At 72.1% G+C, this 52,676-nt stretch carries 60 protein-coding genes (1 of these 60 running past the window's edge); 27 read left to right on the forward strand and 33 right to left on the reverse strand.

What is annotated here, in order from left to right:
* Positions 1–15: 15 nt before the first annotated feature.
* The gene (gene thyX, locus ACTHM3_RS05640; RefSeq protein WP_440405244.1) at positions 16–714 is read right to left on the reverse strand and encodes an FAD-dependent thymidylate synthase; all 699 of its coding nucleotides are present in this window, start codon (positions 712–714) and stop codon (positions 16–18) included.
* A 112-nt stretch (positions 715–826) separates the two neighbouring features.
* Between thyX and ACTHM3_RS05645 the strand changes: the two genes are divergently transcribed.
* Together ACTHM3_RS05645 and ACTHM3_RS05650 are read left to right on the forward strand one after the other, a co-directional pair.
* Positions 827–1,252 carry an OsmC family peroxiredoxin gene (locus ACTHM3_RS05645; RefSeq protein WP_440405126.1) on the forward strand — a complete coding sequence of 142 codons (426 nt, stop codon included), beginning with the start codon at positions 827–829 and terminating at the stop codon, positions 1,250–1,252.
* A gap of 3 nt (positions 1,253–1,255) precedes the next feature.
* Positions 1,256–2,158 (forward strand): TIGR01777 family oxidoreductase, encoded by a 903-nt coding sequence (locus ACTHM3_RS05650; RefSeq protein WP_440405127.1) that lies wholly within the window; start codon positions 1,256–1,258, stop codon positions 2,156–2,158.
* 54 nt (positions 2,159–2,212) lie between these two features.
* Here ACTHM3_RS05650 and ACTHM3_RS05655 read toward each other — a convergent pair whose 3' ends face one another.
* Positions 2,213–2,659, reverse strand: coding sequence for a tetratricopeptide repeat protein (locus tag ACTHM3_RS05655; protein ID WP_440405128.1), 447 nt, complete (start codon positions 2,657–2,659; stop codon positions 2,213–2,215).
* A gap of 4 nt (positions 2,660–2,663) precedes the next feature.
* Positions 2,664–3,398, reverse strand: coding sequence for a 4-hydroxy-tetrahydrodipicolinate reductase (gene dapB, locus ACTHM3_RS05660; protein WP_440405129.1), 735 nt, complete (start codon positions 3,396–3,398; stop codon positions 2,664–2,666).
* Between the two features lie 36 nt (positions 3,399–3,434).
* Between dapB and ACTHM3_RS05665 the strand changes: the two genes are divergently transcribed.
* Positions 3,435–3,893: a GNAT family N-acetyltransferase gene (locus ACTHM3_RS05665; protein ID WP_440405130.1), complete on the forward strand. Its 459-nt coding sequence runs from the start codon at positions 3,435–3,437 to the stop codon at positions 3,891–3,893.
* 41 nt (positions 3,894–3,934) lie between these two features.
* On the opposite strand, the gene ACTHM3_RS05670 is transcribed toward ACTHM3_RS05665, so the two are convergent.
* The gene (locus tag ACTHM3_RS05670; protein ID WP_440405131.1) at positions 3,935–4,537 is read right to left on the reverse strand and encodes a histidine phosphatase family protein; all 603 of its coding nucleotides are present in this window, start codon (positions 4,535–4,537) and stop codon (positions 3,935–3,937) included.
* A 14-nt stretch (positions 4,538–4,551) separates the two neighbouring features.
* On the reverse strand, positions 4,552–5,907 hold the full coding sequence (locus ACTHM3_RS05675; RefSeq protein ID WP_440405132.1) for a M16 family metallopeptidase: 1,356 nt from the start codon (positions 5,905–5,907) through the stop codon (positions 4,552–4,554).
* Positions 5,908–6,180: 273 nt separating this feature from the next.
* Here ACTHM3_RS05675 and ACTHM3_RS05680 point away from each other — a divergent pair, with 273 nt between their 5' ends.
* Positions 6,181–6,786 carry a TetR/AcrR family transcriptional regulator gene (locus ACTHM3_RS05680; protein WP_440405133.1) on the forward strand — a complete coding sequence of 202 codons (606 nt, stop codon included), beginning with the start codon at positions 6,181–6,183 and terminating at the stop codon, positions 6,784–6,786.
* 117 nt (positions 6,787–6,903) lie between these two features.
* Complete coding sequence (locus tag ACTHM3_RS05685; protein ID WP_440405134.1) at positions 6,904–7,251, forward strand: hypothetical protein; 348 nt, start codon at positions 6,904–6,906, stop codon at positions 7,249–7,251.
* A 6-nt stretch (positions 7,252–7,257) separates the two neighbouring features.
* On the opposite strand, the gene ACTHM3_RS05690 is transcribed toward ACTHM3_RS05685, so the two are convergent.
* The 3 genes from ACTHM3_RS05690 to ACTHM3_RS05700 all read right to left on the reverse strand — a co-directional run bounded on the left by ACTHM3_RS05690 (position 7,258) and on the right by ACTHM3_RS05700 (position 12,391).
* Positions 7,258–8,256, reverse strand: a complete 999-nt coding sequence (locus tag ACTHM3_RS05690) for an aldo/keto reductase (RefSeq protein ID WP_440405135.1) — start codon at positions 8,254–8,256, stop codon at positions 7,258–7,260.
* Positions 8,257–8,635: 379 nt separating this feature from the next.
* Positions 8,636–10,930: a polyribonucleotide nucleotidyltransferase gene (locus ACTHM3_RS05695; protein WP_440405136.1), complete on the reverse strand. Its 2,295-nt coding sequence runs from the start codon at positions 10,928–10,930 to the stop codon at positions 8,636–8,638.
* A 144-nt stretch (positions 10,931–11,074) separates the two neighbouring features.
* A complete protein-coding gene (locus tag ACTHM3_RS05700; protein WP_440405137.1) occupies positions 11,075–12,391 on the reverse strand; it encodes a lipase family protein in 1,317 nt (438 codons plus the stop codon).
* Positions 12,392–12,414: 23 nt separating this feature from the next.
* On the opposite strand from ACTHM3_RS05700, the gene trxA reads away from it, so the two are divergent.
* Entirely contained in the window at positions 12,415–12,801 is a 387-nt protein-coding gene (trxA, locus tag ACTHM3_RS05705; RefSeq protein ID WP_440405138.1) for a thioredoxin, read from the forward strand.
* A 6-nt stretch (positions 12,802–12,807) separates the two neighbouring features.
* Here trxA and ACTHM3_RS05710 read toward each other — a convergent pair whose 3' ends face one another.
* Genes ACTHM3_RS05710 through ACTHM3_RS05735 form a run of 6 tightly spaced genes read right to left on the reverse strand, consistent with a single transcriptional unit; the run spans position 12,808 to position 17,137 of the window.
* Positions 12,808–13,242: a hypothetical protein gene (locus ACTHM3_RS05710; RefSeq protein WP_440405139.1), complete on the reverse strand. Its 435-nt coding sequence runs from the start codon at positions 13,240–13,242 to the stop codon at positions 12,808–12,810.
* Positions 13,242–14,219, reverse strand: a complete 978-nt coding sequence (locus ACTHM3_RS05715; protein ID WP_440405140.1) for an aldo/keto reductase — start codon at positions 14,217–14,219, stop codon at positions 13,242–13,244. Before ACTHM3_RS05715 ends, ACTHM3_RS05710 begins: the two co-directional genes overlap by 1 nt.
* A gap of 32 nt (positions 14,220–14,251) precedes the next feature.
* A complete protein-coding gene (locus ACTHM3_RS05720) occupies positions 14,252–14,980 on the reverse strand; it encodes a dienelactone hydrolase family protein (RefSeq protein WP_440405141.1) in 729 nt (242 codons plus the stop codon).
* A 58-nt stretch (positions 14,981–15,038) separates the two neighbouring features.
* Positions 15,039–15,443, reverse strand: a complete 405-nt coding sequence (locus ACTHM3_RS05725) for a VOC family protein (RefSeq protein WP_440405142.1) — start codon at positions 15,441–15,443, stop codon at positions 15,039–15,041.
* Positions 15,444–15,452: 9 nt separating this feature from the next.
* On the reverse strand, positions 15,453–15,896 hold the full coding sequence (locus tag ACTHM3_RS05730; RefSeq protein WP_440405143.1) for a helix-turn-helix transcriptional regulator: 444 nt from the start codon (positions 15,894–15,896) through the stop codon (positions 15,453–15,455).
* Between the two features lie 20 nt (positions 15,897–15,916).
* The gene (locus ACTHM3_RS05735; protein ID WP_440405144.1) at positions 15,917–17,137 is read right to left on the reverse strand and encodes an MFS transporter; all 1,221 of its coding nucleotides are present in this window, start codon (positions 17,135–17,137) and stop codon (positions 15,917–15,919) included.
* Between the two features lie 59 nt (positions 17,138–17,196).
* On the opposite strand from ACTHM3_RS05735, the gene ACTHM3_RS05740 reads away from it, so the two are divergent.
* Entirely contained in the window at positions 17,197–17,532 is a 336-nt protein-coding gene (locus ACTHM3_RS05740; RefSeq protein ID WP_440405145.1) for an ArsR/SmtB family transcription factor, read from the forward strand.
* Here the strand turns inward: ACTHM3_RS05740 and ACTHM3_RS05745 are convergent.
* The gene (locus ACTHM3_RS05745; protein ID WP_440405146.1) at positions 17,529–17,873 is read right to left on the reverse strand and encodes a DUF1801 domain-containing protein; all 345 of its coding nucleotides are present in this window, start codon (positions 17,871–17,873) and stop codon (positions 17,529–17,531) included. The two genes, ACTHM3_RS05740 and ACTHM3_RS05745, sit on opposite strands and share 4 nt — an antisense overlap.
* A 96-nt stretch (positions 17,874–17,969) precedes the next feature.
* On the opposite strand from ACTHM3_RS05745, the gene ACTHM3_RS05750 reads away from it, so the two are divergent.
* Positions 17,970–18,611 (forward strand): heme oxygenase (biliverdin-producing), encoded by a 642-nt coding sequence (locus ACTHM3_RS05750; RefSeq protein WP_440405147.1) that lies wholly within the window; start codon positions 17,970–17,972, stop codon positions 18,609–18,611.
* Positions 18,612–18,668: 57 nt separating this feature from the next.
* Here ACTHM3_RS05750 and ACTHM3_RS05755 read toward each other — a convergent pair whose 3' ends face one another.
* Positions 18,669–19,349: an SDR family NAD(P)-dependent oxidoreductase gene (locus ACTHM3_RS05755; protein ID WP_440405148.1), complete on the reverse strand. Its 681-nt coding sequence runs from the start codon at positions 19,347–19,349 to the stop codon at positions 18,669–18,671.
* Positions 19,350–19,450: 101 nt separating this feature from the next.
* On the opposite strand from ACTHM3_RS05755, the gene ACTHM3_RS05760 reads away from it, so the two are divergent.
* Positions 19,451–20,281, forward strand: coding sequence for a helix-turn-helix transcriptional regulator (locus ACTHM3_RS05760; RefSeq protein WP_440405149.1), 831 nt, complete (start codon positions 19,451–19,453; stop codon positions 20,279–20,281).
* A gap of 22 nt (positions 20,282–20,303) precedes the next feature.
* Here ACTHM3_RS05760 and ACTHM3_RS05765 read toward each other — a convergent pair whose 3' ends face one another.
* The 3 genes from ACTHM3_RS05765 to ACTHM3_RS05775 all read right to left on the reverse strand — a co-directional run bounded on the left by ACTHM3_RS05765 (position 20,304) and on the right by ACTHM3_RS05775 (position 21,589).
* Entirely contained in the window at positions 20,304–20,540 is a 237-nt protein-coding gene (locus tag ACTHM3_RS05765) for a hypothetical protein (RefSeq protein WP_440405150.1), read from the reverse strand.
* A 201-nt stretch (positions 20,541–20,741) separates the two neighbouring features.
* Positions 20,742–21,011: a 30S ribosomal protein S15 gene (rpsO, locus tag ACTHM3_RS05770; protein WP_284255247.1), complete on the reverse strand. Its 270-nt coding sequence runs from the start codon at positions 21,009–21,011 to the stop codon at positions 20,742–20,744.
* Positions 21,012–21,127: 116 nt separating this feature from the next.
* Positions 21,128–21,589: a VanZ family protein gene (locus ACTHM3_RS05775; protein WP_440405151.1), complete on the reverse strand. Its 462-nt coding sequence runs from the start codon at positions 21,587–21,589 to the stop codon at positions 21,128–21,130.
* Between the two features lie 129 nt (positions 21,590–21,718).
* On the opposite strand from ACTHM3_RS05775, the gene ACTHM3_RS05780 reads away from it, so the two are divergent.
* From ACTHM3_RS05780 to ACTHM3_RS05790, 3 genes are read left to right on the forward strand one after another with little or no spacing between them, the layout of a single operon-like run.
* Positions 21,719–23,413 carry an APC family permease gene (locus ACTHM3_RS05780; protein WP_440405152.1) on the forward strand — a complete coding sequence of 565 codons (1,695 nt, stop codon included), beginning with the start codon at positions 21,719–21,721 and terminating at the stop codon, positions 23,411–23,413.
* Between the two features lie 51 nt (positions 23,414–23,464).
* Positions 23,465–24,637, forward strand: a complete 1,173-nt coding sequence (locus ACTHM3_RS05785; RefSeq protein ID WP_440405153.1) for a MarP family serine protease — start codon at positions 23,465–23,467, stop codon at positions 24,635–24,637.
* A 5-nt stretch (positions 24,638–24,642) separates the two neighbouring features.
* The gene (locus ACTHM3_RS05790) at positions 24,643–25,161 is read left to right on the forward strand and encodes an O-acetyl-ADP-ribose deacetylase (RefSeq protein WP_440405154.1); all 519 of its coding nucleotides are present in this window, start codon (positions 24,643–24,645) and stop codon (positions 25,159–25,161) included.
* Between the two features lie 4 nt (positions 25,162–25,165).
* On the opposite strand, the gene ACTHM3_RS05795 is transcribed toward ACTHM3_RS05790, so the two are convergent.
* The 4 genes from ACTHM3_RS05795 to ACTHM3_RS05810 form a co-directional block, all read right to left on the reverse strand.
* Positions 25,166–25,567 carry a hypothetical protein gene (locus ACTHM3_RS05795; RefSeq protein ID WP_440405155.1) on the reverse strand — a complete coding sequence of 134 codons (402 nt, stop codon included), beginning with the start codon at positions 25,565–25,567 and terminating at the stop codon, positions 25,166–25,168.
* A 186-nt stretch (positions 25,568–25,753) separates the two neighbouring features.
* Positions 25,754–27,007 carry a S1C family serine protease gene (locus tag ACTHM3_RS05800; RefSeq protein WP_440405156.1) on the reverse strand — a complete coding sequence of 418 codons (1,254 nt, stop codon included), beginning with the start codon at positions 27,005–27,007 and terminating at the stop codon, positions 25,754–25,756.
* A gap of 85 nt (positions 27,008–27,092) precedes the next feature.
* A complete protein-coding gene (locus ACTHM3_RS05805) occupies positions 27,093–27,455 on the reverse strand; it encodes a nuclear transport factor 2 family protein (protein ID WP_440405157.1) in 363 nt (120 codons plus the stop codon).
* Positions 27,452–28,393, reverse strand: coding sequence for an NADP-dependent oxidoreductase (locus ACTHM3_RS05810; RefSeq protein ID WP_440405158.1), 942 nt, complete (start codon positions 28,391–28,393; stop codon positions 27,452–27,454). Before ACTHM3_RS05810 ends, ACTHM3_RS05805 begins: the two co-directional genes overlap by 4 nt.
* A 144-nt stretch (positions 28,394–28,537) precedes the next feature.
* Here ACTHM3_RS05810 and ACTHM3_RS05815 point away from each other — a divergent pair, with 144 nt between their 5' ends.
* Positions 28,538–29,602: a hypothetical protein gene (locus tag ACTHM3_RS05815; protein ID WP_440405159.1), complete on the forward strand. Its 1,065-nt coding sequence runs from the start codon at positions 28,538–28,540 to the stop codon at positions 29,600–29,602.
* A gap of 10 nt (positions 29,603–29,612) precedes the next feature.
* Here the strand turns inward: ACTHM3_RS05815 and ACTHM3_RS05820 are convergent, their stop codons facing one another.
* The 4 genes from ACTHM3_RS05820 to ACTHM3_RS05835 form a co-directional block, all read right to left on the reverse strand.
* Entirely contained in the window at positions 29,613–30,866 is a 1,254-nt protein-coding gene (locus tag ACTHM3_RS05820) for a PrsW family intramembrane metalloprotease (protein WP_440405160.1), read from the reverse strand.
* The gene (locus tag ACTHM3_RS05825) at positions 30,863–31,222 is read right to left on the reverse strand and encodes a hypothetical protein (RefSeq protein WP_440405161.1); all 360 of its coding nucleotides are present in this window, start codon (positions 31,220–31,222) and stop codon (positions 30,863–30,865) included. Before ACTHM3_RS05825 ends, ACTHM3_RS05820 begins: the two co-directional genes overlap by 4 nt.
* A gap of 51 nt (positions 31,223–31,273) precedes the next feature.
* Complete coding sequence (locus tag ACTHM3_RS05830; protein ID WP_440405162.1) at positions 31,274–31,951, reverse strand: hypothetical protein; 678 nt, start codon at positions 31,949–31,951, stop codon at positions 31,274–31,276.
* 68 nt (positions 31,952–32,019) lie between these two features.
* Positions 32,020–33,423, reverse strand: a complete 1,404-nt coding sequence (locus ACTHM3_RS05835) for an FAD-binding oxidoreductase (RefSeq protein WP_440405163.1) — start codon at positions 33,421–33,423, stop codon at positions 32,020–32,022.
* 77 nt (positions 33,424–33,500) lie between these two features.
* Between ACTHM3_RS05835 and ACTHM3_RS05840 the strand changes: the two genes are divergently transcribed.
* From ACTHM3_RS05840 to ACTHM3_RS05850, 3 genes are read left to right on the forward strand one after another with little or no spacing between them, the layout of a single operon-like run.
* Positions 33,501–35,012, forward strand: coding sequence for a DNA-3-methyladenine glycosylase 2 family protein (locus tag ACTHM3_RS05840; RefSeq protein WP_440405164.1), 1,512 nt, complete (start codon positions 33,501–33,503; stop codon positions 35,010–35,012).
* Positions 35,009–35,509, forward strand: a complete 501-nt coding sequence (locus tag ACTHM3_RS05845; protein WP_440405165.1) for a GNAT family N-acetyltransferase — start codon at positions 35,009–35,011, stop codon at positions 35,507–35,509. The genes ACTHM3_RS05840 and ACTHM3_RS05845 overlap by 4 nt, the downstream gene beginning before the upstream one ends.
* Positions 35,510–35,522: 13 nt before the next feature.
* Positions 35,523–36,356, forward strand: coding sequence for a glycosyltransferase family 2 protein (locus ACTHM3_RS05850; protein WP_440405166.1), 834 nt, complete (start codon positions 35,523–35,525; stop codon positions 36,354–36,356).
* Here ACTHM3_RS05850 and ACTHM3_RS05855 read toward each other — a convergent pair.
* Together ACTHM3_RS05855 and ACTHM3_RS05860 are read right to left on the reverse strand one after the other, a co-directional pair.
* Positions 36,341–37,204: an alpha/beta fold hydrolase gene (locus tag ACTHM3_RS05855; RefSeq protein ID WP_440405167.1), complete on the reverse strand. Its 864-nt coding sequence runs from the start codon at positions 37,202–37,204 to the stop codon at positions 36,341–36,343. The two genes, ACTHM3_RS05850 and ACTHM3_RS05855, sit on opposite strands and share 16 nt — an antisense overlap.
* A gap of 18 nt (positions 37,205–37,222) precedes the next feature.
* A complete protein-coding gene (locus ACTHM3_RS05860) occupies positions 37,223–37,567 on the reverse strand; it encodes a DUF7882 family protein (RefSeq protein ID WP_440405168.1) in 345 nt (114 codons plus the stop codon).
* Positions 37,568–37,644: 77 nt separating this feature from the next.
* Between ACTHM3_RS05860 and ACTHM3_RS05865 the strand changes: the two genes are divergently transcribed.
* Positions 37,645–37,914 (forward strand): DUF7218 family protein, encoded by a 270-nt coding sequence (locus ACTHM3_RS05865; protein WP_440405169.1) that lies wholly within the window; start codon positions 37,645–37,647, stop codon positions 37,912–37,914.
* 344 nt (positions 37,915–38,258) lie between these two features.
* On the opposite strand, the gene ku is transcribed toward ACTHM3_RS05865, so the two are convergent.
* Positions 38,259–39,104, reverse strand: coding sequence for a non-homologous end joining protein Ku (gene ku / locus ACTHM3_RS05870; protein ID WP_440405170.1), 846 nt, complete (start codon positions 39,102–39,104; stop codon positions 38,259–38,261).
* A 58-nt stretch (positions 39,105–39,162) separates the two neighbouring features.
* Here ku and ACTHM3_RS05875 point away from each other — a divergent pair, with 58 nt between their 5' ends.
* Positions 39,163–41,661 (forward strand): ATP-dependent DNA ligase, encoded by a 2,499-nt coding sequence (locus tag ACTHM3_RS05875; RefSeq protein WP_440405171.1) that lies wholly within the window; start codon positions 39,163–39,165, stop codon positions 41,659–41,661.
* A 14-nt stretch (positions 41,662–41,675) separates the two neighbouring features.
* On the opposite strand, the gene ACTHM3_RS05880 is transcribed toward ACTHM3_RS05875, so the two are convergent.
* The gene (locus ACTHM3_RS05880; RefSeq protein ID WP_440405172.1) at positions 41,676–43,151 is read right to left on the reverse strand and encodes an aspartate ammonia-lyase; all 1,476 of its coding nucleotides are present in this window, start codon (positions 43,149–43,151) and stop codon (positions 41,676–41,678) included.
* Between the two features lie 92 nt (positions 43,152–43,243).
* Here ACTHM3_RS05880 and ACTHM3_RS05885 point away from each other — a divergent pair, with 92 nt between their 5' ends.
* Positions 43,244–43,549: a hypothetical protein gene (locus ACTHM3_RS05885; protein WP_440405173.1), complete on the forward strand. Its 306-nt coding sequence runs from the start codon at positions 43,244–43,246 to the stop codon at positions 43,547–43,549.
* A gap of 115 nt (positions 43,550–43,664) precedes the next feature.
* On the opposite strand, the gene ACTHM3_RS05890 is transcribed toward ACTHM3_RS05885, so the two are convergent.
* Entirely contained in the window at positions 43,665–46,247 is a 2,583-nt protein-coding gene (locus ACTHM3_RS05890; protein WP_440405174.1) for a DEAD/DEAH box helicase, read from the reverse strand.
* 113 nt (positions 46,248–46,360) lie between these two features.
* On the opposite strand from ACTHM3_RS05890, the gene ACTHM3_RS05895 reads away from it, so the two are divergent.
* The 5 genes from ACTHM3_RS05895 to ACTHM3_RS05915 all read left to right on the forward strand — a co-directional run bounded on the left by ACTHM3_RS05895 (position 46,361) and on the right by ACTHM3_RS05915 (position 50,343).
* Positions 46,361–47,593 (forward strand): DUF2510 domain-containing protein, encoded by a 1,233-nt coding sequence (locus tag ACTHM3_RS05895; RefSeq protein ID WP_440405175.1) that lies wholly within the window; start codon positions 46,361–46,363, stop codon positions 47,591–47,593.
* An 85-nt stretch (positions 47,594–47,678) separates the two neighbouring features.
* Positions 47,679–48,533 carry a DUF2510 domain-containing protein gene (locus ACTHM3_RS05900; protein ID WP_440405176.1) on the forward strand — a complete coding sequence of 285 codons (855 nt, stop codon included), beginning with the start codon at positions 47,679–47,681 and terminating at the stop codon, positions 48,531–48,533.
* A 28-nt stretch (positions 48,534–48,561) separates the two neighbouring features.
* Complete coding sequence (locus tag ACTHM3_RS05905; RefSeq protein ID WP_440405177.1) at positions 48,562–49,302, forward strand: hypothetical protein; 741 nt, start codon at positions 48,562–48,564, stop codon at positions 49,300–49,302.
* A gap of 77 nt (positions 49,303–49,379) precedes the next feature.
* The gene (locus tag ACTHM3_RS05910) at positions 49,380–49,631 is read left to right on the forward strand and encodes a hypothetical protein (protein ID WP_440405178.1); all 252 of its coding nucleotides are present in this window, start codon (positions 49,380–49,382) and stop codon (positions 49,629–49,631) included.
* A gap of 37 nt (positions 49,632–49,668) precedes the next feature.
* Complete coding sequence (locus ACTHM3_RS05915) at positions 49,669–50,343, forward strand: histidine phosphatase family protein (RefSeq protein WP_440405179.1); 675 nt, start codon at positions 49,669–49,671, stop codon at positions 50,341–50,343.
* A 15-nt stretch (positions 50,344–50,358) separates the two neighbouring features.
* Here ACTHM3_RS05915 and ACTHM3_RS05920 read toward each other — a convergent pair whose 3' ends face one another.
* Positions 50,359–51,927 (reverse strand): AMP-binding protein, encoded by a 1,569-nt coding sequence (locus ACTHM3_RS05920; RefSeq protein WP_440405180.1) that lies wholly within the window; start codon positions 51,925–51,927, stop codon positions 50,359–50,361.
* A gap of 128 nt (positions 51,928–52,055) precedes the next feature.
* Here ACTHM3_RS05920 and ACTHM3_RS05925 point away from each other — a divergent pair, with 128 nt between their 5' ends.
* The 3 genes in view from ACTHM3_RS05925 to ACTHM3_RS05935 are tightly spaced (at most 8 nt apart) and all read left to right on the forward strand, a layout consistent with a single transcriptional unit that may run on beyond the window.
* Positions 52,056–52,250, forward strand: a complete 195-nt coding sequence (locus ACTHM3_RS05925) for a hypothetical protein (protein WP_440405181.1) — start codon at positions 52,056–52,058, stop codon at positions 52,248–52,250.
* Positions 52,250–52,630: a hypothetical protein gene (locus ACTHM3_RS05930; protein WP_440405182.1), complete on the forward strand. Its 381-nt coding sequence runs from the start codon at positions 52,250–52,252 to the stop codon at positions 52,628–52,630. Before ACTHM3_RS05925 ends, ACTHM3_RS05930 begins: the two co-directional genes overlap by 1 nt.
* An 8-nt stretch (positions 52,631–52,638) precedes the next feature.
* Positions 52,639–52,676 carry the start of a hypothetical protein gene (locus tag ACTHM3_RS05935; protein ID WP_440405183.1) on the forward strand. It continues 148 nt past the right edge of the window, so 38 of the gene's 186 nt are visible here — the first part of the coding sequence; the start codon lies at positions 52,639–52,641; its stop codon lies beyond the right edge, outside the window.

The raw sequence follows: 52,676 nt of genomic DNA on the forward strand, positions 1-52,676 counted from the left end.
ATAATGGGGAGGTAGTCAGGGGGCTACCCGACCGTTTTCGACGAACGCCTTGTGGGTCAGCGGGAACGCCCCGGCAAACTCCGCCTCCACCTTCCTCGCCGCGACTTCCATCTCGTACAACGGGTAGCTGACGAACTTGGCCTCCGGCTCGTGCGTCCGCAGGGACAGGAAGTTCATCAGCGACCGGGCGTTCATGGTCACGTACATCGAGGAGTAGATGGTGACCGGCAGCACGACCCGGGCCACCTCCCGTGCCACCCCGGCGGCCAGCATCCGCTGGTAGGCCTCGTAGGCCTGGGTGCAGCTGCGCCGGACCTCGGCGTCCACCAGGGCGTGCTGCTCGGGGGTGCCGTCGACGAACTCGTAGGCGCCCGGCTTGCCCTGCTGCACCAGCTTGCGCTCGGGCCCGGGCACGTAGAACACCGGCCGCAGCTCGCGGTAGCGCCCGCTCTCCTCGTTGTAGGAGGCGATCCGGTGCCGCATGAACTCGCGGAACACGAAGATCGGCGCCTGCACGTAGAAGGTCATCGAGTTGTGCTCGAACGGCGAGCCGTGCCGGTCGCGCATCAGGTAGTTGATGAGCCCCCGGTCGCGATCCGTCGCCCCCGTGCCGGCCGCGGCCGCGTCGAGGGTCTTCTCGCCCTGCGTCGAGACGCGGGCGGCGAACAGCACGTCGGAGTCGTCGGCGCTCGCACGCACCAGCTCGACGGTCATCTCCGAGCGGAATTCGGGGGCGGGAGCGGTCTGCGGGGCGGCGTCCTCGGGCACGGCTCTCACCGTAGCCCGAGCCTCCCCCACCGGCCGTCAGCGACATAGGCTGAGCCCCATGGCAGTCACGAGCGAAGCGACCACCCTCTGGTTCGGCGACCTGATGTCGGGCCGCGGCACGACGTCCCTGGATTCGAGCGACGCGGCCGAATTCGCCGTCGACTGGAAGGCGCGGTCCGAGGGCGAGACCGGCGTGACGACGCCCGAGGAGCTCCTCGGCGCGGCGCACTCGGCGTGCTATTCGATGGCGCTCTCGAACGCCCTCGGCGAGGCCGGGCATGCGCCCGAGAGTCTGCAGGTCACGGCCGCCGTGACGTTCCAGCTCCCCGACGGCATCACCGGCAGCCACCTCCTGGTGAGCGCCAAGGTCCCCGGCATCTCGGCGGACGAGTTCCAGCGCTTCGCCGAGGACGCGAAGACGAACTGCCCGGTGTCGAAGGCGCTCGCCGGGATCCCGATCACCCTCGAAGCCAGCCTGGCCTGACCCGTGCGGGTCCTCGTCGCCGGCGCCTCCGGGCTGATCGGCACGGAGCTGGTCCGCACGTTGCGCGCCGACGGGCACGAGGTGCGCCGACTCGTGCGGCGCCGCCCGTCGGGCGATCACGAGGTCAACTGGGCGCCGTCGGCGCGCACGATCGACGTGCGGGCGGTCGCCGACGTCGACGCGGTCGTCAACCTGTCGGGCGCGTCGATCGCGCGGCTGCCGTGGACCCGCGGTTACCGTCGGGAGCTCGTGGAGTCGCGCGTCGCCGCGACGCGGACGCTCGCCGACGCGATGAACCAGGTGCGCACGCCCCCGCGGGTGTTCGTGAGCGGATCGGCGGTCGGCTTCTACGGCGACCGGCCGGGTGAGCGGCTGACCGAGGGGTCGTCGCGCGGCGAGGGCTTCTTCCCGGACCTCGTCGAGGAGTGGGAGGCCACCGCGCGCCTCGCGCCGGCGGCGACGCGCGTCGTGCAGGTCCGCACCGGCGTGGTCATCGCCCGCGGCGGGGGCATGGCGCCGGTGCGCACGCTCACGGGGCTCGGCCTCGGCACCCGGTTCGGCACCGGCGGGCAGCACTGGCCCTGGATCAGCCTGCACGACGAGGTGGCGGCGATGGTGCACCTCCTCACCCGCTCCGAGCTCGCCGGGCCCGTCAACCTGGTCGGGCCGACGTTCGCGACGAGCGACCGGATCACCCACGGGTTCGCGCGCCGGATGCACCGGCCGTACCTGCTCCGGGCCCCCGAGGGGGCGATCCGCGCACTGCTCGGCGAGGCGGGGCAGTCGATCCTGCTCGACAGCATGAAGGTCGTCCCCGAGCGGCTCGCGGCGGACGGCTTCGCCTGGCGGCACGAGCGCGTCGAGGACGCGATCGACGCCGTCGTCGCGCCCGAGCGGGCCGAGTAGCGCCGCGGGCGCGTATCGAGGCATCCGTGCGGGAGGATACGGCCGCAGGGCGGCCTACTCGACCCGCGCGCGGGACAGCCGGATCGCGGTGCGGGTCGCCCAGCGCGCCCGGCGGCGGTCGCCGGACGCGTCATAGGCGAGCGCCAGCCGGAACCACGGACGCCAGTTCTCGGGGTCCGCCTCGACGGCGGCGCGGTAGGTCGGGAACACCTCGTCGGCGGCGCCGCGCTCGATGCGCCCGCTGGCGGTCAGCGGCAGCTGCTCGGTGGGCAGCCCGCCCTCCGCCTCGAGCCGGCGCCCCAGCGCTTCGGCGCGCACCGCGAACACCAGCTCCGCGGCCGTGAGCCCGAGCGCGAGGAGCGGCAGGACGAGCATCCCGACGCCGAGTCCGATCGCGACCGGTGTGCCGACACCGAGCAGCACGAGTCCGTAGCGGATCGCGAACACGAGGTAGAGGGCGAGCAGGGCCGCCATGACGGCGACCGCGATGCGGACGCGCATCGCCCTAGGCGCCCAGCTCGAGCAGGTTCTCGAGGCCGACGACGACCCCGCGTACGGCCGGTGTCGCGCGCAGACCGAGGAGGATCCCCGCCTCGTACGACGCGTCACCGAGGGTCTCGTGCGTGATGCGCAGCACCTCGCCGGTGCCGCCGAAGACGACGGTCTGCTCCGCGAGGACCCCGCTCATCCGCAGCGAGTGGATCGGCACGCTCGCGACCTGCTGGCCGCGGGCACGCTGGTCGGCGTGGGGCGCCGCGACCGGCCCGGCCTCCGCCCGCGCGCGCCCGATGAGCTCCGCGGTGCGGGTCGCCGTCCCGGACGGCGAGTCGATCTTGCCGGCGTGATGGGCCTCGATGATCTCGATCGAGTCGAAGTAGGGCGCGGCCATCGCGGCGAAGCGGGTGGCGAGCACTGATCCGAGCGCGAAGTTCGGCACGATGACGACGCCGAGCTCGGGCGTGAGGGCGAGGCGGGTCTCGAGCGAGCGGATGCGGTCCGCGTTCCAGCCGGAGGTGCCGACGAGCGCCGGGATGCCCCGATCGAGCGCTGCCGTGACGACCTCCGGCGAGACGGCCGGCACCGTGAAGTCGAGCACGAGGTCGGCGCCGGCGATGGCGTCGAGCGGATCGGCCGAGCCGAGAGCGGTGTGGAGGGCGAGATCGTCGGCCGTCTCGACCAGGCGGACCGCGAGGGCCCCCATCCTCCCCGTCGCCCCGACGACCGCCACCGACGACACCATGCCGCCAGCGTAGTCGGCGCTGGGTAGCCTTCTCCGGTGCCCGTCTTCCGTCCTGCTCCCGTCGACGATCCCGCGGCGCAGGAGCTGCTCGACGAGTACTTCGCGATGCGGGCCGACACCTTCGAGGGCGGAGAGTACCGGCCGACACGTCCCGACCCCGCGGCGTTCGCTCCCCCGGCGGGCGTCTTCCTGCTCGTCACCGACGATCTGGGGCCGGTCGGCTGCGGCGGGGTCCGGATGCTGGAGCCGACCCGCGCCGAGGTGAAGCATCTCTACCTGCGCGACCGGGCACGGGGCCGCGGATGGGGCCGCGAGCTGCTCGCCGAGCTCGAGGCGCGGGCGGTCGGGCTGGGCGCCCGGGTCGTCGTCCTCGACACCAATGCCACCCTCGAGGCGGCGCAGGGGCTGTACCGCTCCGCGGGGTACCTCGAGGTCGCGGCGTATAACGACAACCCCAACGCGACGGCCTGGTTCTCGAAGGACCTCGTGGTCTGAAGCGGGTCTCGATCCGCCGCGCCGCGGCTGCTCGACCCGCGTCAGTAGGGCTGGTCGGCCGACAGGCCGGTCCGCAGCTCCGGCGGCAGGTGGCCGAGGTCGTTGTGGGTCACGAGCACGGGGGGCTTGGCCGACCGCACCCGGATGATCGTCAGGCCGCAGTTCGCCTGGTTGACCCCCAGCCAGCGCCACGGCGCCGCGCCGAACGCCTCGCGCACGAAGTTGCCGATCACGAAGTTGTGCGTGATGAGCAGCTCGTGCCGGTCCTCGCGCGAGGGCGCCATCCACTCGGCGAGCGCGTCGGCCATCTGCGCCTCGCCCGCCTCGATCTCGTCGGTCGTCACGCCGCCGAAGAACGGCTCGAAGGCGTGCGGCATGTCGACGCCGGGGCCGGAGGGGATGCAGTCCATCAACAGCGCCGAGGGCTCGGGCTCGATGGCCGGCATGCGCTCGGTCATGATCCGGGCGGTCTCCTGCGCTCGCTGCAGCGGCGAGGTCCACGCGCCCGCGAACGGCACACCGCCCAGTCGCTCGGCGATGGCGCGCGCCTGACGGACGCCCCGGGCACTCAGCGGGCCGTCGGGCAGACCGTGCTCGGCGTCCTGCTGCTCGCCGTGGCGCACGAGATAGAGGTAACGCGACATGCTTCTTCCCTGGGTCAGGCCGCGGCGGACTCGCCGTCGAGCCCCGCGAACGTCGTCTCGTCGACCGCGCCGACCGCGGCGACGGAGAGCGGGCCGGCGACGAGCTCGTCGGCGAGCTGCTGGACCGCGTCGCGGGTCACCAACGACAGGCGGCGGAGGCTCTCGTCGAGGTCCACGAACTCGCCGAGCGTCAGCTCGCTCCGGCCGAGGCGGCTCATGCGGGTGTCGGAGTCCTCAAGGGCCAGGGCGGAGGCTCCGCCGAGCTGACCGAGCGCCCGCCGCAGCTCGTCGTCGCTGATGCCGTGGGACGCGAGGCGGCGCAGCTCCGCGAGCATGAGCTCGGCCACCTGCCCGGCACGCTGGGGCGAGCAGCCGGCGTAGAGGCCGAGCAGCCCGCCGTCGCTGTAGCTCGACGCGAAGGAGTAGACGGAGTACGCCAGCCCGCGCCGCTCGCGCACCTCCTGGAAGAGGCGCGACGACATCCCGCCGCCGAGCACCGAGTTGAGCACCACGAGCGTCGACCTGCGGTCGTCCGCGGCATCGAGACCGGGCATCCCGAGCATCACGTTGGTCTGCTCGATCGGGCGGGGCACGAGCGCGCGTCCGCCCCGGTGATGGCCGGACGGCGGCGCGGGATGGCGACGCGGCACGGGCGCCGCCTCGATCGAGAGGTCCCACCCCGCCGCGCGGAGGCCGGCCTCGACCTCTTCGACCAGCAGCTCGTGATCCACGGCCCCGGCGACGGTGACCACGAGGTCCTGCGGGCGGTAGTTCGCCCGGTAGTGGGCGTGGACCGCGTCGCGGTCGACGCCGCGGATCGAGGCGGGGCTCCCGCCGATCGGGCGGCCGAGCGGATGATCACCGAAGACCGCCTCGAAGAGCCTCTCCCCCACGACGTCGGCCGGGTCGTCGTCGGCCGCCGCGAGCTCCTCGAGGATCACGCCGCGCTCGCTCTCGAACTCCTCCGGGTCCAGGAGCGACGAGGTGACCATGTCGGCGAGCACCGCGACGGCCATCGGCAGGTCGACGTCGCGGATCTTCGCGTAGTAGCAGGTGTACTCCTTGGCGGTGAGCGCGTTGTTCTCCCCGCCGACCTCGTCGAACGCGACCGCGATGTCGAGCGCCGTGCGCGTCGTCGTGCCCTTGAAGAGCAGATGCTCGAGGAAGTGGGTGGATCCGTAGGTCGCCGGCTTCTCGTCGCGCGAGCCGACCGCCACCCAGTACCCGATCGTGGCGCTCTGGGCGCCCGGAACCTGCTCGCTCAGCACCCGCACGCCGCTCGGAAGGATCGTGCGCCGGACGAGCGCGCCCCCTGAGGCCTCCACGGCGAGATCCGCGAGATCGAGAGGGAGCCGCACCGCGCCGTTCACGCCTGCGAGCCTACGTCACGGTCTACTCCCTGAAGTGGGGACGACACCCCTTCACCTTATCTGCGGACAAACAGACAAGTCTGTCTGTCCGCATGCTATCGTCATCACACGGGCCAGCGAGCGGTTCCCCGACCACTCGGCTCTCCGGCGTTGGAACCCCCTGACCGACGTCTCCGAGCGGCGAGACCCGAACTCGCCCCGTGATGCCGTGGCCGTCGTCCCCCCGCGACGGCCACGGCCACGATCTTCGCCAGGATGGAAGCAGAACCCGACATGACCAGCCCGATCGAGATCCCGGTCCCCGACCCCGGGCCCCCCCTCGCGCCCGCCAAGCTGCGCATCCTCGAGACCGCGGATCGGCTCTTCTACGACGAGGGCATCCGCACGGTCGGCGTCGACCGGCTCATCGCCGCCGCTCACGTCACCAAGGCCACGTTCTACAAGCACTACGGCTCGAAGGAGCGCCTGGTCGTCGCGTACGTCGAGTACCGTCACCGGGCCGTCGCCGAGCGGATGGCCGAGATCGCCCACGAGTCCGGCGACCCCGCCGCGATCCTGCGCACGCTGCGCGACGCGATCGTCGCCGCGATCGAGACGCCGCAGTTCCGCGGCGACGCGTTCGCGAACGCCGCGGCCGAGTTCCCCGACCACGACCACCCGGTCCGCCGCGCGATCGAGGACCACCGCGACTGGTACCTGGGCGTGCTCGAGGACCTGCTGCGGCGGATGGGCGTGCCACTGCCCGGCGACATCGCCGACGATCTCATGCTCGCGCGCGACGGCGCGATGAGCGGCGGCTACGTGGGCGACCCGATCGCGGTCACCACGTCGCTGCGGCGCGCGTTCGACCGCGTGCTGGGCGACGCCGCCACGGCCTGACCCCGTGAGCGGCCGCCCTCGCCTGACAGCGACCTGGATGCGAACCCGGCGAGGGGGCGCCTCCCGCTACGGTGAGTCCGCCGCGACGCCGGATCGCGGTCGAACAGGAGCCGCGCCGTGATCACCATCGCCCTGCCCGCCATCAACCTGCTCTTCGTCCTGGGCATCGTGGGCGGCGTGCTGGCGATCATCGACGCGATCGTCCGGATCCGCGCCCGTTCCGCGGTGATCGGCATCATCCAGCTCATCGCGGCCGTGCTCTTCACGCTCTCGCTCTTCGTGGCCGGTGTCCCGTTCGGGCCCGCGATCCTCGCGGTGGCGACGCTCATCCTGCTCGTGCTCGGACTCGCCGTCCGCGGCGGCCGGGCGCGCGGGGGCGCCGCACTCACGGTCATCGCGATCGTCCTGCTGATCGCCTACCTGCTGTTCGGCGGGGGCCTCAAGATCGCCGGGATCAACGCCTGAGGTCGCTCAGGCGAAGGGCTGCGACGCCCGGTCCAGCATCCCCAGCTGGCGCCGGGTGAGACGAAGTCGCGTCGCCGAGACGAGATCGATCACCTCGTCCGTGGTGGACGCGCTCGCGACGGGCGCGACGACGTCCGGCCGGCTGAGGAGCCACGCCATGGCGACGGCCGCCATCGTCGCATCCGCCTCGGTCGCGATCTGGTCGACGGCGCTCAGGACCTCGTGCTCCGCCCGCGCGGAGCCACGGCCGAGCAGACGACGCCGGGCCGCGGGCGCCGATCCGGCGAGAACTCCTCCCGCGAGCGAATAACGCGGCATCACCGCCAGCCGCTGCGCCGCCGCGATCGGTGCGATCCCCTGCTCCCAGTCACGTCGATGGAGCAGGTTGTAGACCGGCTGGACCGCGAGCATCGGGGCGACTCCGAGCTGCGCGCAGGCGATGCGGGCCTCGATCAGGCGCATGCCGGGGTGCGCTGCGACGCCGAACCCGAGCACCGATCCCGCGCGGATCAGCTCATCGACCGCGAGCAGCGTCTCCTCGAAGTCGGTCTCCGGGTCGTCCACGTGGAGCACCAGCAGATCGAGGCGGTCGGTGCGGAGCCGGCGCAGCGAGTCGTGCACCGCTGCCGTGATGGCGCGCGCTCCCACGCCCGGGTGGTCGGCGCCCGTGCCGACCTTCGTGGCGACGACCATGCGGTCGCGGGCACGGCGCGAGCGCATCCAGTTGCCGAGGATGATCTCGCTGCGACCGCCGGCGTAGGCGTCCGCGGTGTCGATCAGGTCGCCGCCTGCCGCGAGGAACGCGTCGAGCACGGCATCGGACCCGGCCGCATCGAGGGTCCACCCGAACGGTCGACCGCTCAGGCCGACCGGCAGGACACGGCGGCCCTCGAGCCCGAGCGGGCGCCGCTCGGCGGGGACCGGGTCCACGATCGTGGCCGTCTGCGCGGTGGTGGGCACGGAGAGCGGCGTGCGGACGGACACCGTGTGCGCCGTCTCGGTCATGGCTCGCCTCCTTGATTCGAAGGTACCGGGCGTGGTAAGGCGAGGCCCTTTGTGTCGCCGGATCGTTATCGGCTAGTTATCGAGAAAACATCGCGTCCCTCGTCCGGGGGTCGCGACCGTCGGTCCGCGCTCGCTGAGCACTCGCCCAGAGCGCGCCCAGACTCACCCCGACCCTCTGGCGACCCGACGCGGCGCGTCGTAGTTTCGCCTCAGCGACGTCGTCCACAGCGCACGGCGGAGCACCACCCGCCGTCCCTTCCGCAGACGTTGGACGGCCTCAGAAGGGGAACGGCCCCGCGAACTCGTCGCGGGGCCGCCCCTTCGCCCATTCGTTCGGGTCTCGCCGCACCGCCGGAGCCGGCGACTCGACCCGCGCGGATCAGCCCTCGGCGGGCTCCAGCGGACCCTCGCTGTGCGCGGCGGAGCCGTCGGTGTCGGCGGACTCGGCCTCGTCGATCACCGGGGCGAGCGAGAGCTTGCCGCGGTCGTCGATCTTGGTGATCTCCACCTGGATCTTCTGGCCGACGCCGAGGACGTCCTCGACGTTCTCGACCCGCTTGCCCCCGGCGAGCTTGCGCACCTCGGAGATGTGCAGCAGGCCGTCCTTGCCCGGGAGCAGGGAGACGAACGCCCCGAACGTCGCCAGCTTCACGACCGTGCCGAGGTAGCGCTCGCCCACCTCGGGCTGCAACGGGTTGCCGATCGCGAGCACCTGGGCGCGCGCGGCCTCGGCCGACGGCCCGTCGACGGCGCCGATGTAGACGGTGCCGTCCTCCTCGATGGAGATGTCGGCGGCGGTCTCGTCCTGGATCGCGTTGATCGTCTTGCCCTTGGGGCCGATCAGCTCGCCGATCTTGTCGACCGGGATGTTGACCGAGATCACGCGCGGCGCGGTCGGGGCCATCTCGTCCGGGCCGTCGATCGCCTGGTTGATGACCGCCAGGATCGCGGTGCGCGCCTCCTTGGCCTGCTTCAGCGCGCCGTCGAGCACGCTCGAGGGCAGACCGGCCAGCTTCGTGTCGAGCTGGATCGCGGTGACGAACTCCGACGTGCCGGCGACCTTGAAGTCCATGTCGCCGAGCGCGTCCTCCGCGCCGAGGATGTCGGTGAGGGCCGCGTAGCGCGTCTCACCGTCGACCTCGTCCGAGATCAGGCCCATCGCGATGCCGGCGACCGGCGCCTTGAGCGGCACACCGGCGTTGAGCAGCGACAGCGTCGACGCGCAGACCGAGCCCATCGAGGTGGAGCCGTTCGAGCCGAGGGCCTCGGAGACCTGACGGATCGCGTAAGGGAACTCCTCGCGCGGCGGCAGCACCGGCACGAGCGCGCGCTCGGCGAGGAAGCCGTGCCCGATCTCGCGACGCTTCGGCGACCCGACGCGACCGGTCTCACCGGTCGAGTAGGGCGGGAAGTTGTAGTGGTGCATGTAGCGCTTCTTGGTGACCGGGCTCAGCGAGTCGATCTGCTGCTCCATCTTGAGCATGTTCAGCGTGGTGACGCCCAGGATCTGGGTCTCGCCGCGCTGGAAGATCGCCGATCCGTGCACGCGCGGGATGACCTGGACCTCGGCGTCGAGCGCGCGGATGTCGGTCAGGCCGCGGCCGTCGATGCGGACGCCTTCGGTGAGGACGCGAGTGCGCATCACGATCTTCGACACCGACTTGTAGGCGGCGCTCACCTGGCCGACGACCTCGGGCGAGAGCGAGCCGGCGTCGACGCGCTCCTGGATCGTCGCCTTGACGCGCTCCTTGAGCGCGTCGTCGGCGTTCTGGCGCTCGAGCTTGTCGGCGATCCGGTAGACGTCCTTGAGCTCGTCATAGGCGAGCTCGGCGACCGCGTTGTAGGCCTCGTCGGTGTACGGCGGGAACAGCGGGAACTGCTGGATCTCCTTCGCCGACTGGGCGGCGAGCTGCTCCTGGGCCTTGGCGAGCTGGGCGAGGAACGGCTTCGCCGCCTCGAGACCCTGGGCCACGACGGCCTCGTCGGGCTTGACGGCGCCGGAGCGGATGAGCTCCCAGCTGCCCTCGGTCGCCTCCGCCTCGACCATCATGATCGCCACGTCCTCGTTCCCGTCCTTGTCGGTGACGAGGCGGCCGGCGACGGTGAGGTCGAACACGGCCTCGGCGAGCTGGCTGGCCTTCGGGAACGCGATCCACTGGTCGCCCGCGCCGTTGCCCGGCATGAGCGCCAGGCGCACGCCCGCGACCGGGCCGTAGAACGGCAGGCCGGAGATCTGGGTCGACGCGCTCGCGGCGTTGATGGCGAGGGCGTCGTAGAACTCGTCGGGCGCGATCGAGAGGACCGTGATGACGATCTGGACCTCGTTGCGCAGTCCCTCGACGAAGGTCGGGCGCAGCGGCCGGTCGATGAGGCGGCAGACCAGGATCGCCTCCGTCGAGGGGCGACCCTCGCGACGGAAGAACGAGCCGGGGATCTTGCCGGCGGCGTACGACCGCTCCTCGACGTCCACCGTCAGCGGGAAGAAGTCGAATCCGTCGCGCGGGTGCTTGCCCGCGCTGGTGGCGCTGAGGATCATCGTGTCCTCGTCGAGGTACGCGGCGACCGCGCCCTGCGCCTGCTGCGCGAGCCGGCCGGTCTCGAACCGGACGGTGCGCTTGCCGAACTTGCCGTTGTCGAGAACGGCCTCGGCGAACTTGATCTCGGGACCCTCCATAAAGGGTTCACTCCAATTGTGCTCTGGGAGCAGGAGCGGGCAGGAAGGGCCGCGCCCCGCGCAGCTGCGCGGGGCAAACCGGGCTGCTCTGGCCAACAGTAGAAATGATCCGAATCGCGCTGCAGAACTGAGGGATTCGGCGCATCACCACCGGTGACCAGCTTCGTGCCGGCCTGCTCCGGGTGTGCGACCGCCTGTCGACGGTCGATTCAGTCTATCCGGAGTTCCCGTCGGGTGGCGAGGAGCGCTGCGGGGCGTGTCAGCACGAGGAGGCCGGCAGGGCGCCGGCCTGCACCTCGCGGAACCAGCTCGCCACCTGGCCGCCGGCCGCGAGCGCGACCACGCCATGACCGTCCTCCGGCAGCCGCAGGTAGCGCACGTGCTCCCCCGCCGCGCACAGGCGACCGACGAACGCGGTGGTGACGGCGGGGTCCACCAGCTCGTCCTCAGCCCCTGGGCCACGAGGATCGGCACCCCGATCGGCACCCCGCCCGGGGTGTTCTCGGCGAGGAGCGACGCCCACGGCTCGGTGGAGCCCGGGTCCGCCGTCGTGTACCCGCCGACGAGCGGCCGCGCGATGCTGTGGATCGCGCCGACCTGGCTGAGGAGGCAGAGGCGCGTCATCGACGGCGTGGCCGCGATCCCCTCCGCGGTGAGGATCCCGTCGAGCGGCACGTCGTACGCGGCCGCATAGGCGCTGTAGGCGTAGGAGCCGATCGCCACGCCCGACAGATCGTCGAGATGGTCCCGCAGGAGTGCGGCGAGATCGCTCGCCGGCGCGGCGACCGCGAGCGCGCGGAGCCGGAGCTCCGGGGCGTAGGCGCGCTGCTCCTGCGCCGCGAAGAGAGCCGCCTGGCCGCCCTGCGAATGCCCCCAGAGCAGCAGGTCGGTTCCCGCCTCCGACCCGATGAGATTCCGCGCCGCGCGCGCCGCGTCGAGCACGCTGCGACCCTCCGCCCGCCCGATCAGATAGCTCGACGGGTTCGCGACGCCGAGGCCCGGGTAGTCGGCCGCCGCGACGACGTCGCCGGCGGCGAGGAACCCGTGCAGGCCCGGGATGAGCGATGTCCCCCCGATCGTGCGGGACGGCGCGCACACCGGAGCGACCCCGGTCGTCGGATGCGCCCACGACACGATCGCCCGGCCGCTCGGCGGCGACGGCGCCGTCGGCATCACGACGATCCCGCTCACGACGATGTCGCGGTCGTCCTGGTCGGTCGAGTGGTAGAGGATGCGCCAGGCCCGGCTCCCGGCGGGCGGCCCGACGAGCGCCTGCGAGCGGACGATCTCCCCCGGCCGGCCGGGAGCGACGGAGCCGACGTCGTAGAACGCCGCGGAGTCCCCATCCTGCTGCCAGCGCCCCGCGATCCCGCGCACGGCGTCGATCGGGGCGCAGCCGGCGAGGAGCGCGCCGAGAGCGCCGAGAGCGAACAGCGCCAGGGCGATCCGGCGGGCGGACATGGCCGGAGCCTAGCCTGGAGGGCATGGCGACTGTGGAGCTGACCGAGGACACCTTCGAGAGCACCGTGCTGGGCGACGGCATCGTGCTCGTCGACTTCTGGGCCGACTGGTGCGGCCCGTGCAAGGCGTTCGCCCCGATCTACGACGGCGCCTCGGAGGACAACGCCGACATCGTGTTCGGCAAGGTCGACACCGAGGCCCAGCCGAATCTGGCGGGCGCGCTCGGCATCCAGGCGATCCCGACCCTCATGATCTTCCGCGACGGCATCGGCGTGTTCGCCCAGGCCGGCGCGCTGCCGAAGCCCGCTCTCGACGACGTGATCGCGCAGGCGCGCGCTCTCGACATGAACGCGATCCGCGAGGAGATCGCGCAGCAGCAGGCCGCGCAGGACGACACCCCGGCCGAGTAGCCGGGGTCAGGTCAGCTTCGAGCGGACCTCGCCCATCAGCAGCTGCACGCGCAGCTGCCCCCGCTTGCGCACGATCTCGACCGGGATCCGGGCCGCGCCGAACGCGTCATCGAGGCGCCGCAGGTTCTCGTCGACGACCGACTCGAGGCCGCGCGGCACCATCCCTACCGGGCCGCTCACCCGGCGCCCCGTGAACAGGCGCACCACGATGGGCGCGTCGTCGCGGTCCTGCGCCTGGGTCCGCGGCGAGATGGCGGTCTCGATCTGGTCGCCGGCCTGGTCGAGCACGGTCTGCAGCTCGTCCTGGCACGCGTCGCTGCCCGCGAGGGTCAGGCGGATGCGCTTGTTGCGCGCCAGCAGGCCGTACGCGTAGTCGTTCAGCTTGCCGGCGCCGCGGTCGTTGCGCTCGAGCTCGGCGTCGGTGTCGTATCCGATGCTCATCAGAATCCCTCCGCGTTCCGCGGCGCGTACGGCTCGGCGAGGCGCCGTAGCTGCTCGTCGCTCAGCTCCAGGTCGACGGCGGCGATCGCATCGTCGAGCTGGCCGGGCTTCGTCGCCCCGACGATCGGAGCCGTGACGGCCGGCTGGTGCAGCACCCACGCGTAGGCGACCTGGGCGCGGGTGACGCCGCGCTCCTCCGCGATCTCGCCCACGGCCTCCACGATCCGGCGATCGCTCTCGACCTGCTGCCGGTAGAGGCGTGCGCTCACCTGATCGGTCTGCGAACGATCCGTCTCCTCGCCCCATGGCCGCGCGAGCCGGCCGCGCGCGATCGGGCTCCACGGGATGACGCCGACGCCCTGGTCGACGCAATAAGGGTGCATCTCGCGCTCCTCCTCGCGGTAGAGCAACGAGTACTGGTCCTGCATCGAGACGAAGCGCGTCCAGCCGTTCAGGTCGGCGACGTGCTGCGCCTGCGCGAACTGCCACGTCCACATCGACGAGGCGCCGATGTAGCGGGCCTTGCCGGCGCGCACGACGTCGTGGAGCGCCTCCATCGTCTCCTCGATCGGCACCTCCGGATCCCAGCGGTGGATCTGGTAGAGGTCGACGTAGTCGGTGCCGAGCCGGCGCAGGCTGTCGTCGATCGCGGTGAGGATCGCGGCGCGGCTGAGGCCGCCGCCCTTCGGCCCGTCGAACATGCGCCCGTGCACCTTGGTGGCGAGGACGTACTCGTCGCGCTTCGCGATCTCGCCCATGAGGATCCGGAGGAACTCCTCGCTGGACCCCAGCGAGTAGACGTTCGCGGTGTCGAAGGTGGTGATCCCCGCTTCCCACGCTCTCCGATAGAACGGCCGCGACTCGTCGAGCCCCAGCGTCCACGCGTGACCGCCGCGCGACGAGTCGCCGTAGCTCATGCAGCCGAGGATGATGCGGGAGACCAGCAGCCCGCTGCCGCCGAGTCGGAGTTGCTCCATGCTCCGACTCTAGGACGCACTCCGACGGTGGTTCAGCGCAGGTGCTCCGCGAGGAACGCGGTCGCGCGTCGCCAGGCGTCGTCGGCATCGGCCGCGTTGTAGGAGTGCGGGTTGGTGTCGTTGAAGAACGCGTGACCGGAGTCGGGGTACACGTGGTCGGGGAAGTCGACGCCGGCGTCGGCGAACGCGCGCTCCACGCCCGGCAGGGCCTCGATGAGCCGTTCGTCGTGCTGACCGTAGAGCGCGAGCACGGGGGCCTGGATGCGGGCGATGTCCTCCGCGGACGGAGCGCTGCCGTAGAACGGGACGGCCGCGCGCACGCGCGGGTCGGCCGCCGCCAGTGCGAACGAGTAGGTGCCGCCGAAGCAGAACCCGAGCACGCCGATGCGTCCGTCGACGCCGGGCTCGGTCTCGAGGGCGTCGACCACCTTGACGAGCTTCGCCACCGCGCCCGCGGCGAACTCCGGGTCGCCCATGGCCGAGAACAGCCCGCGCAGGACCGGCTGAACAGCGTTCCGGCGCTCCTCGTCGGGGTCGTTGCGGGCCTCCATCAGCTCCTGCCCGTTGGCCGAGCCGATGATGTCGCCGAGCAGTTCCGGCGCGAGCACGACGTAGCCCTCCCCCGCGAACCGGTCGGCGACGGCCGTGATGTGCGGCACGAGCCCCCAGATCTCCTCGATCAGGATGAGGCCGCCCTTCGGCGGCGCGACGGGCTCGGCGCGGTACGCGGCCACGCCCTCGATGTCGACCATGGTTCCCATGAGCCGCACGCTACTCCGCCGGATCCGAGCGATCGCCGGGTGGCGGAGGCCGACCGGGCTACGCCTGCGAGATCCGCACGTGGTTGCCCGACGGATCGCGGAAGGCGCAGTCGCGCGGGCCCCACGGCTGGTCGGACGGCTCCTGCATGACCTCGGCCCCGGTCGCGGCGACGCGCTCGAAGGTCGCGTCGAGATCGTCGGTGCGGAACACGATCGGGCCGGGCAGCATCCCCTTCACGAGCAGCTCCTCGACGGCGTCGCCGTCGTCCTGCGAGCGGCCTGCGTGCGGGTCGCTCAGGACGAGGGCGAAGCCCGGCTGCTCCGGGCTGCCGAGGCCGAGCCACCGGTGGTCGCCCGAGGCCACGTCGCTGACGACGTCGAGCCCGAGGCCGTCGCGGTAGAAGGGAAGGGCCTCGTCGACGTCGCGGACGGTGACGTTGACGTACTGGACTGCGATCCTCATCCGGTCAGGCTACGAGCGCGCGAGCGCAGATCCTTCTCCGATCCTGCTGGACGCGCCGACGTAGGGCGGGCGGCCGAGGATCCGCGCGAAGCACTCCGGCATCGCCTCGATGGCCGCGTGCTCCCGGGCCCGGTACGCGCTCGGCGACTCGCCCACGATCCGCGTGAACGTGGAGCTGAACGAGCCGAGCGAGGTCGCCCCGACGGCCATGCAGGCGTCGGTGACGCTCATCCCGCCGCGGAGCAGCGCCATCGACCGCTCGATCCGCCGGGTCATGAGGTAGCCGTAGGGCGTCTCGCCGTAGGCGGCGCGGAACTGCCGGGAGAAGTGCGCGGGCGACATGTACGCCGCCGCCGCCATCGCCGCGACGTCGAGCGGGCGGGCGTACTCGCGATCCATCAGGTCGCGCGCCCGTCGAAGGCCCGTGAGCTGGGCCAGCCGGTCCGGGGTCATGCCCCGAGGGTAGCGATCCCTCAGACCCGCTCGGCGGCGTCGACGGCGAGCGTCTCTTGCGCGGCCGTCACCGCGTGGCCCCTCCGCACGATGTACCCGGTGAGGAAGGCGGCGAGGCCGAGGACCGTGAGGATCGCGCCTCCCACCGGGATGAGCGCCGACTCCCCCGTCGAGAGCGCCACCGCGCCGACGATCGGCGCGACGGCGATCCCGACGTAGAGCGCCGTGCTGAACCACGAGATCGCGACGGACGCGGTGCGCGGATCGACCGCGAGCAGGCGGTGCTGGATCGGGATGACCGACGCGAACGCGGAGACGCCCCAGACGACGAACGCGACCGCGAGCCCGACGACGCTGTGGCCGACGACCGCGATGGCGGCCAGCGCGACGATCTCGAGGGCCATGAACGCGGTGCCGACGCGGCGACTGCCGAAGCGGTCGGTGAGCGGTCCGCTGACGGTGTTGCCGACGATCCCGAACACGCCGTAGATCAGCAGCAGCACCGCGAGCACGACGCCGGTCTGCCCCGTGACGGCCGAGCTGAAGATGAAGACGAGGTTGAAGCCGGCGGCGACGAGCAGCGTGGTCGCGAGCGGGAGCAGGATCCGGCCGTCGCGGAGGATCGCGAATCGGCGGGTGAGCGTGATCGGCTCACCGAGCGGGACCCGGCGCACCACGAGCGCCAGGGCAGCACCGATGACGAGGGTGAGCGCGGCGACCCCGAGCATGGGGACCCGCCAGGTGCTGACCGAGGCGATGGCCGTGCCGAGCGGTGCGCCGACCGCGCTCGCTGCCGTGAACCCGATGCCCACGACCGCGATCGCCTGACCGCGGCGCGCGGGCGGTGTGATGGAGGCTCCCGCTGCGGTCGCGGTGGGGACGACGGCCGCGCCGCCGAGGGAGGCGATGACCCGCCCGGCGGTGAAGACCGCGAAGTCGGGGGCGAGCGCCGCGACCACGACGCCGACGGCGAAGGCCGCGAGACCCGCCGTCATGAGGACGGTGCGGGACAGCCGGGGCAGCAGGACGGCGACGGCGGGCGCGAGCACCGCGACGAGGATCGAGTACACGGTGATCGTGTAACCGACGTCCGTGGCGGGCACGCGCAGGTCGCGCGCGATCTGCGGGAGCACGCCGGCGATGATGAAGCTGTTGGTCCCGATGAGGAACAGCGCGAAGGCGAGCACCATCCAGCGGACGGCGAGGCCGGCACGCGAGTACGATGGTTCGATGGACGTCATACCGTCCACTGTAGCGCAATGGTTCGATGCATATCGAACCATTGGGGAGGGAGTCCGGCGTGGCCGACGCGGTCCATCACGGTGCCCTGCCCGAGCCCCCCGCCGCGGAGGACATGGTGCTCACCGACGTCCTCGGCGCGATGGCCGACCCCAACCGGCTCTCGATGCTCCAGCGCCTCGTCGACGGCGACTGGCACTCATGCGCCGTCGAGAGCTGGGGGCTCGATCTTCAGAAGTCGACGGTCTCGCACCACCTGCGCACGCTGCGCGAGGCCGGGCTCGTCGAGTACCGGATGCGCGGTCGCGGCAAGGACGCACGACTGCGCCGCGATGTCGTCGACTCGCGCTTCCCCGGTCTGCTCGCCGGGGTCCTCGGCGAGCAGACGAACGCCTAGCGCGGGTTCGCCGCGAGGTGCTTGGCGAGGTCGGCGATGAACTCGAACGGCACCTCCTTGCGGTACGGGAACTGGACACCGTCGTCGACGCGGTAGTCCTCCGCCTCGCGGGCGAGCGCCGGCGGCAGCTGGCCGCGGGTCTGCACGGTGACGTGCTTCTTCGCGGCGACCCACGAGATCACCGGGCTGCCGTCGACCATGAGGGTCGGCATGCCGAGCGCCATCGTCTCGACGCCGTTCGGCACGGCCTGGCGCAGCGTCTCACGCAGGCGCAGCAGCAGCACCCGGACCTCGGGCGGGTAGCCGCCGATGTACTCCTCGACGGTGGATGCGACGGCCATGCATCGAGAATATCGCTCCGCCGGCATACCGCCGGCACGAGGTAAGGTGACCCTCAACCCGAGCCACCCCGGCCCGACCCGACCCAGGGAGCCGTCGTGACCGTGATCCCGTTCTCGCAGCTCGTGCGCGAGCGCACCCGCGCCGCGCACGAGTCGGCGGAGTCCTCGCCGTTCATCACCGAGCTCCTCGGCGGGGACGGCACCCGCGAGCACTACGTGGCGCTGATGACGCAGCAGTACTTCGTGTACCAGGCCCTCGAGGCGGTCGCCGACGTCATGATGTCGGATCCGGCGATCGCCGCGTTCGCGCATCCGGCCCTCACGCGCATGCCCGCGATCGAGGCCGACCTCGAGTACCTCATCGGACCGGACTGGTTCGACGTGGTGGCGCCGCTCGACGCGACGCGCGCCTACGTCGACCGCATCTACGCGATCTCCGGATGGGCGGGCGGCTTCGTCGCGCACCACTACACCCGCTACCTCGGCGACCTGTCGGGCGGCCAGGTGATCCGGACGCTGCTGCAGCGCCGCTTCGGCTTCGAGACGAACGGGGTGGGCTTCTACCTGTTCGCCGGGATCGCGAAGCCGAAGGACTTCAAGGACACCTACCGCGCGCAGCTCGACGCGGTCTCGTGGGACGACGCGGAGCGCGAGCGCGTCCTCGTCGAGGTCAACCGCGCGTTCGAGCTCAACCGCGGCGTGTTCCGCGACCTCGCGACGGCGACCGCCGCGGCCTGAGCGAGTCGAACAGGCCGCTCTGGGGCCGTATCGAGAACCGCACCGTCGCGCCGAGCCTCAGTACGCGATCCGCCCGAACCGATCGTGGAACTCCCCAGTCGGCCCGTCCGGTCCGATCGTCGCGAGCGCGACGGTCGCATCGGTCCCCTCGGTGACCGTCTGGTGGCCGGCATGGCCGTTGAAGTCGGTGTCGGTGTAGCCGGGGTCGCTGACGTTGACGCGCATTCCGGGCAGGTTCTTCGCGTACTGCACCGTCAACGTGATCACCGCCGTCTTCGACGACGCGTACGGGACGCTCGGTACCGGGAACTCGTCGCGCCCGGGCGTGGTGAGCCAGCGCGGCCAGCCCACCCCCGAGGCGACGTTGACGATGACGGGGTTGGCCGACCGGCGCAGGAGCGGCAGCGCCGCCTGCGTCACCCGCACGAGCCCGAGCACGTTCACCTCGAACGTCGCGGCGAGATCGTCGGCGGTGAGGTCGTCGATGGCGACGAGCGGGCCGAGGACGCCCGCGTTGTTGACGAGCACATCCAGCTCCGGGAGTGCGGCAATCGCGGCGTCCACGCCGGCCTGGTCCGTGACGTCGAGCGCCATCGGGATGGCGCCAAGCTCGCGGGCGGCATCGCCCGCGGCCGGATCGCGCATCCCGGCGTAGACGGTGTGGCCGGCCTCCACGAGGCGGCGGGCGGTCTCGAGCCCGAGGCTGCGGTTCGCCCCGGTGATGAGTGTCGTGGTCATGCCCCCACCCTCCGCCGGGGCCGCCGGCGCACCCAGGCACCACTCAACGGTGGGACCGCCGGTACCACCCACGCCCGCGCCGACGGGGGCACGATGGTCGGGTGACCGAGTTCGCGAGCGCCCTCAAGTCGTGGCGCGAGCGCGTCACCCCGGAGGAGGCCGGGCTCCCCGCCGGGGCCGGTCGACGCACACCCGGGCTCCGGCGCGAGGAGCTCGCGGCGCTCGCCGGCGTGAGCGTCGACTACATCGTCCGGCTCGAACAGGGCCGCGCGACCAATCCGTCGCCGCAGCTGCTCGGCGCGCTCGCCCGCGCGCTGCGGCTCACCGACGAGGAGCGCGACCATCTCTACCGGGTGGCGGGCGCGGCTCCGCCCGCGGCGGGTCTGGTGCCGCGGCACATCACGCCGGGGGTGCAGCGGATGGTCGACCGGCTCGGCGACGTTCCGCTCGCCGTCTTCACGGCGACCTTCGACATCCTGCTCTGGAATCCGCTCTGGGCCGCGATCTCGGGCGAGGTCCCGCGCACCACCGGACTCGAACGGAATCTCGTGTGGCGGCACTTCATGGTCGGCAGCGGTCCGATGGATTTCGACGACCAGCACGCCGAGGACTTCGCCTCCGACCTCGTGGCCGAGCTGCGCGCCGCCGTCGGGCGCTACCCCGGGGATCCCGTGCTCGCCCAGCTCGTCGCTCGGCTCCGCGCCGGATCGCCGGAGTTCGAGCGCCGCTGGGCCGTCGCCCGGATCGCGCATCATCGCGCGAGCCGCAAGACGGCCGTCGCCACGGCGGTCGGCCCGATCACCGTCGACTGCGACGTGCTGTCGGTGCCGGGGGGCGACCTGCGGATCGTCGTCTACACGACCGCGCCGGGGTCGGAGGACGCCTCCCGCCTCGACCTGCTGCGGGTCGCCGGCGTGCCGTCGCTCGCCTGACGCGGAGACGCTCCGATCCGGGTCAGTCCCGCCCCGCGCGCCAGGCGCGGCGGATCACCGGCCAGAACCGCCGGATCCACGGCCACAGGTAGCTCCCGAGCAGCACGACGACGCCGAGCATCAGCACCCCGCGGAAGAGGATCCGGAACGGCCCGAGCATCGGCGTGAACGACGCCAACGCGAGCAGCACGAGCACGACGAGGATCGCGGTGCGCGCGACGCTGACGCGGCGGAGGCTGCTGCGTCGCTGGTCGCTCACCCGACGAGCGTACGGCCCGCCGCCGTCCCGCGCCCGCCCGCCGTCCCGCACCCGCGGTGCGTGTGCACAAAGGCCCTGTCGTCGGCAGGCTGCACAGGGCTTTTGTGTCGAATGTGGGGAAGGAACTGGGGCCGGGAACGACGAACGGGCCGCCCTCCCGGAGGAGGACGGCCCGTCGCAAGAAGTTCGCGGTGTCGTCGACTAGCGGCGAAGACCCAGTCGCTCGATCAGCGAGCGGTAGCGCTCGATGTCGATGTCCTGCAGGTAGCCCAGCAGGCGGCGACGCTGGCCCACGAGGAGCAGCAGACCACGACGCGAGTGATGGTCGTGCTTGTGCTCCTTGAGGTGCTCGGTCAGGTCCTTGATGCGCTTCGTGAGCATCGCGACCTGGACCTCGGGGGAACCCGTGTCGCCCGGCGTGGTCGCGTACTCGTCGATGATCGCCTTCTTGGTCTCACTGTCGAGTGCCATAGATGGGATCCCCTTCCTCTCGTTGCGCGGTGCGCGCTCCCCGATGGAGCGGCTCTCTGTCTCCGCGGCCGTCGTGACGGCAACCTTCAGAGGTTAGCAGAGCGCGGCGCACCCGGTCAGACCAGCCGCATCTCCCCCGTGCGCGTCCGGGCAGCGCGCCGCCGCCGCACGGCGGCCGGCCACGTGATGACCAGCCCCGCCACCAGCCCGAGCACCGTGCCGATCGAGTTGGAGACGAGATCCCGCACGTCCGAGACGCGCCCCGGGATGAACAGCTGGGCCGTCTCGATGCCGAGGCTGAGCAGCGGTCCCGCGAGCAGCGCGATCCACCAGCGGCGTCGCCCCAGGAGCAGCAGGAGGAAGAGCCCGAGCGGCGCGAACATCGCGACGTTGGCCGCGAACTCGATGTCGGAATAGCGGATCCAGGCGAGCGAGGGGTGCTCGCGCAGGATCCCCAGCAGCTGCCAGATCCCGGCGGCGTGGACCACCCCGGTCGGCTGCGGCCCGAGGGTCATCCAGGCGACGCCGCCGAGGTAGAGCACCGTCAGGGCGGTCAGGAGCGGATGCTGCCGGATCATGCCCCCACTCTCGCCGACCGACCATATCGCCGCCGTATGAGGAGCCGTCCGCGGGCTGAGAGCGCGCTGGCAGTCGCCTCCGACCGGAGCCCCCGAGGAGCAACGTCGGAGCCGGAGGGATCTTCGACGATGACGAGCACCAGCACATCCACCCGCGGCGGGAGCGCCGCCCAGCCCAAGCTGAAGCGCGACATCGGGGCCCTCGGGCTCCTCTTCGCGAGCATCGGCTGGATCATCGGATCCGGCTGGCTGTTCGGCGCGTTCAACGCGTCGAGGATCGCCGGGCCGGCAGCGATCTTCTCGTGGCTGATCGGCGGGATCCTGATCATGCTGCTGGCGCTGACGTATGCCGAGCTCGGGCCGATGTTCCCCATCTCGGGCGGCGTCATCCGGTATCCGCATCTCGTCTGGGGGCAGTTCACGAGCTTCTCGCTCGGGTTCGTGACCTGGGTGGCGACCGTGACGGTGCCGGCGATCGAGACGGAGGGCGCGCTCACCTATGCGACCCGGTTCTTCCCGTTCACGGAGGCGGCGAAGGCCGGCGGCGAGGTGCAGCACGTCCTCACGCCGCTCGGCTACGCGACCGCCGTTCTGCTGCTCGCGGTGTTCGTACTGCTCAACTACTTCGGCGTGAAGCTCTTCGCGCAGATCAACAACGTGCTGGTCTGGTGGAAGCTCGGCATCATCGTCCTCGTCATCGCGGTGTTCATCATCACGGCGCTCGGCACGACGTCGATGGGCAGCCCCGCCAACTTCACGAGCCACGGCTTCGCGCCCGGCGGGGTCCCGGGCGTGTTCATCGCCATCTCGACGGCGGGCATCGTGTTCTCGTTCGTCGGATTCCGGCAAGGCATCGAGCTCGCCGGGGAGTCGCGCAACCCCAAGCGCAACATCCCGCTCGCCGTGATCGGCTCCGTCGGCATCACGGCCCTGATCTACGCGGGCCTGCAGGTCGCCTTCACGCTGGGGGTGCCGGCGAAGCTGCTGGGATCCGGCGGGTGGGAGAAGCTGAGCTTCACGAACGACGCCGGGCCGCTGGCGGCGATCGCGACGCTCGCCGGACTCGGTTGGCTCGCCTTCATCCTCTACATCGACGCGATCGTCTCCCCCGCCGACACCGGGCTCATCACCACCGCGGTCTCGTCGCGGGTGAGCTACGCGCTCGCCAAGAACGGCAACGCGCCCGCCGCCCTCGGCCGGATCAACACGCACGGCGTCCCGTGGGTCGGGCTGGTCGTGACGCTCGTGGCGGGACTCATCGTGCTCCTGCCGTTCCCGAGCTGGCAGCAGCTCGTCGGATTCATCACGAGCGCGACCGTCATCTCGTTCGGCGTCGGACCGCTCGCGGTCGGCGTCCTGCGACGCGTGGAGCCGGAGCGCGAGCGCCCCTTCAAGCTCCCGTTCGGCGACGTGATCCCGCTGCTCGGCTTCTACGCGTCGAACATGATCGTCTACTGGGCCGGGTGGACCACGAACTCGAAGCTGTTCGCCACGATCCTGATCGGCTACGTCCTGCTCCTGATCTTCCAGCTCGTCGGCCGGGCCCGCGGCACGCGGCAGAAGCTCGACTTCCGCGAGGGCGCCGTCTGGCTGCTCCCCTGGTTCACCGCGATGGCGCTCATCAGCTGGCTCTGCGATCCGGAGACGCACCCGGAACTGTTCGGCTGGGTCTTCCTGATCAACGCGGTCGTGACCGTGGTGATCTACGTCCTCGCGATGCGGTTCCGGCTCTCCAAGAAGCGCACCGACGAGCACATCCGCGACGCGGAGGACGAGAGCGCGGAGGAGGAGAAGAAGGAGACCGCCCCGACACGCTCGGCGTGATCACGGCGGGCCCCGACAGCTCCCACAGCCGACGGCTGGCACACTGAGCGCATGATCGCCGCACGCCTTCTCGACGTGCTGCTCGTCCTGCTGCTCCTCGTCTACCTCGGCGAGGGGATCCGCAACGGCTTCGTGCGGAGCGCCAGCGCGATCCTCGGCGTCGTCGCCGGCGGAGTCGTCGCGTTCTTCCTCATCCCGGTGCTCGCGACGATCGTGCCCGACCCGTTCTGGCGCACCTTCGTGATCGTCGCGGCGGCGGGCGTGCTGCTGCTCGGCGGGCACGGCCTCGGCGCGCTCGTCGGCCGCTCGCTGCGACGACGACGCACGGGCCTGAATCCGATCGACCGGTTCTTCGGCGGTGTCGCCAATCTCGTGGTCGCGGCGCTGGTCATCGGCACGATCGGCAGCGGGATCGGCGGCCTCGGCATCCCCGTCCTCTCGAGCGCCGCCGGCAACTCCTGGGTGCTGAAGGCGATCTCGGCCGCGACGCCGGACCCGCTGGAGGCCGCGCTCGCGCAGCTCCGCTCGACCGTGCTCTCGGAGGGCCTGCCCACCCTCGATCTCGGCGGTCCGACGCCGACCGCGCCGCCCACCGGCCCCACCGACACGCAGGCGCTCCAGCGCTCGGCCGAGTCGGTCGTCCGGATCAGCGGCACCGCCTACGCCTGCGGCCAGAACCAGTCGGGCTCCGGCTTCGTCGTGACGAACGGTCGGGTCGTCACCAACGCCCACGTCGTGGCCGGGGTCTCCCAGCCCGTCGTGGAGGCCCCGAACGGGCAGGCGCTCGAGGCGCGGATCGTGTTCTTCGACCCCGAGAAGGACCTCGCGGTGCTCGCCGTCCCGGGCCTCCAGGTCGCGCCGATCGCGATGGGCGACACGCTCGACGCCGGGACGGACGCCGTCGTCGACGGCTATCCGTTCGGCGGCCCCTTCACGACCGGCTCGGCCAAGGTGCTCGCCGTCACGCGGTCGAGCGTCGACGACATCTACGACCGCGACCGCGTGGTCCGCGAGATCTACTCCCTCAACGCGACCGTGGAGCCGGGCAACTCGGGTGGTCCGCTGCTCGCCACCGACGGTCGGATCGCCGGCATCGTCTTCGCGCGGAGCGCCAACCAGTCGAACCTCGGGTACGCCATGACCGACGCGGAGCTCTCGCCGGTCGTGCAGCAGGCCCCCGGGCTGAACGCGACCGTGTCGTCGGGCGCCTGCGTCAAGGGGTGAGTCGGATGCGGATCGAGACCCTGCGCGGCGACATCACCCGGGTGGCGGTGGACGCGATCGTCAACGCGGCGAACTCCTCACTGCTCGGCGGCGGCGGGGTGGACGGCGCGATCCATCGGGCGGGCGGCCCCGAGATCCTGGCGGCATGCTGCGAGCTGCGCGCCACGGTGCTGCCCGACGGCCTCCCGGCCGGCGGAGCCGTCGCCACGACGGCCGGACGGCTGCCGGCGGAGTGGGTGATCCACACGGTCGGCCCGGTGTGGTCACCGCGCGAGGACCGCTCGGCGACCCTCGCCTCCTGCTACCGCGAGTCCCTCCGGGTGAGCGACGAGCTCGGGGCGCAGACCGTCGCGTTTCCGGCGGTCAGCGCCGGCGTCTACGGGTGGCCGATGGACGACGCCGCGCGGATCGCGATCGACACGGTCGCCGGAGCCCGGTCCGACGTCGACCGGGTGGTCTTCGTGCTGTTCGGCGACGCGGCGAAGGACGCGTTCGACACGGCTCTCGCCGCGGTCGACGGCTGATCGACTACAGCGCGCCCAGGTCCATCGCCGCCACGAGCGCGAACGACGCGAACAGCGACAGCAGCACGAGTCCCGCGACCGTCATCGCCACGATCGGCCAGGGGCCGATCCGGGTGCGGCCGTCACGGCGGTGCTGGACCGCCCGGACACCGAAGCGGAGCGTCTGCAGCGCGAGCGCGCCCACCACCAGGAGGTGGAGCGCCTCGAGGAGCAGTGCCGCGGTGATGTACCGCGGCGCGCCCGACACCAGGTAGACGACGCCGAACGTCGCGGCGCCGACCACGATGTTCGCGGCGATCGTGAGGATGCCGAACTGGACGGTGCGCCGGGTCGCCACATCGACCGGAGCCGCCACCCGCTCCGCCGCGAGGGCGGTGCCGCAGGCCGAGCAGAACCGGCTGTTCACGGGCGCCCCCACGCCGCAACGTGCACAACTCGAACGCAGCGGAAGACTGAGAGTCGCTGCGGTCATGTCGGCCATCCTACGGACACCCGAACGGGGGACGGCAACATCCGCAGCCGGATCATCTGCGGTCTCTCAGCGTCCGTCTCTCAGCGTCAGTCTCTCAGCGTCGATCTCCGTGTCGAAGTCTCACGCGGCCGGCCCGGCGATCAGGGTGACCGGGGCCTGGTGCGCGACGCCGCTCGCGTCCGTCCACGAGATCGAGATCTGATCGCCGACGCGGTGCGCCGCGATGGCCGCCTGCAGCCCGGCCGCGTCGCTGACCGCGGTGCCGTCGACCGCGGTGATCACGGAGCCGGCGGCGATGCCCGCCTGCGCCGCCGGCATCCCGTCGATCACGCCCGCGATCGTGGCGCCCCCGGACTGCTGGTCCGATGCCAGCTCGACACCGAGGAACGGCGGCAGGCCGATCATGATCGTGCCGCTCGCGTCGCCGGCGACGATCCGATCCACGACCGCCATCGCGGTCGTGATCGGGATGGCGTAACCGGTGACGTCGCGGCTGCCGGTGGAGGCGGCCGTCGCGATGCCCGCGACCTCGCCCTGGGCGTCGAGCACCGGGCCGCCGGAGTCGCCCGACTGGATGTCGGCGTCGAGCTCCACCAGCCCGCTCAGCGACTTCTGCGCGCCGGTCGACTCGTCGGCGACCTGGATCGTCTGCTGCAGCGCCGCGACGGTGCCGCTCGCGACGACCAGCTCGCCCGTGCCGCCCGCATTGCCGACGTCGGTGACGGTGTCGCCGACGCGGAGACCGCTCGCGTCGATCTTCGCGGCCGTCAGACCGGTGACCTTCGAGCCGTCGGCGTTCACGAGCTGGAGCACCGCCACGTCGTCGGTGGCGTCGGTGCCGACCACCTTCGCGGTGTACGTCTGGCCGGTGCTCTCGACGGTGACCGAGATCGAGGTCGACCCCTCGACGACGTGGTTGTTGGTGAGGATGCGGCCGTTGGCGGTCAGGATGACGCCCGTCCCGGCCGCCTCGGAGTTCCCGTCGTACCCGAGCTGCGACACGATTGTCACGACGCCCTTCTTCTGCGCGGCGGAGGCGGCCGTCGCGCTCGAGGTGGTGCCGGGGGCCGACGAGGAGCCGCCGGATCCGAACCCGTAGCCGCCGAACGGGGCGCGCTGCCCGCCGGTCGCGTTGCCGCCACGATAGATCCCGGGCTCGACCGTCGACCGCGACGTCGGCGCGATGAGGTGCTCGAGCAGACCGCCCGCGGCCACCGTGAGGCCGAGCCCGCTGGCGGCGACACCGAGGGCGAGCGCGGTGGCGCCGCCGATGATCACCCGCGTGCGGCGACGCGATGCGGGGGCGGAAGTCGGCTGCAGGGCCGGGGCGGTCGGGGGCGTGACGCGGTCGTCGGGGGTCGGGGTCTCATCCATGTCCTCATCGCACGCCCGATCTCTTGGCGGACCCTATGACGAGGCTGCGGCCTCGTCGAGAGCACGCTCGGCGTTCGACGAGCGGTCAGGATCCGCGCTTCATGTACCACTCGGTGAACGAGGCCGCACGGCCGTCGGGCGCGAAGCCGATGATCCAGAGGTTGTCGTAGACGACGCCGCGCTGCAGGTAGTCGGTCACCGCCTGCACGAAGGCGGTGTCGCCGTCCACGTGGATCGGGCCCACCTCGAAGGTCCACTCCCCCGGCTGGTCGGCGTGCTCGGTCCAGTTCGCCGCGATCGCGTCGACACCGGTGCGCGGCTCCTCCCACGGGGCGTCGCGGTAGACGGCGTCGTCGGTGAACAGGGCGCGGATGTCGGCCTCGGCGTTGCTCTCCCAGGCCCGGCGGTAGCCCTCGACCCAGGTGCTCACGGTCTGCGTGTCGGTCATGGCTCCGGTGTAGCGAGCTCCACCGACACCGGCGCGTCGCCCGTGAGCACGACCTTGCCGCGCACGTGACCGATCTCGAGGCGCTCGAACGCGTCGCGGACGCGGTCGAACGGATAGGCGGCGGCGATCGGCAGCTCGATCCGACCGGCGACCACCAGGGCCGCGAGCGCGCCGAGGGTGTCGAGGTCCGTCGGCCCGCGGCCGACCCGGCGGATGCCGAACGGCTCGGGATCGGTCGCGTTGGTGTTGATGCGCTCGGGGTCGACCCCGAGTTCGAGGAACTGGCGCACCGCGTCCGCGCCGTGGAGGTCGAAGGCGGCGGTGATGCCGTCCGGTGCCAGGGCGCGGACCGCGGCGACGAGACCGTCGCCGTACTCGACCGGCTCGACGCCGCGGGAGCGGAGCCAGTCGTGGTTGCCGCGCGACGCGCTGCCGATCACCCGGATGCCGCGGTGGACGGCGAGCTGCGTCAGCACCGTGCCGACGCCACCCGCCGCCGCGCTCACGAGGATCGTGTCGCCCGCGCGGAGATCCTGCGAGCCGAGCGCGTCCCAGGCGGTCTGGCCGGCGAGGGCGAGGCCGCCCGCGGTCTCCCAGTCGAGGCCGAGGGGCTTTCGTTCGAAGTAGCTCTCCGCCTGCACGAGCCGCTCCGCGAACGCACCGTCCGGGACGGAGCCGAAGACCTGGTCGCCCGCCACGAGCCGCTCGACGCCGGGACCGGTCGCCTCGACGATGCCGGCGAGCTCGCGTCCGATGCCCGCCGGGAAGGTCACGTCGTAGGGACCCGGCGCGGCGCGGCGCTTGTAGTCGGCCGGGTTGAGGCCGGCGGCCCGCAGAGCGACCCGCACCTCGCCCGGGCCGGGCTCGGCAACCGGCTCCTCGACCACCTGCAGGACCTCGGGACCCCCGAACCGGTCGAACCGGACCACGCGACTCACCCGTCCGATGCTACGCAGGGGTTGACCTCGCGGCCCGGTCGGCGCATCCTGGATGCAGATCAACTGATCGCCCAGAAGAGCCGGAGTCTTCGACCCGCCACTGGGCGATCAGTCTTTAACCGCCGGTGCGCTTGGATGGGCCCCATGCCGACGACGCTCGATCTCGCGCCGCTGACCGCGCCGATACCTCCCTCCGCCGTGCAGGCCTACCGGGCCGCCGCGCGGGCCTCCGGCGCTCCCTGGGCGGAGATGTCGCCGGCGCAGCTCATGAGCGCGGCCGTCGGTCTGCTCGCCGGCGGGATCGCGATCGTGATCTTCGGCGGCGTCGCCGCCACCACGATGGTGGGCGCGATCCGGAACGGTTCGCCGATCGGCGCGGTCATCGGACTGCTCTTCCTGATCCTCCCGATCGGCGGCGCCGTGGTGGTCGTGCGCCGTCTCCTGCGCAGCGGCGGACGCTGGGGTCGCTGGGCCCGCATCGACGCGTTCGCCCGGGCGAACGGCCTCGACTTCGCCCCGCAGGCGCTCATGCCGGGGTACCCCGGCCTGGTCTTCCAGCTGGGATCGCAGCGCATCGTGCGCGAGCACGTGAGCACGCGCACCGGGCGGTTCGTCGACATGGGCGGGTACGAGTACACGACGGGATCGGGCAAGAACCAGACGACCCACCACTGGAGCTTCCTGGCGATCCGGCTCGACCGCCGGCTCCCGAACATCGTGCTCGACTCGCGCCAGAACAACGGGGTCCTCGGCACCAACCTGCCGGTCGCGCTGGCCCGCGATCAGATCCTCCACCTCGAGGGCGACTTCGACCGGTACTTCACGCTGTACTGCCCGAAGGACTACGAGACCGACGCGCTCTACGTGTTCACGCCCGACCTCATGGCCCTCCTCATCGACGAGGCCGCGCCGTTCGACGTCGAGATCGTCGACGACTGGTTCTTCGCGTACTCCTCGCGGCCGCTCGACATGGACGACCCCTCGACGTATCAGCGCTTCTTCCGCATCGTCGACACCGTCGGCGCGAAAGCCGCCAGCCAGACCGAGCACTACCGCGATGACCGGGTCGCGAGCTCGATCGTCGGCGACGTGGTCGCGCCGCAGGGCGCGCGGCTGCGCCACGGCGTCTCGCTCGGCGCCGTGATCGGCGTCGTGGTGGTGGTCGGCTGGATCGGGTGGTCGATCGTGTCGCGGGTCACCGGCTTCTAGAAGCCCGGTCTCAGAAGCCCGGAGGAGGGGGCGCGACCGGCGCGGCGGCCGCCGCCCGCAGCTGCGCGCGCTCCGTCGAGATGCGCGTCAGAAGCGCCGCCTCGTCGAGCTGCGCCGACGCGCGATCCCGCCCCACGACGATCCGGTTGCGAGTCAGCGCCAGCCGGGTCGCATCCCGGATGTAGTTCTTCATCACGGGACGGACGCCGCGCATCGCCGCCCACGCCCGCGCCTGCCGACGCCCGCCCGGGGTGGCGATCGAGATGATGTCGCCCTGGTTGAACCAGCCGGCGGCGGCGTAGTCGCCGAGGCGCTGTTGGGTGAGCCGCACCTCGCGCCGCCGCAGAAGCACGACCATGACGATCGTGAGCACGAAGAGCGGCACCTGCACCACGAGGTAGTAGCCGAAGAAGTCGGAGACGAAGGAGAGCGAGCCGTTCCAGAACGCGTGCAGCAGCACCGCGGGGATCCAGCCGATGATCGCGAACAGGACGCCGAGCCAGCGGCCGCCGCGGAGCGCGGCGAGCCCGATGAAGAGACCGGTCATCGAGGTGAACATCGCGTGGGCGAAGGGCGACAGCAGCCCGCGCAGCACGAACAGGAAGATCACGTCGCCGAGGCTCTTCGCGTCGGCGATACCGAGCCCGAAGTACTGGATGTTCTCGCTGAACGCGAAGCCGGCGGCGACGGTCGCCGCGTAGACGATGCCGTCGACCGGCCCGTCGAAGTACTTGTTGGCGACGAGGAAGATCAGCAGGACGCCGAGCCCCTTCGCACCCTCCTCGACCATCGGCGCCTGCACCACGGCCTGCACGAACTCCGTGACGCCGTTGGGTCCACCGTGGGCCTTGATGAAGACCTGCGCCGCGGTGTCGACCAGGAGCGCGATGACGATCGATGACCCGGCTCCCCACAGGAAGGCGAAGATCCGCACCCCGATCGGCTCCGGCTCCCAGCGGTCGAGCCACCAGGCCCCGAGCAGGACGATCGTGAGCGGGATGAGCGCCATGAACCCGGCGATGAAGAGGATCGTGCCGCCCAGCACCAGCGCGAGGTACGCGATGACGAGCAGGATCGCGACCCCGACGACGATGTAGCCGATGATGGCGCCGAGGAGGATGCCGGTGTCGCGGCGCGGCCGCGCGAGCTGCGGCGGGTGGAGCGGCTGGGCCGCGTGCGCCTGCATGTCCGCGGGCGCCGCGAGCACGGCTCCCCCGACCGGCGCGCCCGGCGGCGGGCCGCCCTGGGGTGCGGGGGTGCTCATCGGACGATCTCGCGACGGCAGCGGTCGACGACGGCCGACGCGTACGACTCGAGCAGCTCGCGCAGCTTCGGCTGGAAGGTCTCGGCGATGCGCTCGGAGAGCTCCGGCTGCTCGCCGGCGCGCCCCGCCCCGCGGAGCCGACCCCAGTCGAGGAGGAGCCGCTCCGCCTCGGTCACCTGGGGGTCGAGCGGGTCGTCGCCCGACTCCTCGATCTCGCGTCGGTAGGGCTCGGCGACCGCCGGAGCCGGGAAGCCGTCGGCGACCGCGAACGCGAACATCGTCACGACCCGCTCGCCGAGGAACGGCACGATCTCCTCGTGCAGCTCGGCGGCATGGGCGTCGTTCTCCTCGACCATGCGCTCAGCCTAGGCGGCGGCGCGAGCCGGCCGGGGCCGCCCGATCGCGGGTCAGGCGGCGATGCGCGAGTCGGCCTCCGCGACCGCCGGGACGCCGTCGAAGACGCCCCGGCGGATCGCCTGGAAAACCTCCACCGCGGCCTGGGCGAGACGCCCGTGACTGCCGAGACCCGCCCGGCGGATGCGCACGTCGTCGTGGATCGCGACCGCGCTCACGGAGGCGGGATCCACGACGTGCGCGCCGAGGGAGCGAGCCCACGCGCTCGTCATCTCGGCCACCACCCGGTCGTTCGACACGATCCGGACGTCCTCGCCGCGTGCGAACGGACGCGTCCGCACGAGGGCTCGCGCGATCAGCCCGGGCCCGAGATAGCTGACGACCTGCTCGTCGCTCACCCACCCGGGCACGCCGAGCACGTCGTCCTGGTCCATGAGCAGCAGCTCCGGCAGCTCGTCACCGGCGTCGCGCCACGCGACGCGGTCGCGGGGGGCGAAGCCGTTCGTGTCGGGCCCCGCCGCGTCGACGATGCCCACCACGAAACCGCGCCCGCGTCGCGTCGGGCGCAGCCGGAGGCGGCCGACCGTGGGACGCGGCACCGCGAGACGCGCGGGGCGCTGCGCCGAGGGCACCGCGGTCAGCGTCGCCGTTCCGCGGCCCGTGCCGGCGGCCTGATCGACCGCACGGCTGCGAGCGGTGCGGCTGCTGGTGGTCCGAGGGGTGCTGGTCATGTTCATCGTGTCCGTCATCATCACGTCACTTGATGCAACCGACCCGACCGCCGGGGTATTCCGACTCCTCAGACCGCCTTGCCGGGGTTGAGGAGCCCGAGCGGGTCGAACACCGCCTTGAGCCCGCGCTGCAGTTCGAGGACGTCGTCGCCCAGCTCGTCGCGCAGCCAGCGGCGCTTCAGCAGACCGACCCCGTGCTCCCCCGTGAGGGTGCCGCCGAGCCGCAGGCAGGCCTGGAACAGCTCGTCCGCCGCCTCCCAGACGTGTGACGGCACCTCGACGAAGCCGTCCACGGTGTCGGCCTCGAACACGAAGTTGGGGTGGAGGTTGCCGTCGCCCGCGTGTGCGACGGTCGGGATCCGGATGCCGTACCTCTCCTGCACGGCCTCGATCGCGGCGAACATGGCGGGCAGCGCGCTCCGCGGCACCGCGACGTCCTCGATGAGAACCGCGCCCTGCGCCTCGTTGGAGGCGTGGAAGGCGCGCCGGATCTCGAACAGGCGCTCGCCGTCCTCGGGGGTCGCGCTGCGCTCCACCCGGCCGCCGAGGGTCCGGATGATCGTCTCCGCGTCCACCGCCTCCCGCTCGGCGGCGTCGCCGTCGGTCTGGACGAGCAGCTGCGCGCCGCGTCCGCCGAGATCGAGGTCGAGGTAGGCGCCGAGGCCGGCGAGCGCCGTCGCATCGAGCAGCTCCAGCACGGCGGGGCGGACCCCGCTCGCCACCATGACCGACGCGGCCCGCGCCGCCTGCTCCACGGAGTCGAAGGCGGCGGACAGGGTGACGGGCACCCCGCGCGGGACCGGCCGCAGCCGCAGGGTCGCCTCGGTGACGATGCCGAGGGTCCCCTCAGAGCCGATCATGAGGGCCGTCAGGTCGTAGCCCGTGACGCCCTTGACGGTGCGGTGACCGGTGCGAATGACGCGGCCGTCCGCGAGGACGACCTCGAGCGCCAGGACGGCCTCCCGGGTGACCCCGTACTTGACGCAGTGCAGACCACCCGCGTTCGTCGCGATGTTGCCGCCGACCGTCGAGATCGCGCGGCTCGCCGGGTCCGGCGCCCAGAACAGGCCGTGCGCGGCCAGCTGGTCGTTGAGATCGGCGTTGACGACGCCCGGCTCGACGACCGCGAGCTCGTCGTCCCGCGAGATCTCGAGCACCCGGGTCATCGACGCGGTCGAGACGACGAGCTCGCCGCCGCCCGCCTGCGCGGCGCCGGCGAGGCCGCTCCCCGCGCCGCGGGGCACGACCGGGATCCGGTGCGCCGTCGCGAACCGCATCGCCGCCTGCACGTCCGCGGTGCTGCGCGCCTCGACGACGGCGAGCGGCGGCTCGGAGGAGACATGGCCGGAGCGGTCTCCCTGGGCGGCCCGCAGCGCCACCGGGTCGGTGCGCACGACCTCGCCGAGCTCGCGACGCAGGGATTCCTGCAGGTCCATGTCGGGCGGGAGGGCGGAGACGGCCTCGATGCTCATCGGTTCAGCTTACGAAGCCCGCCGCCATGTCCGAATCCCGCTAGGCCCCGTCGGAGGCCCCTGCGAGGATGGGCGGCATGGGCGCTCTGGGCTTCGACGAGATGTACGGCGCCCTCGCGGCGCGCGACGCCCGCTTCGACGGGCAGTTCATCGCCGGGGTGCGCACGACCGGCATTTACTGCCGTCCGAGCTGCCCCGCGATCACGCCGAAACCGGGCAACGTGAGCTTCTTCCGCACCGCGGCCGCCGCCCACGAGGAGGGGCTGCGCGCCTGCAAGCGCTGCCAGCCGGACGCGGTGCCGGGATCCCCCGACTGGAACCTGCGCGACGACCTCGCCTCGCGGGCGATGCGCCTGGTGCAGGACGGCGTCGTGGAGCGCGAGGGGGTGGAGGGCCTCGCCCGCCGCCTGGGATACACCTCGCGGCACCTCACCCGGGTGCTGACCGCCGAGCTCGGCGCCGGGCCCCTGGCCCTCGCCCGGGCGCACCGCGCGCAGACCGCGCGGGCGCTCCTCGCCTCCACCGATCTGCCGGTCGGCGACATCGCGTTCGCCGCGGGCTTCGGGAGCCTGCGCCAGTTCAACGACACCATCGCCGAGGTCTACCGCGCGACGCCCACCGAGCTGCGGGCGCTGACCCGCCGGGGATCGCGAGGATCGGCTCCCGCGCATCCGGCGGACGGCGGCGCGGCGATCACGCTGCGGCTCCCCGCGCGGGCGCCCTTCGACGGGCCCGGGCTCCTGGCCTTCTTCGCCGACCACGCGATCCTCGGGCTCGAGGAGGGCGACGCGACGTCGTTCGCGCGGTCGCTGGCCCTCCCCCACGGCACGGCCGCGGTCCGGATCGCCCTCGACCCGGGTCAGCCCGGCGTGACCGTCGAGGCGCGGCTCGCCGACCTCGCCGACGTGCCGGCGCTCTCGGCCCGAGTGCGCCGGATGTTCGACCTCGACGCCGACTCCGTGGCCATCGACGAGGCGCTCGGCGCCGATCCGGTGCTGCGCCCGCTGGTGACGGACGTGCCCGGGATGCGGATCCCGGGGGTGGCGGCCGGCGAGGAGGCCCTGTTCCGCACCCTGGTGGGCCAGCAGATCTCGGTGGCGGCGGCGCGCACGGTCCTCGGCCGGCTCGTGACCGACCTCGGCGACGGCGCCTTCCCGACCGCGGCCGCGATCGCCGAGCACGGCGCCGACGTGCTGCGCGGCCCGGCGACCCGGGTCGCGACCATCGTGGGGGCGGCGCGCGCGATCGTCGACGGCGGGCTGCGTCTCGACGTGGAGACGCCCGCGGCCGAGCTGCGCCAGCGGCTCCTCGCCCTGCCGGGCATCGGGCCGTGGACCGCCGACTACCTCGCGCTCCGCGCGCTCGGCAACCCCGACACCTTCCTCGCCACCGATCTCGTGATCCGGCAGAGCGCCGCCGCGCGGGGGCTGCCCGACGCGGTCCGGGAGCTGACCGCGCGTGCGGGGGCGTGGGCTCCGTGGCGGTCGTACGCCGCGCTGCATCTCTGGCGGGCGCGGCCGGCCAAGGTGGTGCGGCAGGCGCCCGCGCGACCGGTCCGGTCGGCCGCGACGCGACGGGAGGCCGCGTGATCGTCACCACCGAGCGCCTCGTGCTCGAGAGCATCTCCCCCGCCCTCGCGGAGCGCATCGTCGCGGGCGCGCCGCTCCCGACCGACGCGGCCTGGCATCCCGGGTACCCGTTCGCCGACGAGCTGGTGCCGCTGCGCGGGCACGCCCGTGTCGCGGAGCCCGATCCGATCTTCACGATGTACCAGGTGCGCACCCGTGACGACGGGCTGGCGATCGGCGGCCTCGGATTCTTCGGGCCGCCGGAGGACGGCCGGGTCGAGCTCGGCTACGGCCTCGTCGCCGCGGCGCGCGGCCGGGGGTACGCGACGGAGGCGCTCCGCGCCGCCGTCGGGCTCGCGGCCCGGCACGGCGCGCGGTCCGTCGAGGCCGACACGGAGGAGGCGAACGCGGCGTCGCAGAACGTGCTGCGGAAGGCCGGGTTCCGCGAGACGCACCGCGACGGGGGCCTCGTCTTCTTCCGTCTCGAGCTCCCGGAGGATCCCTCCGCTCAGGACTAGTCTGAGGGCGCCCATGAACGTCTCCGTCGTGATCCCCGCCCGCAACGACGCGCCGATGCTCCGCCGTGCGCTGGGTGCGCTCGCCGTGCAGACGCGTCCCGCCGACGAGATCGTGATCGTGGACAACGGCTCGACCGACGACTCCGCCGATGTCGCCCGGGCGGCCGGCGCCCGCGTCGTCACGGAGCCGATCGCCGGCATCCCGCGGGCCTCCGCCGCGGGCTACGACGCCGCCCGCGGCGACCTCATCATGCGCATCGACGCCGACACCGTCGTGCCGCCGACCTGGATCGCCGACGCCCTCGCCGACTTCGCCGACCCGTCCGTCGATCTGCTCACGGGCCGGGCCACCTTCTACGGTGCCGGCCCGGTCACCCGCCGGCTCGGCAAGGCGTGGTGGGTGGGCGGCATGTACTGGTCGATGACGATCTGGCTCGGACATCCGCCTGTCTTCGGCTCGAACTTCGCGATGCGCCGCGAGGTGTGGACCCAGCTGCGCGGCGAGGTGCACCGCGAGACCCGCGGCATCCACGACGATCTCGATCTGAGCCTGCACATCAAACCGTGGATGACGGTGCGGCTCGACCCGAGCTGGACGGCGGAGATCTCCGCGCGCCCGTTCGCGAGCCTGCGCGGCCTGGCCCGTCGAGTCGGATGGGTCGTGCCGACGCTCCGTGGCCACGGGTCGCCGTGGCGGCGGAAGGCGCTCTGGGATCGCTGGCGCGAGGACGGCACCTGGGGTCCGCTCCCGGAATCGGACGGCCTCGCCGCCGACGCGCGCGCGGCGCGGGATCCGGGGTGGACGCCGGGCGACGAGACGCCCGGCGAGGGTCACGCCGTCGCGTAGAAGGCGAGCAGGTCCCGCGTGAGCTGGTGGGGCGCCGTCTCGCTCGGCGAGTGCCCGGTCTCGTAGCGGACGAACTGCGCCCCGATGCGCCCGGCCTGCCCCGCGGCGCGTTCCCACGGCCACAGGTCGTGCGTCCCGACGGCGACGAGCTTGGGGATCGGGAGCTCGCGCAGCTCCGCCTCGACGTCGGGCGTGTGGAGCATGAGGTCGACGATGTGGTCCACGCTGCGGCGGTCGGTGTGCGCGAACCGCGACCGGACGAACGCGAGCCGGCTCGCGTCGACCCGCGTGGCGTTGAGTTTGATGCCCGTCACCATGAAGAAGGCGCCGAGCCGCGGCCCCACGACGCCGGAGATCCGGCCGAGCCGCTTCATGTGGGCGAACCCGTTGCCGGTGTCGGGCGGCGTCGCGAGCAGCGCGAGCGAGCGGACGAGGTCGGGCCGACGCACGGCGACGAGCTGCGCGACCGTGCCGGCGAACGAGTAGCCGAGCAGATGCGCGGGGTCGCCGTCCTCGAGGAGCGCGACCAGGTCGTCGACGAACAGGTCGTACGTGTAGCGGCCGCCGCGCGCCGGGCCGGCCGCGCCCGACTCGTACTGCCCGGCGAGGTCGACGGCCTGGACGAAGTACCCGGCCTCGGCGATGGGCGGCATGACGAGGATGAAGTCCTCCTTCGATCCCGTCACGCCGGGGGCGAGGACGACGCGCGGATGCGTCGGGTCGCCGAGCGAGATGACGGCGAGTTCGCCGCTCGGCGCCGCGAACCGCGACGCGACGGTTCCCGGCGGGAGGGCGGCCCAGTCGACCTCGGGGAGGGCGGCGTCCCGCCGCGCCGCCTCGTCCTCCACGGCGGTCAGGCTAGCGCGTCAGGCGGAGCCGTTCCCGCCGCCGTTGCCGTTGACCGGTGCGCTGACGGTCGGCTCGTCCCCGAGTTGGAGGCCGCCGTTGCTGTTGGCCCCCATCGTCATGATCTCGAGCCACTGGCGGTTGAGCTCGATGTTGCGACTGCCGTAGTACTTGAAGAACAGCGGGATGTCGGGGGCGATCCACGCGGCGCTGTGGCCGTCGCCGACCGCCAGGTCGTCCTTCCAGTTGAGGAAGAAGCCCTCGCCGCGGCGCAGCTTGCTGGCCACGACGGCCTGCAGGTGGGCCATGACCCGGTCATCCATGTCGATCTCGATGCCCTGACCGCCGTAGAGGATCTTGCCCATCCTGCGAACTGTACGGAGGCTGTCTGAGAGGTGTCGACCCCTTGCGGGCGACGGTGCCGCGCCGGTAGGGCGGAGACATGCCAGGAACGCGCAACAGCTCGCTCAAGAACCCCGACATGTACGAGGAGCTCCGCAAGCAGGGCGACTCGAAGGAGAAGGCCGCACGGATCTCGAACGCCGCAGCGCGGGACGGGAAGAAGGCGGTCGGACATCGCGGCGGCGAGTCCGGCTCCTACGACGACTGGACGGTGGCCGACCTCCGCAAGCGGGCGAAAGAGCTCGGCCGCCACGGCTACTCGAGCCTTCCGAAGCAGAAGCTCATCGCCCTCCTCCGCGACGGAGACTGAACGGGTCGAGGAGCGCCGAAGGCGCGTATCGAGGCCCCTCCCCCAGGCTCACGCGAGGTCTCGATGCGCCGCTGCGCGGCTACTCGACCCGCGACGAGGGTTCGCCTGGGACGCTCGCCGGGTGATCGCGACCTATATCCTCCGCTGCGGTGACGGCAGCTACGACGTCGGAAGCACCCGTGATCTCGAGCACCGGATCGAACAACACCACTCGGGCCGCGGCGGCGACGACACGAGCAGCGGATGCCGGTGTTGCTGGTCTGGCACTACGAGTCGGACCGGATCGACGAGGCCTACGAAGGTCTCGTTACGCCGCTGCGCGGCTACTCGACCCGCGGGAGGGGTCAGGCGGACTTCTTCTTCGCGGCGGGCTTCTTCGCGGGTGACTTCTTCGCGGCGGGCTTCGATGCGCCGCGCTTCTCCTCGACGGAGCGTCGGAGCGCCTCCATGAGGTCGAGGACCTCGCCGCCGCCCTCGGTCTCGCGGCCGAACGTCGCCTCGGTGTCGACGGTGTCGCCCTGCTCGAGCTTCGCCTCGACGAGGGTGCGCAGCTGCTCCTGGTACTCGTCGGTGAACTTCTCGGGCTGGAAGTCGCTCGCGAAGCTGTCGACGAGCTGCCGCGACATCTTCAGCTCCGCGTCGGTGATCCGCGGGGTCTCGTCGAGCTCCGGGAAGCGGGCCTCGCGCACCTCGTCGTCGTAGAGCAGCGTCTGCAGCGTGAGCACGCCGTCCCGCACCCGCAGCGCCGCGAGCCGGGTGCGCTGCCGCAGCGCGAACTGCACGATCGCCGTGCGGTCGGTGTCCTCGAGGGTCCGCATGAGGAGCACGTACGCCTTGTTCGATTTCGAGTCCGGGGCGAGGTAGTAGCTCTTCTCGAACATGATCGGGTCGATCTGCTCGGTGGGCACGAACTCCACGACGTCGATGTCCTTCGACCGCTCCGCCGGAAGCGCCTTGAGGTCGTCGTCGGTCAGCACCACGGTCTGGTCGCCGTCGACGTAGGCCTTCGCGATATGCTCGTAGTCGACCGTCTCGCCGTCGATCTCGCAGACGCGCTTGTAGCGGATCCGGCCGCCGTCCTTGTCGTGCACCTGGTGCAGCGGCACGTCGTGGTCCTCGGTCGCGGAGTAGAGCTTCACGGGCACGTTGACGAGCCCGAAGCTCAGGGAGCCCTTCCAGATGGACCGCATGCTGAGCATTCTCCCCGGCTATGTGGACGGTGTACACCCCGCTGGCTAGCGTCGCCTCATGGCGAAGGACTCCGAGCAGTTCGTCAGCGTGGGCGGCCATCGGCTCCGTCTCACCAACCTCGAGAAGGTCATGTATCCGGAGACGGGGACGACCAAGGGCGAGGTGATCGACTACTACTCGCGCGTCGCCGAGTACCTGATCCCGCACGCCGCCGACCGGCCCGCCACCCGCAAGCGCTGGGTCAGCGGGGTGGACGGTCCGATGTTCTTCGAGAAGAACATGCCCGACGGCGCGCCGTCGTGGATCAAGGTCCGCAGCATCCAGCACAAGGACCACGTCAACGAGTACCCGGTCGTCAACGACCTGGCGACGCTCGTCTGGATCGCGCAGCAGGCGGCGCTCGAGATCCACGTGCCGCAGTGGCGCTTCGGGCGTAACGGCGCCCGGAAGAACCCGGACCGCATGGTCCTCGACCTCGACCCCGGCGAGGGCGCGGGTCTGCCCGAGTGCGTCGAGGTCGCGAAGCTCGTCCGGGGGATCCTGAGGGGCATGGGCCTCGACCCGATGCCGGTGACGAGCGGGTCGAAGGGCATCCATCTCTACGCCGCGCTCGACGGTTCGCAGTCGAGCGACCAGGTGTCGGCGGTGGCCAAGGAGCTGGCGCGCGCGCTGGAGGCGGACCACCCGGACCTCGTCGTCAGCGACATGAAGAAGGCGGTGCGCGGCGGCAAGGTGCTGCTCGACTGGTCGCAGAACAACGGCGCCAAGACGACGATCGTGCCGTACTCGCTGCGCGGGCGGTCGCAGCCGTTCGTCGCCGCGCCGCGCACGTGGGCGGAGCTGACACGGCCGGGGCTGCGCCACCTGACGTTCGACGAGGTCCTCGCCCGGCTGAAGAAGAAGGGCGACCCGCTCGCGGAGCTCTCGGCGGGGCGTGTGGACGACTCCCTCGGTCAGTACCGCTCGATGCGCACCAAGGGCGTCACGCCCGAGCCGTTCGGCGACGTCGCGGGGAGCGACCCCACGTGGAAGCCGGACCCGGCGAACCCGCACTTCGTCATCCAGGAGCACCACGCCACGCGGCTCCACTACGACTTCCGGCTGGAGCGCGACGGCGTGCTCGTCAGCTGGGCGGTCCCGAAGGGCGTGCCGACCGATCCGAAGCAGAACCATCTCGCGGTGCACGTCGAGGACCACCCGTTCGACTACGGCACCTTCGAGGGCACCATCCCGAAGGGCGAGTACGGCGCCGGCGAGGTGGCGATCTGGGATCGCGGCCGCTACTCCCTCGAGAAGTGGCGCGACGGCACCGAGGGCGACGGGCACGGCCGGAAGGAGGAGGGCCAGAAGGGCGAGATCATCCTGACCATCCACGGCGAGAAACACGGCTCGCACCGCCTCGCGCTCATTCAGACGTCGACGGGCGACGACGCCAGGAACTGGATGCTGCACCTCATGAAGGATCAGGATCCGGTCGACTGGGATGCCGAGGGCGGCCCGGAGAACACGCGCACCGGCGAGAAGTGGCACGGGCACCGCTCCGTCTCGTCGGGGCGGAAGGGGCTGACCCGAGGCAAGACCGTCATCGGAGGCCGCAGCAGCGCCAACACGATCGCGCCCATGCTCGCCACGCTCGGCTCCGTCGTCGAGTTCGAGGGCGGAGCCGACTGGGCGTACGAGATGAAGTGGGACGGGATCCGCGCGGTCGCGACGATCACCGGAGACGAGGTCACGCTGCGCACCCGCAACGGGCTCGACGTGACGGCGAGCTACCCCGAGATCGCCGAGACGCTGCCGGAGGCGCTCCGTGGCAGCGCGACGGTGCTCGACGGCGAGATCGTCGCCCTCGACGCGCAGGGGCGGCCGAGCTTCGGGCTCCTCCAGCAGAGGATGGGCCTCAGCAAGCCGGGCGACGTCGAGCGGGCGCGGACGCGGACGCCCGTGACGTACTTCGTCTTCGACGTGCTCGACGACCCGAAGGCGACCTACGACGAGCGGCGTGCGCGGCTGAGCGGCGAGGTGCACGACGCCGGCTCGATCGTGGTGCCGCCGGACGCCGGGCGCGACCTGAGGAATGCCCTCGCCACGAGCGCGAAGCTCGGCCTCGAGGGCGTGATGGCGAAGCGACGCGACAGCCCGTACCGGGTGGGCAAGCGCAGCCGCGACTGGATCAAGCTGAAGCACCACCGCACGCAGGAGGTCGTGGTCGGCGGCTGGCGCCCCGGGAAGGGCGCCCGCGCCGACACGGTCGGGTCGTTGCTGCTCGGGGTGCGCGACGGCGACGGGTTCCGCTACGTCGGGCGGGTGGGGACCGGATTCGCCGAAAGGGAGCTGCAGATCCTCCGCGCGCGCCTCGACCGCATCGGCCGGAAGACGAGCCCGCTCGAGGGCGTGCCGAGCGGGGACGCACGGGACGCGCACTGGGTGACCCCGAGCCTCGTCGGCGAGGTCGAGTACGCCGAACTCACGGCCGACGGGCGCTTGCGCCAGCCGTCATGGCGCGGCTGGCGCACCGACAAGGATCCGCAGGACGTGGTGGACGAGCGGGTCGAGTAGGCCGGCCGACGCGCTCAGTGCGCCGGCAGCGTGATCGCCCCGGTCATCGCCTCGATCCCGCTGAGCCGCTCGGGCGACAGCACTTTGCGCACCTGCTCGTCGGTCATGAGACCGGCCTCGACCACCAGGTCCGCGATGGAGGCGTTGGTGGTGAGCGCCGTGTGGGCGAGCGTGGCCGCCGCCGCGTAGCCGATGTAGGGCGTCAGCGCGGTGACGACGCCGACGTTCGTCTCGACCTCGGCGGCCAGCCTCGCGGTGTTGGCCGTGATCCCGTCGACGCAGTTCACGCGGAGTGTCCGGCAGGCGTTCGTCATCCAGGCGAGCGACTGCAGGATGCTGTGCGCGATCACGGGCTCGAACGCGTTGAGCTGCAGCTGGCCGGCCTCCGCGGCGGCGGTGACCGTCGCATCCGCGCCGATCACGCTGAACGCGACCTGGTTCACGACCTCGGGGATGACCGGGTTGACCTTGCCGGGCATGATGCTCGAGCCCGCCTGCCGCGCGGGCAGATGGATCTCGTTGAGCCCCGCCTGCGGGCCCGAGGAGAGCAGGCGCAGGTCGTTGCAGATCTTGGAGAGCTTGACGGCGGCGCGCTTCAGGATGCCGCTCAGGGTCATGAAGATGCCGGCGTCGGCGGTCGCCTCGATGAGATCGGGCGCCGTCTCCTGCGGGATGCCGGTGAGCTCCTCGAGGTGCCGGCGCACCACCTCCGCATAGCGGGGGTCGGCGGTGATGCCGGTGCCGATCGCGGTCGCGCCGAGGTTGATCTCGTTGAGCCACAGGATGCACTCGTGCAGCCGGTCGTAGTCCTCCTGCAGGGTGTGCGCGAAGCCGCTGAACTCCTGCCCGAGGGTCATCGGCACGGCGTCCTGCAGCTGGGTGCGCCCGACCTTGAGGATGTGGCCGAACTCCAGACCCTTCGCGGCGAAGCTCGCCGTGAGCTTCGCGTGCTCCTCGAGCAGCCGCTGGACCCCGAACACCATCGCGAGCTTGATCGCGGTCGGATACACGTCGTTCGTCGACTGGCTGCGGTTGACGTCGTCGATGGGATGCAGCGCGGCGTAACTGCCGAACGGCAGTCCCATGGCCTCGAGGCCCGCGTTCGCGATGACCTCGTTCGTGTTCATGTTGGTGCTGGTGCCGGCGCCGCCCTGGATCGCGCCCACGACGAACTGGTCGTGCAGCTCGCCGTGCACGATCCGCTCGCACACGGCGTCGATGACGTCCGCCTTGGCCGGTTCGAGGTCACCGAGATCGCGGTTCGCGCGGGCGGCGGCCTGCTTGACCCGCGCGAGCGCGCGCACGAGGTCCGGGTAGTTGGAGATGGACCGACGCGTGATCGGGAAGTTGATCAGCGCGCGGGCGGTGTGGATGCCCCAGTGGACCCCGGCGGGGATCTGCATGGAACCGAGGGAGTCGGTCTCGGTCCTCGTGGGACCGTCGCCTGTCAGGAGTTCGGACGCGTCGTCGGGTCCGGTGGTGGTGACCATGGCTCTATCTCAGCACCCCTTGAGGGGGCACCACCACGGGGGAATCGCGGCGCGCCGCACGCCGCCCCTACGGTGGCGGTGGGGGTTAGGACATGCACTCATACCGGGTGCTGGGGATTCTCGCGCTGAGCGCGATCGTGCTGGCGGTGATGTTCTTCACCGTCGTGGACATCTCGATCGACGGCGCGAACGGGTGCCTGGCCGAGCGCGCGGCGTGCCGCGATCGCGACGTGCCGACGTCGGCCATCGTCTCCGCGGTGCTCGGCGTGGTCGCGCTGCTCGGCTCCATGCCGCTCGCGGCGGGGTGGATCGTCGGAATGCACCGCCGCCCCGAGCCCGACCATCCGGCGCCCAGACGGCCGGAGCGCCCCCCGCTGCTCCTCGAGGACGAGCTGTGACCCCGGCGACCGCAGGCCGGCACTGCTCCGGCGACGGCTGCGAGCACGACCTCTTCTCCACGGTGACCCCCCGCCCGATGCCGATGCCGCGGCACCGCGTGGCGCCGGGGCGGCATCACCGTGCCGAGGCCGTGCCGTCGAGCCGGTCGACCGAGAGGACGCGGAGCACCGCCGCCCCCTGATCCGCCGACGCCTCGAGGTCGACGGAGGCGGTGATCCCCCAGTCGTGATCGCCGGCCGGGTCGACGAGCACCTGACGCACCCGCCAGGTACCGGGCGCCCCCTCCGGCCGCTCGTCGATGCGCACCATGCGGGCGCTGCGGGCATCGGCGTCGGTGCGGATCTCGTCGTGCTCGTCGAAGTACGCGTCGAGGGCCTCCGGCCATCCGACGTCGGGGTCGAGTGCGACCAGCTCGTCGTCGCGCTGCAGCGCGGCGAGGCGCACCCGGCGCCAGAGCTCGTTGCGGACGAGGGTCGCGAAGGCGCGGGAGTTGGCCGTGACCGGGGGTTGAGCAGCCGCCGAGGGCGCCGTGCCGAGACCATCCCCGGGAAGGTCTCGATACGCGGCTTCGCCGCCGCTCGACCCGCTCGCGAGCGCCTCCCACTCCTCCAGGAGCGACGAGTCGGTCTGACGCACGATCTCGCCGAGCCAGTCGATGAGGTCGCGCAGTTCCGGGGTCCGCGCCTCCTCGGGGATCGTCTGGCGCGCCGCCCGGTAGGCGTCGGAGAGGTAGCGCAGCACGAGGCCCTCGCTCCGACCGAGCTGGTAGTACGCGACGAACTCGGCGAACGTGAACGCCTTCTCCCACAGATCGCGCACCACCGACTTCGGCGACAGCTCGAAGTCGCGCACCCACGGCTGGCTCGCCGCGAAGGTCTCGAAGGCCTGCTCGAGGAGCTCCGCGAGCGGCTTCGGCCAGGTCACCTCCTCGAGGAGCTCCATGCGCTCCTCGTACTCGATGCCCTCCGCCTTCATCGCCGCGACGGCCTCGCCGCGTGCCCGGAACTCCTGCTGCACGAGGATCGCGCGCGGGTCGTCCAGCGTCGCCTCGAGCACGGAGATCACGTCCAGCGGGTAGTCGGCCGAATCCGGGTCGAGCAGCTCGAACGCGGCGAGCGCGAAGGGCGAGAGCGGCTGGTTGAGGGCGAAGTCCTCGGGGAGGTCGAGGGCGAGTGAGATGACGGCGGTGCCGTCGAATCCGCCGCCCTCCTGGCGCACCACGCCCGCGGTGCGCAGGGTGCGGTAGATCTGGATCGCCCGCCGCGCGAGCGCGCGCCGCCGCTCCGGCGGTTCGTGGTTGTCGAACACGAGGGCGCGGACGTCCTCGAACGGGTCGCCGTGCGGTCGCCCGATGACGTTGATGATCATCGCGGCCGTGACGCGCATCGACGACGCGAGGGTCTCGGGCACGCCCGCGACGAGCTTCTCGAACGAGGCGGGGCCCCACGAGACGAAGCCCTCCGGCGCCCGCTTCTTCGGTCCCTGCTTGCCGTTCCGGCCGGCTTTTGCCCTCGCCTCCGCCTTGGCCGCGGCGAGCGCGTTCTCGATCTCGTGCTCGGGGGCCTCGGCGACGACCTCGCCCTCGGTGTCGTAGCCGGCGCGCCCCGCGCGCCCCGCGACCTGATGGAACTCGCGGGCGGTGAGCTGCCGCATCCGGGTGCCGTCGAACTTGGTGAGCCCCGTGAGGAGGACGGTGCGGATCGGCACGTTGATGCCGACTCCGAGCGTGTCGGTGCCCGCGATCACCCGGAGCAGACCGCGTTGGGCCAGCTGCTCGACGAGGCGGCGGTACTTGGGCAGCATCCCGGCGTGGTGCACGCCGACGCCGGCCCGGATGAGGCGCGACAGCACGTTGCCGAAGCCGGCGGAGAAGCGGAAGCCCGCGATCTCCTCGGCGATGCGGTCGCGCTGCTCCCGGCTCGCGACTTTGGCCGAGAGCAGGGCCTGGGCGCGCTCGACCGCCGCGGCCTGCGCGAAATGGACGACGTAGACCGGCGCGAGGCCGTCGCGGAGGAGGTCGTCGATCGTCTCGTGCACGGGGGTCGTCGCGTAGCGGTACCGCAGCGGCACCGGCCGTTCGACACCGGTCACCCGGGCGACCTCCACCCCGGTGCGCCGCTCGAGGTCCTCGGCGATCGCCGACACGTCACCGAGCGTCGCCGACATGAGAACGAAGCGGCTGCGGTGCAGGAGCAGCAACGGCACCTGCCAGGCCCATCCGCGATCCGGGTCCGCGTAGAAGTGGAACTCGTCCATGACGACGGTCTCGTCGACCAGCCCGTCGGCGCCGTGCCGGAGCGCCCGGTTCGCGAGGATCTCGGCAGTGCAGCAGATGATCGGCGCGTCGGGGTTCACGGCGGAGTCGCCCGTCACCATGCCGACGTTCTGCGCGCCGAAGACCTCGACGAGCTGGAAGAACTTCTCGCTGACGAGCGCCTTGATGGGCCCCGTGTACCAGGAGCGGCGACCGCGGGCGAGCGACGCCGCGTGCGCCGCGATCGCGACCAGGGACTTGCCGGTGCCGGTCGGCGTGCTCAGCACGAGGTGGCGGTCGAGCACCAGCTCGAGCACCGCCTCCTCCTGAGCGGGGTACAAGCGGATGCCGCTCGCGCGGACCCAGGCGTCGAACGCGCCCACGAAAGCGTCCGGATCCCAGGGGCGCGGCAGGGCGTCGGTCAGCACGCTCCAGCGTCCCACGAACCGGGCGTGTACCCCTGAGGGGGGCGGACGGGGGCAGTATCGTACGTGCATCCGTCGCCCTAGAATCCGAGAGGACGCCGAATCCCGGCGTGTCGAGTGGAGGCGGGCCGGTGGCAGACGAGGACGTGCGCGTTCCCGCGGGCTGGTACCCCGATCCCCTCGGGCTGCCCCAGCTGCGTTGGTGGGACAACCACGCGTGGACCGAGCACGTCTCGGACGCACGGCAGCCGATGGTGGCTCAGGAGGCACCGGCGACCCGCCTGGCCTACGCCGACCCGGAGCCGGAGACCGTCGGGGACGAGATCGACGAGGCGACGATCCAGCTGAGCCGTCGCGCTCGCCGTGAGCGCGAGCGCAGCGCCGACGAGCCGGATTCGGTTCTCGGCACCCCGCAGACGGCGCCCGCGTTCGGCGATCCGATGCTCTCGCTCGAGGCGCCGGAGCGAGAGCAGGTCTCGGTCGCCGAGCCGTCGCCCGCCGCCCGCCTCGCCGCATCCGGCCTCGTCGACGAGGCCCCGACGGGCGCGGCCTACGACCTGGGCACACGCTTCGACGACCTGCTCGGTGCACCGAGCTCCCCGCGCTCGGCCTTCGCCCACGCGAGCGCGAGCACGGCGAGCTTCGTGCCCGACGCCGGGGCGGAGGCGTTCCCCGAGCCGCGTTCCGTCGCCGAGCCCGACGCCGCGCCCCTCCGCGAGCGCACGTCGCACCGCCTCGAGTCCGGCCTCCACCTCGGCACGGCGCCGGTCTGGATCATGACCCTGCTGCCGGTCTACATGCTCATGGTCGGTCTCGTCCTGCTCCTCGCGAGCGGCGGCACCGACCAGTCGCTCGTCGCGGGGATCGCGATGTTCGCGGTCACCTGGGTCGGCGGCATCGTGCTCGCCGTCGTCGACAATGCGATGCTGCGCCGCCGCGGCCTCGAGCGCCCCGCCTCCTGGGCCTGGGCCGTTCTCGGCGTGCTCGTCTACCTCATCGCGCGCCTCATGCGGACGGTCCGCGAGACCGGCACTGGCTTCGGGCCGCTCCTCACCTTCCTCGTGCTCGGCGGCCTCCTGCTCGCGGCGATCCTCGCGGTGCCGGGACTCGTCATGCAGGTCGCGCCCGCCACCTTCTCGCAGCAGGCGCAGATCGCCATCGAGTCGGACGCGGCCGCCCTCGGAGCGGACATCCGCGTGGAGTGCCCCACGGTGCCACCGCTCCTCGTGCAGCAGAACATGGTGTGCCAGGCGACGCGCATGAACGGCGACGTGCAGCGCTTCGAGGTGACGGTGAGCCTGCAGCGACTCAACGGCTGGATCGACTGGCACGTCGACGACTGGGGTGTCTTCAGCGCGAGCTGATCGACACCCCGAACGGGGAGGCGACCGCCGAACGACGCCTCCCTAGACTCGCAAACGCACACGGCGGAAGGACGGCAGGCGGCAGATGACCGACCAGGCGATCCGCGTCGTGGGCGCGGGCTGGTACGAGGATCCGGCGGACGTCGGCCGCGTGCGCTGGTGGAACGGCGTGGCCTGGACCGAGCACACCAACCCGAAGCCGGGGCTCGAATCGGGGCAGGTCGCCGCCGCGCTCACCGGGTCGGTCGCGGTCGTGCCGACCTCGACGAGGACCTCGGCCGCCGTCCCTGAGGAGCCGCGGGCCGCGCTCCCCCAGCTCACCCGTCGGCAGGCGATCGAGGCGGAGGGCGGGCGCTCGGCGTCCGAGCCCGTCCGCAGTCAGACGGGGGTCGTGTGGCTCATCGCGCTGCTGCCCGTCATCGCGTTCGTGCTCGCGCTCGGTGCCGGTTACGTCTACTTCTACGTCGCGCCCAGCCCGTTCGTGGCGCTCATCCTGGCGGTGCCGTACCTGCTCGGCCTGCTGTGGGCGCTGTCCGACAGCCGCCAGCTGCGGGCCCGCGGCTTCGCGGCGCCGAGCCCGCTCTGGGCCCTGCTGACCCCGCTCGGCTACCTCATCGCGCGACGTCTGCGGGTGCCGGGATCGGCGGCAGTCGTGATCTTCGCCGTCACCGCGGTGCTCGGGCTGATCGTGCCGGGCGTGCTGTTCTCCACCGGGGCGGTGCGCAACGTCACGCTCGCGATCGGGATCCAGCGCGAGGCGCAGCTGCGATTCGTCAGCACCGAGATCCTCGGCTCGGTCAGCTGCCCGCCCGTCGTCGAGAGCATCGCCCCCGGCACCGTGTTCGCGTGCCAGGCGACGACCACCCGCGGGGTCCCGACCCAGGTCTGGGTCAGCATCGACTCCGCCGACGGCGCGTTCAGCCTGGCCCGCGCCGTCTGACGTCGATCCGACCGCCCAGGAGACGAACGTGGCAACGATGCGCCCGAACCCGGCGTCCTCCGTGGCGCGCGCGCAGCGTGCCACTCGCGCCGAACGTGCCGCGAAGCCCCCCGCCGCCGCCGTCGCCCTCCGCCCGCTCGGCTACCTGCTGATCGGCCTCGTGTGGGCGGCGCTCTCGGTTGTCGCGCTCGCCCTTCCGGTGGCACTCCCGGCCGGACTCGTCTCGACGGGAGCGGGTCCGACCTCCGAGATCCTCGGCCGTTTCGATCCGTTGCTGGCGATCCTGTCGATCGTGTTCTTCGGAGGCTTCATCGCACCGCTGCTCGGATACGTCTTCCTCGCGCTGCCATTCGCCTGCATCCCCCTCGCGGTGCTCTCCTTCACCTACGTCGGGCGCAGCCTGCGCCCGAGCTATCGGCACGAGAGGCTCTCCACCTCCGAGTGGTCGTGCAACGTCATCGGACCGGTGACGGTGCTGCCGACGGCGCTGTCCCTCCTCCCCGTCCGGATCACGCCCTGGACGCGTTTCTGGGCGGGGCTCTACGTCCTCGGCTGGGTGCCGGGCCGCGCGCTCCTCATCGCCGCGGTTCCGGCCGGGATCGGCTACTTCGTCACGGTCATCTGGATCCTGTGGCCGCTGCACAGCATCGTCGCCATCGTCATCTGGGCACTCGTCTCGGCGGCGATCGTCGCGGTCGTCGTCGTGCTGGTGGTGCGCGCCGCACGGCAACGGCTGGGTGGGCTGCGACCGGCTCCCGAGCGGGAGTAGTCGCGACCTTCCTCCGAGGGTGCTGGCAAGCGCCGACGGGGTGTCGGGCATCCCGGGGTCGGGCCTACCCTGTCGGCATGGCTGGACGACACCTCTCCCACGCCGGCGACGACGACGTCGAGTATCCCGTCGGTCTGCCGAACGGCGGCGACAGCGCACCGGGCCGCCGCGAGCGCCTGATCGATCCCGGAGCCCGGATCTCCGAGGGGACGAGCGTGACCGTCGACATGGAGGCCATGCCCACCAGGCCGCATGCCGCGCCGTCGGATTCGAACCCGGACGCGCTCGTGGAAGGCGGCAAGGTCGGCGACGGCCACGAGCTGGAGTGACGGCTCGCGTTCACCGCGGCATGGGAGGCTGAGCGGGATGCGACTCCTCCTCGTCCGGCACGGCCAGACACCCGCCAACGTCGTCGGCGCGCTCGACACCGCGCCGCCCGGGCCCGGGCTGACCGCGCTCGGGGAGCAGCAGGCGGCCGCGGTGCCGCACGCCCTCCGCGGCGAGTCGATCGACGGCGTCTACGCGTCGATCCTCCTCCGCACCCAGCTCACCTCCCGCCCCCTGACCGCGGCGCTCGGGCTCCCCGACGCGGCCGTGCTGCCGGGGCTCCACGAGATCGAGGCCGCTGACCTGGAGGACCGCCGGGACCGCGACGCCGTCCGGAGCTACCTCGAGGTCGCCTGGGCCTGGGGCAGCGGCGATCTGTCGCCGCGGATGCCGGGCGGCACCGACGGCAACGCCTTCTTCGCGCGCTACGACGCCGACATCCGGGCGATCGCGGCGGCGCACGCGGGCGGCACCGCCGTCGCGTTCAGTCACGGAGCCGCGATCCGGGTGTGGTGCGCGGTGCGCGCCGGCAACCTGCCGCCGGACTACGCGGCCTTCAGCAGCCTCGACAACACGGGTGTCGTGATCCTGGACGGCGACCCCGACGGCGGCTGGATCGTGGAGAGCTGGGCGGGTCAGCCGGTCGGCGGCATGGAGCTGCGCGACCCTCGTGCCGACGACGTCACCGGCGAGAGCATCGAGGACGTCCGCTGACCACGCCCCTGGTGATCACTTCCCCTTGAGGTCCTTCCGCAGGATCTTCCCCGATGACGACTTCGGCACCGCGTCGATGAAGCCCACGGCGCGCACCCGCTTGTAGGGCGCCACCCGCTCGGCGACGAATCCCATGATCGTCTCCTCGTCGACCTCCGATCCGGGGTGGCGCACGATGAAGGCCTTCGGGATCTCCCCCGCCTCCTCGTCCGCCGCCGCGACGACCGCGGCGTCGTCGATCTCGGGGTGGGTGAGCAGCAGCGCCTCGAGCTCCGCCGGGGCGACCTGGTAGCCCTTGTACTTGATCAGCTCCTTGAGCCGGTCGACGATCTGGAAGCTGCCGTCCGGGTTCACCAGCGCGATGTCGCCGGTGTGCAGGAACCCGTCGGCGTCGATGGTGCGCGCCGTCGACTCGGGGTCGTCGAGGTAGCCGAGCATGACGTTCGGCCCCCGCACCCACAGCTCACCCGGTGCGCTCGGCCCGGTCGGATCGGCCTCGACCTCCTCCCCGGAGTCGACGTCGACGATCTTCGCCTCCTGGTTCGGCAGCAGCAGACCCACCGACCCGACCGACAGCTCGGCGAGGAGATGGCCGGGGATGACATGCGACACCGGGCTCAGCTCGCTCATGCCGTAGCCCTGCTGCATCGTGATCCCCAGACGGTCGGCCACCGCGGTGCCGAGCGCCTCGTCGAGCGGCGCCGCGCCCGACATCATGCCGCGCAGGCTGGACAGGTCGTACTGCTCGACCAGCGGGTGCTTCGCGAGGGCGACCGCGACCGGCGGCGCGATGAAGACGAAGGTGATCCGCTGCTCCTGGATCAGCTGCAGGAACTGCGGGAGGTCGAACCGCGGCATCGTGACCAGGGTCGCGCGTCGCTCGAGCGCGATGTTGAGGAGGACCGTCATCCCGTAGATGTGGAAGAACGGCAGGAACGCGAGAACGCGGTCGTCCGCCGTGATGTCGAGGAACCGGGTGCACTGCACGACGTTCGCGACGAGATTCCGGTGGCTGAGCTGCACGCCCTTGGCGAAGCCCGTCGTACCCGACGAGTACGGGATGGCCGCCACCTGCGTGGCCGGGTCGAAGGTCACCTCCGGCGCGGACCGGCCCTCGCCCAGCATGGCCCGGAGGCCGTCCTCGGCGTCCAGCACCAGCACGGCGTCGGCCGGGAGGCCCGCCTGTTCGGCGGCCGACCGCGCGGTGTCGGCGATCGGGCCGACGGTCAGCACGAGCTTCGCGTGCGAGGAGCGCAGCTGCCGCGCCATCTCCTCGGCGGTCGCCAGCACGTTGACGGTCGTCGCGGCGGCTCCGGCGCGGAGGATGCCGTGGAACGCCACGGCGAACGCGGGCGCATTCGGCGAGTGCAGCGCCACGACCTCGCCGGGCGCGATACCGCGGGCGGCGAGGGCGCCCGCGAACAGGAGGATCTGCTGCCGCAGCTCGCCGTAGCTCGTCTCCGCGCCGCTCGGTCCATCCACGAGGGCGATCCGCGCCGCGTCCTCGTCGCTCAACCCGCCGAACAGGAAGTCGAAGACGGAACTGCTCGGGATGGTCTCGTCCGGAAACGGGCTGCGGAACATTCGATCTCCTTCGATCGTCGGGTTGTCGTCAGCCTCCCTCACCCTGGAGATTGCCGCAACGGTCGCGTCAAGGGGTTGAACGGACTGGGAGGGGCGACGACCGTGGGAGGCCACGGAAGGGGACCCCCATGAGCGACATCCCGCACCCCCGCACGCACGACATCGACCTCGCGGCGGAGCACGACGACATCACCGAGGACGTCGGACCGGACCTCCAGTCCGGCGACGACCTCGACACCGGCGCGATCGTCGGAGGACCCGAGGATCGCGAGAGCCCGGCCGACGAACTGCCGGACGACGCCGCGGGATCGGAGGCGAGCTGATGACGACCGACGCCATCCCGCCGCAGTTCCCCGACGAGGACCTCCCCGGCCACGGTTCCACCATCCCCGCGGAGGACTACCCGTCCAGCCTCGAGCCCGAGTCGATCGACCCCGACTTCCCGTCCTCCCCCGGCGCGCCCGCCGAGCCGACCGCGTCGGACCCCGATGCACCGTCGATCGACCCGCCGGACCCGGTGATCCCGCTCGAGCCGAGCCCCGGCACGCCTGAGCCCGACCCGACACCGGACGAGCCGTCCCCGGTGCCGCCGAGCGAGCCGACGGTGCCGCTGGACGACGCCGCGCCGGTCGAGCCGCGGCCCTTCGACGACTCCGACCCCAACCCGCCGACCGAGTCCTTCTTCGGTCGGTCGAACAACTGAGGATCGCGATGACCGACGAGAAGGACGACCCGGCCCGCGCCGATTT

The sequence above is a fragment of the Pseudolysinimonas sp. genome (genome assembly GCF_051954455.1).
Taxonomy (GTDB): domain Bacteria; phylum Actinomycetota; class Actinomycetes; order Actinomycetales; family Microbacteriaceae; genus Pseudolysinimonas.

Bases quoted from the DNA above. Each gene is read 5' to 3' on its own strand.
- ACTHM3_RS05925 (WP_440405181.1), top strand. From the start codon at position 52,056: ATGAGCGACATCCCGCACCCCCGCACGCACGACATCGACCTCGCGGCG.
- ACTHM3_RS05930 (WP_440405182.1), top strand. From the start codon at position 52,250: ATGACGACCGACGCCATCCCGCCGCAGTTCCCCGACGAGGACCTCCCC.
- ACTHM3_RS05825 (WP_440405161.1), bottom strand. From the start codon at position 31,222: ATGGTCGAGGAGAACGACGCCCATGCCGCCGAGCTGCACGAGGAGATC.
- ACTHM3_RS05775 (WP_440405151.1), bottom strand. From the start codon at position 21,589: ATGATCCGGCAGCATCCGCTCCTGACCGCCCTGACGGTGCTCTACCTC.
- ACTHM3_RS05715 (WP_440405140.1), bottom strand. From the start codon at position 14,219: ATGGAGCAACTCCGACTCGGCGGCAGCGGGCTGCTGGTCTCCCGCATC.
- ACTHM3_RS05840 (WP_440405164.1), top strand. From the start codon at position 33,501: ATGGGCGCTCTGGGCTTCGACGAGATGTACGGCGCCCTCGCGGCGCGC.
- ACTHM3_RS05805 (WP_440405157.1), bottom strand. From the start codon at position 27,455: ATGACCGACACGCAGACCGTGAGCACCTGGGTCGAGGGCTACCGCCGG.
- ku (WP_440405170.1), bottom strand. From the start codon at position 39,104: ATGCGGTCCATCTGGAAGGGCTCCCTGAGCTTCGGGCTCGTCAACGTG.
- ACTHM3_RS05655 (WP_440405128.1), bottom strand. From the start codon at position 2,659: ATGCGCGTCCGCATCGCGGTCGCCGTCATGGCGGCCCTGCTCGCCCTC.
- ACTHM3_RS05920 (WP_440405180.1), bottom strand. From the start codon at position 51,927: ATGTTCCGCAGCCCGTTTCCGGACGAGACCATCCCGAGCAGTTCCGTC.
- ACTHM3_RS05735 (WP_440405144.1), bottom strand. From the start codon at position 17,137: ATGACGTCCATCGAACCATCGTACTCGCGTGCCGGCCTCGCCGTCCGC.
- dapB (WP_440405129.1), bottom strand. From the start codon at position 3,398: ATGGTGTCGTCGGTGGCGGTCGTCGGGGCGACGGGGAGGATGGGGGCC.
- thyX (WP_440405244.1), bottom strand. From the start codon at position 714: ATGACCGTCGAGCTGGTGCGTGCGAGCGCCGACGACTCCGACGTGCTG.
- ACTHM3_RS05835 (WP_440405163.1), bottom strand. From the start codon at position 33,423: ATGAGCATCGAGGCCGTCTCCGCCCTCCCGCCCGACATGGACCTGCAG.
- ACTHM3_RS05790 (WP_440405154.1), top strand. From the start codon at position 24,643: ATGCGGATCGAGACCCTGCGCGGCGACATCACCCGGGTGGCGGTGGAC.
- ACTHM3_RS05780 (WP_440405152.1), top strand. From the start codon at position 21,719: ATGACGAGCACCAGCACATCCACCCGCGGCGGGAGCGCCGCCCAGCCC.
- ACTHM3_RS05725 (WP_440405142.1), bottom strand. From the start codon at position 15,443: ATGAGGATCGCAGTCCAGTACGTCAACGTCACCGTCCGCGACGTCGAC.
- ACTHM3_RS05885 (WP_440405173.1), top strand. From the start codon at position 43,244: ATGCACTCATACCGGGTGCTGGGGATTCTCGCGCTGAGCGCGATCGTG.
- ACTHM3_RS05800 (WP_440405156.1), bottom strand. From the start codon at position 27,007: ATGGATGAGACCCCGACCCCCGACGACCGCGTCACGCCCCCGACCGCC.
- ACTHM3_RS05820 (WP_440405160.1), bottom strand. From the start codon at position 30,866: ATGAGCACCCCCGCACCCCAGGGCGGCCCGCCGCCGGGCGCGCCGGTC.
- ACTHM3_RS05670 (WP_440405131.1), bottom strand. From the start codon at position 4,537: ATGTCGCGTTACCTCTATCTCGTGCGCCACGGCGAGCAGCAGGACGCC.
- ACTHM3_RS05875 (WP_440405171.1), top strand. From the start codon at position 39,163: ATGGCGAAGGACTCCGAGCAGTTCGTCAGCGTGGGCGGCCATCGGCTC.
- ACTHM3_RS05910 (WP_440405178.1), top strand. From the start codon at position 49,380: ATGGCTGGACGACACCTCTCCCACGCCGGCGACGACGACGTCGAGTAT.
- ACTHM3_RS05860 (WP_440405168.1), bottom strand. From the start codon at position 37,567: ATGGGCAAGATCCTCTACGGCGGTCAGGGCATCGAGATCGACATGGAT.
- ACTHM3_RS05915 (WP_440405179.1), top strand. From the start codon at position 49,669: ATGCGACTCCTCCTCGTCCGGCACGGCCAGACACCCGCCAACGTCGTC.
- ACTHM3_RS05710 (WP_440405139.1), bottom strand. From the start codon at position 13,242: ATGAGCATCGGATACGACACCGACGCCGAGCTCGAGCGCAACGACCGC.
- ACTHM3_RS05645 (WP_440405126.1), top strand. From the start codon at position 827: ATGGCAGTCACGAGCGAAGCGACCACCCTCTGGTTCGGCGACCTGATG.
- trxA (WP_440405138.1), top strand. From the start codon at position 12,415: ATGGCGACTGTGGAGCTGACCGAGGACACCTTCGAGAGCACCGTGCTG.
- ACTHM3_RS05695 (WP_440405136.1), bottom strand. From the start codon at position 10,930: ATGGAGGGTCCCGAGATCAAGTTCGCCGAGGCCGTTCTCGACAACGGC.
- ACTHM3_RS05700 (WP_440405137.1), bottom strand. From the start codon at position 12,391: ATGTCCGCCCGCCGGATCGCCCTGGCGCTGTTCGCTCTCGGCGCTCTC.
- ACTHM3_RS05865 (WP_440405169.1), top strand. From the start codon at position 37,645: ATGCCAGGAACGCGCAACAGCTCGCTCAAGAACCCCGACATGTACGAG.
- ACTHM3_RS05880 (WP_440405172.1), bottom strand. From the start codon at position 43,151: ATGGTCACCACCACCGGACCCGACGACGCGTCCGAACTCCTGACAGGC.
- rpsO (WP_284255247.1), bottom strand. From the start codon at position 21,011: ATGGCACTCGACAGTGAGACCAAGAAGGCGATCATCGACGAGTACGCG.
- ACTHM3_RS05830 (WP_440405162.1), bottom strand. From the start codon at position 31,951: ATGACCAGCACCCCTCGGACCACCAGCAGCCGCACCGCTCGCAGCCGT.
- ACTHM3_RS05850 (WP_440405166.1), top strand. From the start codon at position 35,523: ATGAACGTCTCCGTCGTGATCCCCGCCCGCAACGACGCGCCGATGCTC.
- ACTHM3_RS05815 (WP_440405159.1), top strand. From the start codon at position 28,538: ATGCCGACGACGCTCGATCTCGCGCCGCTGACCGCGCCGATACCTCCC.
- ACTHM3_RS05900 (WP_440405176.1), top strand. From the start codon at position 47,679: ATGACCGACCAGGCGATCCGCGTCGTGGGCGCGGGCTGGTACGAGGAT.
- ACTHM3_RS05680 (WP_440405133.1), top strand. From the start codon at position 6,181: ATGACCAGCCCGATCGAGATCCCGGTCCCCGACCCCGGGCCCCCCCTC.
- ACTHM3_RS05730 (WP_440405143.1), bottom strand. From the start codon at position 15,896: ATGACCCCGGACCGGCTGGCCCAGCTCACGGGCCTTCGACGGGCGCGC.
- ACTHM3_RS05785 (WP_440405153.1), top strand. From the start codon at position 23,465: ATGATCGCCGCACGCCTTCTCGACGTGCTGCTCGTCCTGCTGCTCCTC.
- ACTHM3_RS05690 (WP_440405135.1), bottom strand. From the start codon at position 8,256: ATGACCGAGACGGCGCACACGGTGTCCGTCCGCACGCCGCTCTCCGTG.
- ACTHM3_RS05720 (WP_440405141.1), bottom strand. From the start codon at position 14,980: ATGGGAACCATGGTCGACATCGAGGGCGTGGCCGCGTACCGCGCCGAG.
- ACTHM3_RS05745 (WP_440405146.1), bottom strand. From the start codon at position 17,873: ATGGCCGTCGCATCCACCGTCGAGGAGTACATCGGCGGCTACCCGCCC.
- ACTHM3_RS05755 (WP_440405148.1), bottom strand. From the start codon at position 19,349: ATGACCACGACACTCATCACCGGGGCGAACCGCAGCCTCGGGCTCGAG.